Origin of the sequence: Neobacillus niacini (assembly GCF_000759675.1) — a bacterium.
GTDB lineage: Bacteria > Bacillota > Bacilli > Bacillales > Cytobacillaceae > Neobacillus > Neobacillus niacini_A.
Genome location: NZ_BAWM01000139.1, coordinates 57,672 through 115,342, shown reverse-complemented (window position 1 = coordinate 115,342; position 57,671 = coordinate 57,672). Strand labels below are relative to the sequence as shown.

Annotated in this window: 53 protein-coding genes, 1 tRNA gene and 1 rRNA gene (1 of these 55 only partly in view); 10 read left to right on the top strand and 45 right to left on the bottom strand. The window is 36.8% G+C overall.

The window, feature by feature from the left end; all coding sequences use genetic code 11:
• Positions 1 to 1,098 carry the 5' portion of a beta-ketoacyl-ACP synthase II gene (gene fabF / locus TR08_RS25730; RefSeq protein ID WP_045523121.1) on the bottom strand. Its footprint begins 144 nt before the window's first position, so only the first 1,098 of its 1,242 coding nucleotides appear in the window; the start codon lies at positions 1,096 to 1,098; its stop codon lies off the left edge, out of view.
• Positions 1,099 to 1,750: 652 nt separating this feature from the next.
• On the opposite strand from fabF, the gene TR08_RS25725 reads away from it, so the two are divergent.
• Complete coding sequence (locus tag TR08_RS25725) at positions 1,751 to 2,761, top strand: DUF1646 family protein (protein WP_045523119.1); 1,011 nt, start codon at positions 1,751 to 1,753, stop codon at positions 2,759 to 2,761.
• A gap of 63 nt (positions 2,762 to 2,824) precedes the next feature.
• Here the strand turns inward: TR08_RS25725 and TR08_RS25720 are convergent, their stop codons facing one another.
• Positions 2,825 to 3,853, bottom strand: a complete 1,029-nt coding sequence (locus tag TR08_RS25720; RefSeq protein ID WP_052427634.1) for a GGDEF domain-containing protein — start codon at positions 3,851 to 3,853, stop codon at positions 2,825 to 2,827.
• 171 nt (positions 3,854 to 4,024) lie between these two features.
• Between TR08_RS25720 and TR08_RS25715 the strand changes: the two genes are divergently transcribed.
• Both TR08_RS25715 and TR08_RS25710 read left to right on the top strand, forming a co-directional pair.
• Complete coding sequence (locus TR08_RS25715) at positions 4,025 to 4,855, top strand: aldo/keto reductase (RefSeq protein ID WP_045523117.1); 831 nt, start codon at positions 4,025 to 4,027, stop codon at positions 4,853 to 4,855.
• Between the two features lie 232 nt (positions 4,856 to 5,087).
• Positions 5,088 to 5,750 carry an FMN-dependent NADH-azoreductase gene (locus TR08_RS25710; protein ID WP_045523115.1) on the top strand — a complete coding sequence of 221 codons (663 nt, stop codon included), beginning with the start codon at positions 5,088 to 5,090 and terminating at the stop codon, positions 5,748 to 5,750.
• 34 nt (positions 5,751 to 5,784) lie between these two features.
• Here the strand turns inward: TR08_RS25710 and TR08_RS34220 are convergent, their stop codons facing one another.
• The gene (locus TR08_RS34220) at positions 5,785 to 5,982 is read right to left on the bottom strand and encodes a hypothetical protein (RefSeq protein WP_045523113.1); all 198 of its coding nucleotides are present in this window, start codon (positions 5,980 to 5,982) and stop codon (positions 5,785 to 5,787) included.
• Between the two features lie 117 nt (positions 5,983 to 6,099).
• On the opposite strand from TR08_RS34220, the gene TR08_RS25700 reads away from it, so the two are divergent.
• On the top strand, positions 6,100 to 7,356 hold the full coding sequence (locus TR08_RS25700; protein WP_045523110.1) for a sensor histidine kinase: 1,257 nt from the start codon (positions 6,100 to 6,102) through the stop codon (positions 7,354 to 7,356).
• Positions 7,357 to 7,407: 51 nt separating this feature from the next.
• Here the strand turns inward: TR08_RS25700 and yhbH are convergent, their stop codons facing one another.
• From yhbH to TR08_RS25660, 8 genes are all read right to left on the bottom strand, one after another.
• Positions 7,408 to 8,574 carry a sporulation protein YhbH gene (gene yhbH, locus TR08_RS25695; RefSeq protein WP_045523108.1) on the bottom strand — a complete coding sequence of 389 codons (1,167 nt, stop codon included), beginning with the start codon at positions 8,572 to 8,574 and terminating at the stop codon, positions 7,408 to 7,410.
• A gap of 246 nt (positions 8,575 to 8,820) precedes the next feature.
• Positions 8,821 to 10,716: a PrkA family serine protein kinase gene (locus tag TR08_RS25690; RefSeq protein WP_045523106.1), complete on the bottom strand. Its 1,896-nt coding sequence runs from the start codon at positions 10,714 to 10,716 to the stop codon at positions 8,821 to 8,823.
• 350 nt (positions 10,717 to 11,066) lie between these two features.
• Positions 11,067 to 11,816 carry an oxygen-insensitive NADPH nitroreductase gene (gene nfsA / locus TR08_RS25685; protein ID WP_045523104.1) on the bottom strand — a complete coding sequence of 250 codons (750 nt, stop codon included), beginning with the start codon at positions 11,814 to 11,816 and terminating at the stop codon, positions 11,067 to 11,069.
• A 58-nt stretch (positions 11,817 to 11,874) separates the two neighbouring features.
• Positions 11,875 to 12,348: a tRNA (uridine(34)/cytosine(34)/5-carboxymethylaminomethyluridine(34)-2'-O)-methyltransferase TrmL gene (trmL, locus tag TR08_RS25680; protein ID WP_045523102.1), complete on the bottom strand. Its 474-nt coding sequence runs from the start codon at positions 12,346 to 12,348 to the stop codon at positions 11,875 to 11,877.
• A gap of 48 nt (positions 12,349 to 12,396) precedes the next feature.
• A complete protein-coding gene (locus TR08_RS25675; protein ID WP_045523100.1) occupies positions 12,397 to 13,290 on the bottom strand; it encodes an amidase domain-containing protein in 894 nt (297 codons plus the stop codon).
• A 271-nt stretch (positions 13,291 to 13,561) separates the two neighbouring features.
• Positions 13,562 to 14,122 (bottom strand): recombinase family protein, encoded by a 561-nt coding sequence (locus TR08_RS25670; RefSeq protein WP_045523099.1) that lies wholly within the window; start codon positions 14,120 to 14,122, stop codon positions 13,562 to 13,564.
• 611 nt (positions 14,123 to 14,733) lie between these two features.
• On the bottom strand, positions 14,734 to 15,078 hold the full coding sequence (locus TR08_RS25665) for a hypothetical protein (RefSeq protein ID WP_045523097.1): 345 nt from the start codon (positions 15,076 to 15,078) through the stop codon (positions 14,734 to 14,736).
• Between the two features lie 125 nt (positions 15,079 to 15,203).
• Positions 15,204 to 15,686, bottom strand: coding sequence for a DUF4367 domain-containing protein (locus tag TR08_RS25660; protein WP_370576408.1), 483 nt, complete (start codon positions 15,684 to 15,686; stop codon positions 15,204 to 15,206).
• 149 nt (positions 15,687 to 15,835) lie between these two features.
• Between TR08_RS25660 and TR08_RS25655 the strand changes: the two genes are divergently transcribed.
• Positions 15,836 to 16,327 (top strand): hypothetical protein, encoded by a 492-nt coding sequence (locus TR08_RS25655; RefSeq protein ID WP_045523093.1) that lies wholly within the window; start codon positions 15,836 to 15,838, stop codon positions 16,325 to 16,327.
• A 630-nt stretch (positions 16,328 to 16,957) separates the two neighbouring features.
• Positions 16,958 to 17,074 (top strand): 5S ribosomal RNA (rrf, locus tag TR08_RS25650).
• A 372-nt stretch (positions 17,075 to 17,446) separates the two neighbouring features.
• On the opposite strand, the gene TR08_RS25645 is transcribed toward rrf, so the two are convergent.
• The 4 genes from TR08_RS25645 to TR08_RS25630 form a co-directional block, all read right to left on the bottom strand.
• Positions 17,447 to 18,217, bottom strand: coding sequence for a hypothetical protein (locus TR08_RS25645; RefSeq protein ID WP_152597526.1), 771 nt, complete (start codon positions 18,215 to 18,217; stop codon positions 17,447 to 17,449).
• Positions 18,218 to 18,564: 347 nt separating this feature from the next.
• On the bottom strand, positions 18,565 to 19,011 hold the full coding sequence (locus TR08_RS25640; RefSeq protein ID WP_045523089.1) for a DnaD domain protein: 447 nt from the start codon (positions 19,009 to 19,011) through the stop codon (positions 18,565 to 18,567).
• 348 nt (positions 19,012 to 19,359) lie between these two features.
• Positions 19,360 to 20,274 carry a stage II sporulation protein P gene (gene spoIIP, locus TR08_RS25635; RefSeq protein ID WP_045523087.1) on the bottom strand — a complete coding sequence of 305 codons (915 nt, stop codon included), beginning with the start codon at positions 20,272 to 20,274 and terminating at the stop codon, positions 19,360 to 19,362.
• Complete coding sequence (locus TR08_RS25630) at positions 20,264 to 20,803, bottom strand: RNA polymerase sigma factor (protein ID WP_045523086.1); 540 nt, start codon at positions 20,801 to 20,803, stop codon at positions 20,264 to 20,266. The genes spoIIP and TR08_RS25630 overlap by 11 nt, the downstream gene beginning before the upstream one ends.
• Before the next feature lie 380 nt (positions 20,804 to 21,183).
• Here TR08_RS25630 and TR08_RS25625 point away from each other — a divergent pair, with 380 nt between their 5' ends.
• Entirely contained in the window at positions 21,184 to 21,630 is a 447-nt protein-coding gene (locus TR08_RS25625; protein WP_045523084.1) for a hypothetical protein, read from the top strand.
• Positions 21,631 to 22,455, top strand: a complete 825-nt coding sequence (locus TR08_RS25620) for a hypothetical protein (protein ID WP_238579247.1) — start codon at positions 21,631 to 21,633, stop codon at positions 22,453 to 22,455.
• Positions 22,456 to 22,569: 114 nt separating this feature from the next.
• On the opposite strand, the gene TR08_RS25615 is transcribed toward TR08_RS25620, so the two are convergent.
• The 10 genes from TR08_RS25615 to queG all read right to left on the bottom strand — a co-directional run bounded on the left by TR08_RS25615 (position 22,570) and on the right by queG (position 34,383).
• The gene (locus TR08_RS25615; RefSeq protein WP_045523082.1) at positions 22,570 to 23,646 is read right to left on the bottom strand and encodes a hypothetical protein; all 1,077 of its coding nucleotides are present in this window, start codon (positions 23,644 to 23,646) and stop codon (positions 22,570 to 22,572) included.
• 358 nt (positions 23,647 to 24,004) lie between these two features.
• The gene (locus tag TR08_RS25610) at positions 24,005 to 24,502 is read right to left on the bottom strand and encodes a kinase (RefSeq protein ID WP_045523080.1); all 498 of its coding nucleotides are present in this window, start codon (positions 24,500 to 24,502) and stop codon (positions 24,005 to 24,007) included.
• Positions 24,503 to 24,704: 202 nt separating this feature from the next.
• Positions 24,705 to 25,196, bottom strand: a complete 492-nt coding sequence (locus tag TR08_RS25605) for a DUF5662 family protein (protein WP_045523079.1) — start codon at positions 25,194 to 25,196, stop codon at positions 24,705 to 24,707.
• A 267-nt stretch (positions 25,197 to 25,463) separates the two neighbouring features.
• Positions 25,464 to 27,059, bottom strand: coding sequence for an RNA-directed DNA polymerase (locus TR08_RS25600; RefSeq protein WP_045523077.1), 1,596 nt, complete (start codon positions 27,057 to 27,059; stop codon positions 25,464 to 25,466).
• A gap of 258 nt (positions 27,060 to 27,317) precedes the next feature.
• A complete protein-coding gene (locus tag TR08_RS25595; protein ID WP_045523075.1) occupies positions 27,318 to 29,120 on the bottom strand; it encodes a hypothetical protein in 1,803 nt (600 codons plus the stop codon).
• A 668-nt stretch (positions 29,121 to 29,788) separates the two neighbouring features.
• The gene (locus TR08_RS25590; protein ID WP_045523068.1) at positions 29,789 to 30,145 is read right to left on the bottom strand and encodes a helix-turn-helix domain-containing protein; all 357 of its coding nucleotides are present in this window, start codon (positions 30,143 to 30,145) and stop codon (positions 29,789 to 29,791) included.
• Between the two features lie 54 nt (positions 30,146 to 30,199).
• Positions 30,200 to 30,556, bottom strand: a complete 357-nt coding sequence (locus tag TR08_RS25585; protein ID WP_045523066.1) for a GIY-YIG nuclease family protein — start codon at positions 30,554 to 30,556, stop codon at positions 30,200 to 30,202.
• Entirely contained in the window at positions 30,553 to 31,293 is a 741-nt protein-coding gene (locus tag TR08_RS25580; RefSeq protein WP_045523064.1) for a hypothetical protein, read from the bottom strand. The genes TR08_RS25585 and TR08_RS25580 overlap by 4 nt, the downstream gene beginning before the upstream one ends.
• A 328-nt stretch (positions 31,294 to 31,621) precedes the next feature.
• Positions 31,622 to 33,115 (bottom strand): recombinase family protein, encoded by a 1,494-nt coding sequence (locus TR08_RS25575; RefSeq protein WP_052427633.1) that lies wholly within the window; start codon positions 33,113 to 33,115, stop codon positions 31,622 to 31,624.
• Positions 33,116 to 33,249: 134 nt separating this feature from the next.
• Complete coding sequence (queG, locus tag TR08_RS25570) at positions 33,250 to 34,383, bottom strand: tRNA epoxyqueuosine(34) reductase QueG (RefSeq protein WP_045523062.1); 1,134 nt, start codon at positions 34,381 to 34,383, stop codon at positions 33,250 to 33,252.
• A 105-nt stretch (positions 34,384 to 34,488) separates the two neighbouring features.
• Here queG and TR08_RS25565 point away from each other — a divergent pair, with 105 nt between their 5' ends.
• Positions 34,489 to 35,160: a B3/B4 domain-containing protein gene (locus TR08_RS25565; RefSeq protein ID WP_045523060.1), complete on the top strand. Its 672-nt coding sequence runs from the start codon at positions 34,489 to 34,491 to the stop codon at positions 35,158 to 35,160.
• Between the two features lie 84 nt (positions 35,161 to 35,244).
• Here TR08_RS25565 and TR08_RS25560 read toward each other — a convergent pair.
• From TR08_RS25560 to TR08_RS25530, 5 genes are all read right to left on the bottom strand, one after another.
• Positions 35,245 to 35,318, bottom strand: a tRNA-Gly gene (locus TR08_RS25560).
• Positions 35,319 to 35,545: 227 nt separating this feature from the next.
• Positions 35,546 to 36,115 carry a histidine phosphatase family protein gene (locus tag TR08_RS25550; RefSeq protein WP_045523056.1) on the bottom strand — a complete coding sequence of 190 codons (570 nt, stop codon included), beginning with the start codon at positions 36,113 to 36,115 and terminating at the stop codon, positions 35,546 to 35,548.
• 441 nt (positions 36,116 to 36,556) lie between these two features.
• The gene (locus TR08_RS25540; RefSeq protein WP_045523052.1) at positions 36,557 to 38,629 is read right to left on the bottom strand and encodes a sigma-70 family RNA polymerase sigma factor; all 2,073 of its coding nucleotides are present in this window, start codon (positions 38,627 to 38,629) and stop codon (positions 36,557 to 36,559) included.
• Positions 38,630 to 38,954: 325 nt separating this feature from the next.
• Entirely contained in the window at positions 38,955 to 39,902 is a 948-nt protein-coding gene (locus TR08_RS25535) for an L-lactate dehydrogenase (RefSeq protein ID WP_045523050.1), read from the bottom strand.
• 31 nt (positions 39,903 to 39,933) lie between these two features.
• On the bottom strand, positions 39,934 to 41,550 hold the full coding sequence (locus TR08_RS25530; protein ID WP_045523048.1) for a lactate permease LctP family transporter: 1,617 nt from the start codon (positions 41,548 to 41,550) through the stop codon (positions 39,934 to 39,936).
• Positions 41,551 to 41,988: 438 nt separating this feature from the next.
• On the opposite strand from TR08_RS25530, the gene TR08_RS25525 reads away from it, so the two are divergent.
• Positions 41,989 to 43,179, top strand: a complete 1,191-nt coding sequence (locus TR08_RS25525) for an MFS transporter (protein ID WP_045523046.1) — start codon at positions 41,989 to 41,991, stop codon at positions 43,177 to 43,179.
• Between the two features lie 768 nt (positions 43,180 to 43,947).
• Here TR08_RS25525 and TR08_RS25520 read toward each other — a convergent pair.
• From TR08_RS25520 to TR08_RS25450, 15 genes are all read right to left on the bottom strand, one after another.
• Complete coding sequence (locus TR08_RS25520; protein ID WP_045523044.1) at positions 43,948 to 44,808, bottom strand: PhnE/PtxC family ABC transporter permease; 861 nt, start codon at positions 44,806 to 44,808, stop codon at positions 43,948 to 43,950.
• Positions 44,808 to 45,593, bottom strand: a complete 786-nt coding sequence (locus tag TR08_RS25515) for a PhnE/PtxC family ABC transporter permease (protein ID WP_045523043.1) — start codon at positions 45,591 to 45,593, stop codon at positions 44,808 to 44,810. Before TR08_RS25515 ends, TR08_RS25520 begins: the two co-directional genes overlap by 1 nt.
• On the bottom strand, positions 45,583 to 46,371 hold the full coding sequence (phnC, locus tag TR08_RS25510) for a phosphonate ABC transporter ATP-binding protein (RefSeq protein WP_045523041.1): 789 nt from the start codon (positions 46,369 to 46,371) through the stop codon (positions 45,583 to 45,585). The genes TR08_RS25515 and phnC overlap by 11 nt, the downstream gene beginning before the upstream one ends.
• A gap of 28 nt (positions 46,372 to 46,399) precedes the next feature.
• Complete coding sequence (gene phnD / locus TR08_RS25505) at positions 46,400 to 47,437, bottom strand: phosphate/phosphite/phosphonate ABC transporter substrate-binding protein (protein ID WP_045523038.1); 1,038 nt, start codon at positions 47,435 to 47,437, stop codon at positions 46,400 to 46,402.
• Between the two features lie 92 nt (positions 47,438 to 47,529).
• On the bottom strand, positions 47,530 to 48,249 hold the full coding sequence (locus TR08_RS25500) for a phosphonate C-P lyase system protein PhnL (protein WP_045523036.1): 720 nt from the start codon (positions 48,247 to 48,249) through the stop codon (positions 47,530 to 47,532).
• A 53-nt stretch (positions 48,250 to 48,302) separates the two neighbouring features.
• Entirely contained in the window at positions 48,303 to 49,478 is a 1,176-nt protein-coding gene (gene phnM / locus TR08_RS25495) for a phosphonate metabolism protein PhnM (protein ID WP_045523034.1), read from the bottom strand.
• A 34-nt stretch (positions 49,479 to 49,512) separates the two neighbouring features.
• Positions 49,513 to 50,358: an ATP-binding cassette domain-containing protein gene (locus TR08_RS25490; protein ID WP_045523032.1), complete on the bottom strand. Its 846-nt coding sequence runs from the start codon at positions 50,356 to 50,358 to the stop codon at positions 49,513 to 49,515.
• Positions 50,359 to 51,213, bottom strand: coding sequence for an alpha-D-ribose 1-methylphosphonate 5-phosphate C-P-lyase PhnJ (locus tag TR08_RS25485; RefSeq protein WP_045523031.1), 855 nt, complete (start codon positions 51,211 to 51,213; stop codon positions 50,359 to 50,361).
• Complete coding sequence (locus TR08_RS25480) at positions 51,210 to 52,337, bottom strand: carbon-phosphorus lyase complex subunit PhnI (RefSeq protein WP_045523030.1); 1,128 nt, start codon at positions 52,335 to 52,337, stop codon at positions 51,210 to 51,212. The genes TR08_RS25485 and TR08_RS25480 overlap by 4 nt, the downstream gene beginning before the upstream one ends.
• Positions 52,337 to 52,942: a phosphonate C-P lyase system protein PhnH gene (gene phnH, locus TR08_RS25475; RefSeq protein ID WP_045523028.1), complete on the bottom strand. Its 606-nt coding sequence runs from the start codon at positions 52,940 to 52,942 to the stop codon at positions 52,337 to 52,339. Before phnH ends, TR08_RS25480 begins: the two co-directional genes overlap by 1 nt.
• Before the next feature lie 16 nt (positions 52,943 to 52,958).
• Positions 52,959 to 53,381, bottom strand: a complete 423-nt coding sequence (gene phnG / locus TR08_RS25470; RefSeq protein ID WP_045523027.1) for a phosphonate C-P lyase system protein PhnG — start codon at positions 53,379 to 53,381, stop codon at positions 52,959 to 52,961.
• Positions 53,382 to 53,556: 175 nt separating this feature from the next.
• Positions 53,557 to 54,258: a GntR family transcriptional regulator gene (locus TR08_RS25465; protein ID WP_045523025.1), complete on the bottom strand. Its 702-nt coding sequence runs from the start codon at positions 54,256 to 54,258 to the stop codon at positions 53,557 to 53,559.
• 160 nt (positions 54,259 to 54,418) lie between these two features.
• Positions 54,419 to 55,051, bottom strand: coding sequence for a DapH/DapD/GlmU-related protein (locus TR08_RS25460; protein WP_045523023.1), 633 nt, complete (start codon positions 55,049 to 55,051; stop codon positions 54,419 to 54,421).
• 21 nt (positions 55,052 to 55,072) lie between these two features.
• The gene (locus TR08_RS25455) at positions 55,073 to 55,942 is read right to left on the bottom strand and encodes a PHP domain-containing protein (protein WP_045523021.1); all 870 of its coding nucleotides are present in this window, start codon (positions 55,940 to 55,942) and stop codon (positions 55,073 to 55,075) included.
• Between the two features lie 358 nt (positions 55,943 to 56,300).
• Positions 56,301 to 57,665, bottom strand: a complete 1,365-nt coding sequence (locus tag TR08_RS25450; RefSeq protein WP_045523019.1) for an amino acid permease — start codon at positions 57,663 to 57,665, stop codon at positions 56,301 to 56,303.
• Between the last annotated feature and the right edge of the window lie 6 nt (positions 57,666 to 57,671).

Sequence of the window (57,671 nt, the reverse complement as noted above, 5' to 3'; positions counted from 1 at the left end):
GATGGTTGGCGGTATGATTCCATCCTTGATTGCTAAAAGAGAAAAAATGGCCTCTATTGCCCCAGTTGCACCTAACAAGTGACCGGTCATTGATTTCGTGGAACTGACAGATAATTTATAGGCATGTTCTTTGAAAACTTCTTTGATGGCTAACGTTTCATACAAATCATTATAATGGGTGGAAGTGCCATGAGCGTTGATATAGTCAACTTGTTCAGGGGTAATTCCAGCATCAGCTAATGCTAATTTCATTGCTCTTCCTGCCCCTTCTCCTTCTGGTGCAGGAGTCGTAATATGATGGGCATCACCAGTAGCTCCATAACCTACTAATTCTCCATAAATGGCAGCACCACGAGCTAATGCGTGTTCTAATTCTTCTAATACCACAATCCCTGCGCCTTCTCCAATGACAAATCCATCACGATTTTTATCAAATGGCCTGCTTGCGGTGTTCGGGTCTGGATTTTTTGAAAGTGCGGTCATATTTGAAAATCCCGCGACCGTCATCCCGGTTATTGTTGCTTCCGTTCCGCCAGCAATCATCACATCCACGTCCCCTTTTTGAATCACGCGGAATGCATCACCAATGGAATTGGCACCGGACGCACATGCAGTAACTGAACAATTGTTGATTCCTTTTGCACCAAGTGAAATTGATACTTGTCCTGCCGCCATATCGGGAATAAACATGGGTATCGTAAACGGATTTACCCTTCTTTGCCCTTTTTCAATAAATTTCCGATGTTGTTCCTCGAATTCAGCTAAACCGCCAATTCCTGACCCAATCCAAACTCCAACCCGTTCCGGTTGAATCCCCTCTCCAATTTGGATCCCAGCATCCTTAACAGCCATTTGACTTGCTGCAATAGCAAAGTGGCTATAACGCCCCATCCTTCTGGCTTCTTTTTTATCCATAAACTCTTCTGGCGAAAAGCCTTTAACTTCTGCTGCAATCTTGACGTCAACCTTTTCTACATCAAAAAGGGTTGCGGGGCCAATACCGGAAACACCACTCTTAATCTGCCCCCATGATGTATGAGCATCATTCCCCAAAGGAGTGACTGCTCCAACACCTGTAATCACTACTCTTTTATTCATTCAATGCTCACTCCTAAATATATTTTCGGATGATTCTTACACTCTTCCTATAGTTTAACGAATTCAGAGTGGCCGGACAAATTAATTATTCCTGCACGGCACTATCTCCTTCACTAGCATACAACAAAAAACGATAGGTTGCCCTATCGTTCATCCTATTCTACTGTAAAGTAACTCTTGTTTTAAAAATAGCCGCTATATGAGGGATGAGTTTCTTGAAGCAGAGATCAAAGTGATGGGTAGATTTGTGAACGGAAAAACCACCAGAAATTTCCATCACAAATGGTAAATCGCAGTGGGTCAGAATCTAGTAATCCAACAATTTCATTTTCTTTTGAGAACTTATTTAAGAGCGGTTTTATAAACATCTCTAATGCCCGATTACAGACACCTCAGATAACATACTTTTTCATACAAAAAGTCCTCCAACTTTTAATAAAGGCATATTTACTTGCCCTCATTTTATATGAAATCGTTTTCTAACATAATGGTGGATCTTTAGTCTTTTGTGTAAATATCTAAGATAATTTAGTTATAGGTTTAATAATATAATTTATAAATAACTCAATATTCCGTTAAAATCCTTCCGAAAAAGTTTATAATAGATTTATAGTTTTTTCATTAAACAAAAAAGATAAGGGATTTGGTATGAATGATTGGATTAGTAATTATTTTAATTTTGGTTTTATTTTTACCTTTTTCAGTAAAAAAGGTCGAACACAATCTAGAGATTTTTTTATTTGTTATGGGTATTGCAGCAGCCTCGATTAGTGGCATGATGAATCCCCACTTAATCGAAAGGGCTCTGGTTGATCCTATTAATATTACTCTAGCTGTCTTGATCGCGGGATTAATCTGTAAATGGGGGCAGGTTCAGCTGGAAAAATCAATACTATGGTTGAACAGATTACTATCTCCTAGGATTTTCTTCGGATTAACCGTTATCATTTTAGGACTGGCTTCAAGCATTATTACTGCTATCATCGCAGCGATTGTACTCGTTATTATCATTAATGTCCTCCCACTCGACCGTAAATCTGAAATTCGCTTTACTGTTTTAGCTTGTTTTTCGATTGGGCTTGGTGCAGCCCTCACCCCAATTGGTGAGCCTTTAGCAACGATTACAATTAGTAAGTTAAATGAAGACTTTTTTTATCTCTTGAAATTAATTGGTCCAGAAGTTATTCCAGCGGTAGTACTCTTTGGTATATTGACAATCTTTTTAGTTAAACCCCAAGAGAGCACTGACGGTTTGACGGCTGAACAAAAAGTAGAAAGCTATAAAGAAATTTTGATTCGATCCGCTAAAATTTACTTGTTTGTAATGGGATTAACCTTCCTTGGACATGGATTTGAACCATTAATAAATGAGTATATTCTTGGACTTCACCCAATGTTGTTATATTGGATTAATATGATATCAGCTATTTTAGATAATGCTACCCTTGCAGCAGCCGAAATTAGTCCGGCAATGGATCAAGCAACCATCCAGGCTGTTTTAATGGGTCTAATCATTAGTGGTGGTATGCTAATACCTGGAAATATCCCAAATATTATCGCAGCAGGAAAACTCAACATTACAAGTAAAGAATGGGCAAGTTTTGGGGTTCCCGTCGGTCTTATTACCATGGCAGTTTATTTTGTTATTTTGTTTCTTATTTAATAAGATTTTTATAAAAGAAATAAGAAAGAATCGAATTCACTCAAAAGTGGTGCCGATTCTTTCTTATTTTGTCAGCATATTCATGCGGAAAACAGCTTTCTCCTTCATCAAGGGTGTAAACAAGGAATAGCAGTTTCTTCCCTGCTCTTTAGAATGATACATGGCAAGGTCTGCATTTTTAATTAAAGTTTCCATATCCTCACCATGAATGGGATGCAAACTGATGCCGATACTTGGCGAAATCGTAAACTTTTGTCCGTAAATATAAAACGGCTCGTTCATAACTTTTATGATTTCTTCGCTCAACTCAAATGTCTCGCCTGCTGATAGTAATTGGGGAATAAAAATCATAAATTCATCTCCGCCTAATCTCGCTAAAACTGTATCCTCTCTAATTACTTCTCTTAATCTTCTAGCAACAGATTGCAATAATTGATCTCCTGCTTCATGTCCCAAGCTATCATTAATCACTTTGAAATGGTCTAAATCCAGCAATAGAACGCCCTTCATCATCCTATTGTTATCACTGCTAGACTTATCATTTTTAAGGCAGGATTTAATAAACCAGCGGTTAGGCAAACCCGTCAAGGCATCATGGTAAGCCATATGGGCAATCTTCTCTTCTGCATTTTTTAGATCCGTGATATCCAAACCAAATCCGAGTAAATAGTCTTTTCTTGATTCTTCAAGATGGATAATCGTTTTCCCAGTGAGCATATGACCTTTTTTGCCTTGAAATTCTATTACGACCTCATTCGTTTGAAGGGTACGCTTCTTCCAGACTTCCAGGTCGATTTCACGCTGTCTCTCAGCTATTGACTTTGGAAAAAAATCATAAACCGTTTTCCCTACAAGGTCTCCCTCATTTACACCATGGGCTTTACAAACCTGTTCATTTGCAAATATTGTTCGACCTTCAGGATCCTCTAAGAAAATATTAATCGGTAAAGCATCTAGAATCTTCGAATGTAAGGATTCATGCAAGCGAAGTCTCTTTAAGAGCTGTCTTTCTCTCTCTTCTAGTTCATCCACTTTTTTTCGTAATATCTCTAATTCACTTTCATTAATAATTTTGGAATTTTGTAGATTCATAATTAATTCCGCCTTTTAGGATCAAATCTTCTTCTAGTTCTAGCTTAATCATATTGTATTACTGATTAACTTTCATAAAGATTTCTAACAATTTAATGAAAATAATTTCAAATTTGCAAATTTTTATGAGAAAATACTAATTGGTTCAAATTTGAAGCTGGAGGGATTATAATGCCATCAAGTTTACGTGATACCACAACATTACATAATGGAGTAAAAATGCCATGGTTTGGTTTAGGCGTTTTTAAAGTAAAAGAAGGCGAAGAGGTAGTCAGCTCTGTTAAAGCAGCCATAAAAAATGGCTATATTAGTATAGATACTGCTGCTGTTTATAAAAATGAAGAAGGCGTAGGTCAGGCAATTAAAGAATCTGGTGTAGCCCGGGAAGAGTTATTTATTACTACAAAGGTATGGAACGCTGACCAAGGGTACGACTCTACACTTCAGGCCTTCGAAACCAGTCTTGGTAAATTGGGGTTGGATTATATTGACTTATATTTAATTCATTGGCCAGTAAAAGGGAAATATAATGACACCTGGAAAGCGCTCGAAAAGCTATATAGAGATGGACGTGTCCGTGCCATCGGAGTTAGTAACTTTCATGTTCATCATTTAGAGGATTTATTGAGTCATGCTGAGATCAAACCGATGGTGAATCAAATTGAATATCATCCACACCTCACTCAAAAAGAAGTACATGATTTCTGTAAAAAAGAAGGAATTCAGCTGGAAGCATGGTCCCCTCTAAAACAGGGAGTATTATTAAAAGACCCTACAATTAATGAAATTGCAGAAAAACATAATAAGTCAGCAGCTCAAATCATTTTGCGCTGGGATTTACAAAACGAAGTTGTTACCATCCCAAAATCTACAAATGAAAATCGTATCATTGAAAATGCCGACATTTTTGATTTTGAATTAACCCCAGAGGAAATGCAAAGAATCAATGATTTAAACAAAAACGACCGCATAGGCTCAGACCCTGACAATTTTAACTTCTAATTACGAACCTTCCATTGGAATAATGGAAGGTTTTTTATTTTGGCTGTGTTAAAGCACATTCTTGATTTTGAACCTTGTTTGGAGCGGAAATCAACAGGCCAGTTTAACACAGCCTTATTTTTATTAATCGACACTTAATGTTCAATAATTTCACTTATTCTACAAAATTGGGTGAAGTTATTTCCTTATAATAGTATTAATGAGGTTTATTAAAAGGAATGGATGTGTTGAAGTGAGAAAATTATTATATATTACAGCAAATCCTAAAGGACTAGAGAAATCAAAAGGTCTGCAAGTCGGCGAGGCTTTTATCAACACGATTATAGAAGAATGCCCGGAAATGGAAATAAAAACAATCGACTTATTTACTTTAGATATTGCTCACATGGATGCTGAATTAGTGTCTGCAAGAGGTAAATTAGCGGGATATGGTTATACATTAGATCAATTAACCGATGTTGAGCGCGAGAAAATTCTTAAAATGCATGCACTTGCTGATGAATTCCTTTCTTATGACTACTATGTTTTCGTCTCACCAATTTGGAACTTAAGTTCTCCAGCGGTGTTAAAAGCGTATTTAGATAATCTGTTTATAGCAGGAAAAACATTTAGCCATACAGCTAATGGTCCAAAAGGACTCCTTACTGGTAAAAAAGCAATTCATATCAATACCCGCGGTGGTCTATACACAGGAACGCCAATGATGGAGTTAGAATGTGGAGATCGTTATTTAAGAATTGCACTTAACTTCCTTGGTATTGAGGTAATGGACACCATTATTGCAGAAGCTTTAGACCTTTACCCGCAAAAGGTACCAGAAATTGTTGAAAAAGCGAAGAAAGAAGCAATTCAAGCGGCGAAGGAAATGATAAAATCACCAATTTTACTATCATAGCAAGAAAAGCTTCCTTTAAGAGGAAGCTTTTTCTCTAGCCAAAACGATAATAAATCAGAAGGAGGGTTGCCAGTATCGGAATTGCCTCAATGATTCCTAGTCCGGAATCGAAACCAAAAGATTTAATACATTTAGCTGATACTTCTTTGTATACCTCGAAAACTAAAGGAAGAAATACCATTTCAACTCCATAAATATAAAACGGAAGGAATTTAACCCTTCCGTTCTTCATATTTCTACATTTTCCTTCTTTTTTCATGCCTTTATTCAAAATAATTAGTAAATTTAGTTGTAATAATACGAAGATAAATGTAAAATTTTCCTATAAGCCTTTTGGATGGTGAAATAGATGGAAATCACAAAACACCTTTTCTTAAATCTTTCCATTTTAATTATATTGCTCCTCTTTTGCTTAATTTGGCTTGATCGAAGCAGAAAATTTAATATTTCCAAAACCGCAATCATTATCATTTTTATCCTTTTGTTATGGATATGTCTTCAATTTTCCTACAGTCCAGTTTCATTTGCGCGATACGATTTGCGGATAATTCCAATCGTCATTGGCGGTTTATATCTTGGAATCGGACTTATACTTGTAGCCGTAATGCTAATCATTAGACTCTTTTATGGCTTTGACTCAGGTTTGATTGGAACCCTCCTGCTTTATGTCCCTCTCGCTATTGCATTTTTTCGCTTATCACCTTGGTTTTGGAAACAATCTTCCGACCGGCGAATCTCCATAGCGATTTGTTTAGGAATAATACTTGGAATCCTTACGACAGGAGCGGAATTTATTAATTATACGGGCAGCCCTTGGTTTGATGTTTTGTTTGCCTATTTGGTGATCCCCCCGCTGGGTATTGGTCTTATTGCCTATTCAATTGAATATATCAAAAAAAGTGTAGAACTAAATCATCAATTAATTAAAGTAGAGAAACTAAAGGCAGTCGAACAAATGGGTGCAGCCATATCCCATGAAATTCGGAATCCGCTGACTGCTGCCAGCGGGTTTGTCCAGTTACTTAATGATGAGTATCTACCAAGACATAAACGTAAAGAATATCTCTCGATTGTAAAGGAAGAACTTAATTCTGCCGAAAGAGTAATTCAGGATTACTTGACATTTGCCAAACCATCCTTAGTCTCAATCGAAGAACTTAATGTTAAAAATGAACTAAAGCAAATCATTAGTATCCTAACTCCAATTGCAAATCAAAATTCTGTTGAAATTATCACTGATTTTTCAGTGATTGGATTCATTAAAGGTGATAGACAACGATTCCGCCAATGCTTTATTAATATTCTCAAAAATGCTGTTGAGGCAATGCCGAATGGTGGTCAGCTATATATTGAAACTCATTTTAGTCAAGATTATGTCACTATTTGTATCAGGGATACAGGAATAGGGATGACTTCAGAACAACTTGAACGACTCGGTGAACCATATTATTCAACAAAAGGAAAGAACGGTACAGGGCTTGGTATGATGGTGGTTTATAGTATCGTACGTGCTATGAATGGTTTTATTCGAGTGGAAAGTGAAATCGAGGCTGGCACAACATTTTACATTAAATTTCCAACTATTACCTCACTTAAGAAAAAATGAAATTTATTATGCAAAGAAGAAATCGACAGGCATTGTACCTGTCGATTTTGGTTAGGCAAACATTTTATTTTCCTCTTTTTGAAAAAAGCTCTTCATCGCATGGAATACATCCGCTTTTTGCTTGAGAATATAATAGCGGAATTGCTCATCCTTGATATTTTTGTAGGCTGACATTAATGTGGAATGACGATTATACTGATTTACCTCACCATAACCAAACATGTTTGAAACTTTCATTAGTTCTTCAACAAGCTTGACGCAGCGAGCATTATCAGATGTAAGATTATCACCATCAGAAAAGTGGAATGGATAGATGTTGAACTTACGTGGATTATACTTTGCATCAATTATTTCTATGGCTTTTCGGTATGCAGAAGAACAGATTGTACCTCCACTTTCACCCTTGGAGAAGAAATCCTCCTCAGTAACAACCTTAGCTTCTGTATGATGAGCAATAAATTCAATTTCAACTGTTTCATATTTTGTACGTAAGAAGCGAGTCATCCAGAAGAAGAAACTTCTAGCCATATATTTTTCCCATATTCCCATGGATCCACTAGTATCCATCATTGCAATAACGACTGCCTTTGAATCTGGTTTTATTACTTCATTCCAAGTCTTAAATTTCAAATCGTCTTTGTAAATTGGATGGAATGCAGGTTTTCCGTTCATTGCATTTCTCTTAAATGCAGACATCATGGTACGCTTTTTATCAATATTGCCCATTAGACCTGTTTTGCGTATATCATTGAATTCAATATTTTCAACCAAATGTTCCTGCTCTTCTTTTCTTTTAAGATTTGGCAGCTCTAGTTGTTTAAACAAAGCTTCCTCTAATTCCATTAATGAAACTTCAGCTTCAAAGTAATCTTCACCGGCTTGATCCCCAGCGCCTTGCCCTTTTCCTGGACCCTTTTGCGCATTTGAACCGTCACGAGCAATTACGTCACCTACTTGGCTCTCACCGTCACCTTGGCCCACGTGTTTGTTTTTGTCATAATTGTAGCGGATTTTATATTCGTCCAATGAGCGAATTGGAATTTTAACCACATCGCGTCCATTAGACATAATGATGCTTTCTTCTGTAATTAAGTCGGGAAGATTGTTTCTAATTGCCTCCTGGACTTTTTCTTGATGCCTTTGCTGGTCATCGTGGCCTTTACGGTGGAGGGACCAATCTTCTCTTGAAATCACATATTGATGGTTATTGTCAGACAATGTAAAACCCCTCCTTAATAATTTTTTTATTTACTTGAGTCACATATTCTTTCAAATGTCATAAAATAACCCGAGTGTAAAAATGCATATAATGTTGATTACTTTATCCTATGCAGAAACAGCAAATAATTTACAAATTATTTCGACAATTGGGCTTATGCTGATAAAAATGGACGAGCATATTGTTTCATTTATTGTGAAAAAAACAGACTGGCAGATTCCTTCCGCCAGTCCCTACTATTTTAATTAACGGTTTAATAAACTGCCGACATACCGTAATAGTTCATTTGCTGATGTTGAGTTATAACCATGCTCATCAATTAACCTGGCTACAACATCATTAATTTTCTTTAACTGCTGTTCATCAGGGGTTTTGGAAGAAGTGGTAATCTTCACAACATCTTTAAGGTCTGCAAATAATTTCTTTTGAATCGCTTCACGAAGCCTATCATGTGAGTTATAATCGAACCGTTTACCTTTTCTCGCAAAGGCAGAAATTCGAATTAGAATTTCTTCCCTAAACGCTTTTTTGGCGTTTTCAGAAATACCAATTTGTTCTTCAATCGAACGCATTAATTTTTCATCTGGATTGATTTCTTCACCTGTTAACGGATCGCGAAGTTTGGCTTTGTTACAATACGCTTCAACATTATCAAGATAATTGTCCATTAGCGTTTTAGCAGATTCTTCATAAGAATACACAAAAGCCTTCTGGACTTCATTTTTGGCGATATTATCATACTCTTTACGAGCAACAGAAATATAGTTCATATATCGCTCACGCAGTTCAGCTGTGATCGAAGGATGTTGATCCAGTCCGTCTTTTAATGATCTTAATACATCTAATGCATTAATTGATGGTACTTCTTTGCGGATGATAGTAGATGATATTCGGTTAATAACGTAACGCGGGTCAATACCACTCATACCTTCATCTGGATATTCTTTCTTTAATTCACTAACATCAACAGCATTAAAACCTTCCACATTTTCACCGTCATACAGGCGCATTTTCTTGACCAAGTCAATATCGCCTTTCTTTGGTTCCTTGAGGCGGGTTAAGATTGTAAACATTGCAGCAACGCGTAACGTATGCGGGGCAATATGAACATCCGATACATCACTTTCACTAATCATCTTTTCATAGATTCTCTCTTCCTGTGAAACTTTTAAATTATATGGGATTGGCATAACGATAATCCTTGAATGTAAGGCTTCATTCTTCTTGTTGGAGATAAATGAGCGGTATTCAGTTTCGTTTGTGTGTGCTACTATCAATTCATCTGCAGAAATTAGCGCAAATCTTCCTGCTTTAAAGTTTCCTTCTTGGGTTAACGACAGCAGGTGCCACAAGAACTTTTCATCACATTTCAACATCTCTTGGAATTCCATCATACCGCGATTCGCTTTATTTAGTTCCCCATCAAATCGATAGGCTCGCGGATCTGATTCTGAACCATATTCAGCTATCGTCGAAAAGTCAATACTTCCTGTTAAATCAGCAATATCCTGTGATTTTGGATCGGATGGGCTAAATGTTCCGATTCCAGTTCGCTTATCCTCTGAGAAGAAGATTCTTTCAACTAACACATCTTCGATTCTTCCACCGTACTCCTTCTCAAGGCGCATCATATTTAATGGCGAAAGATTTCCTTCAATTCGAATTCCATACTCTTCATAAAAATCCGGACGCAAATGATGCGGTATTAAATGAAGCGGGTCTTCATGCATCGGGCAGCCTTTAATGGCGAATACAGAGCCTCTATCCGTATGAGAATAAGCCTCTAATCCGCGTTTTAACATTGTAACCAGTGTAGATTTACCGCCACTTACCGGACCCATTAGCAATAAAATCCGCTTTCTTACATCCAGCCTTTTAGCAGCAGGATGGAAGTATTCCTCGACAAGTCTTTCCAATGACTCCTCTAAGCCAAATAATTGATTACTAAAGAAATTGTAATTCTTAGTCCCTTTTACTACCTCAATCCCAGAGTCCTTGATCATATTATAAACTCGTGAATGTGCAGATTGTGCTACCAATGGCCTCTCTTTTAACAACAGTAAATAATCACCAAATGACCCTTCCCAACGAAGCTTTTCTTCTTCTTCTCGAAACATCTCGATTTTTTTTAGAATATCCATAAGGCCCTCCCCCTGTGTAGTAATCAGAGACGATTAATATACTCTATGCACGCAGGAACTTGAACATGCGTATCGGTGTAGTATTCCTGACTATCTTTTTTGTTTTAAGAAAAGAATGGATTATTGCTCTTTTCATTTTTATAAGATAGGCTATAATAAATGTATATGTGTCTAAAACAAGAAATATCTTAAAATTAAGGAGGCTTTACATAAGCATGGGAACATTTCTAATTATTTTAGTTATGGTGGCATTTTTAGCAGCTATCTTCACATCAGGTTATAATGATAAGCCAGGTTCAAATAAATAATTTTGCAACACAATAGGCTGCCTTTGAGGCAGCCCTTATTTTTTATCTTTTATTCAATTTGTTTTTTTGAACAAAATCCTTCATATACATCCGCGTTTGTTTTTCAAGCATTTTTGCCATCTGCTCGGACCAGCGATCCTTTCTATTTCCACTTGACCTATCATGATAATAGCTTGAGATTACTTGATTATATTCTTGAAGCTGCGACATATAAACTTCTTTATCCTGTTCGTATTCCTCTTCATGATAAATATGTGCTAGAGGAAGTCTTGGCTTTTGGTCATTAATTTTCTCAGGATACCCTACAGTCATTCCAAAGAGCGGGATAACCCTCTCTGGAGTTTTTAATAATTCCTTAACTTCATCAAGCTTATTTCGAATCCCACCTATGTAACAAATTCCTAGCCCCATGGATTCTGCAGCAATCGCGGCATTTTGTGCAGCTAACGAGGCATCAATGAGTGCCACCATAAATTTTTCTGTACTTTCAATCGATGGGATCACATCTTTATGTTCCATTTCACCAATCAATTCATGTCGACTTAAATCTGCGCAAAAGACAAATAGATGACCATTGTGGGCAACATATTCTTGGTTCCCGGCTATCTCTGCAAGCTTCCGCTTTTTTTCCATATCTTTTATACCTATAATCGAATATGCCTGAATAAAACTCGAAGTTGAGGCTGCTTGTGCACAAGAAACAATTGTTTTAATTTGTTCATCGGTTAACTGCTGATCCTTAAAATGACGGATAGATCGATGATTTAATATTGTGCTAATTACTTCGTTCATAACTATACTTCCTTTCTGTGTTTAGAAAAAAGAGGCCATAAGCTTGGCCTCTTACATCTTATTTTAAATGACGATAGTCTTGCTGCCTTAATGCTTCATAGATTAGAATCGCAGCAGTGTTCGATAAATTCAAGGAACGAATATTGTCATTCATCGGAATCCTCAGGCTGACATCCTTATTATTTTCAATCACGTCTTTTGGAAGCCCAGTCGTTTCACGGCCAAAAATGAAAAAATAATCTTTATCCGGATTACTATAATCGAAGGAACTATATGGCTTTTCACCAAATTTAGTGATATAGAAAAACTCTCCACCCTTATTCTTATCATAAAAGTCATCTAGAGAATCATAATAAACAATGTTTACAAATTCCCAATAATCCAAACCAGCTCTTTTTAACATTTTGTCATCGGTTGAAAACCCTAATGGACGGATTAAATGTAAAGAAGTATCTGTCCCAGCACAGGTCCTTGCGATATTTCCTGTATTTGAAGGAATTTGCGGTTGATATAATACTACATGTATTGCCATGAATCTCACCTCATAAAAAAAACTCTCTACACATTATACCACTAACCATTATCCATACAAGGATTCACGTCCATCCACTATCGTGAAAAACTTATACTTAATATTAGGTGTGTAAGCAGATGAATCTTCATACTCCCAGTATCTCATTCGACTATTGTAAGTATTGGCATTAACGAGCGGCATTCCATACGCGTCCTTACCTGTAACAATGGTATTATGGTCAAACCTGCCATCTCCTTCGAAATCGTAACAGATTACGTCCCCTAGTAATAATTGATCAGGGCTGCTGACTTCTCTTGCCCTCAAACCTGTTTTAGAATTAGCTAAAAACAATCGTAAAGAATGGGCTACAGCCCAACTATAACTGTAATTTTTATTTTGGAGCCACCAGCCAGTGCCCCTGTTCGGATAACCTCTCGTTGGAGCTCCACCAGCATAAAGACATTGTGAAATAAAGTTAGTACAGTTATTTTCAAATTTTATAAAGGCTGGATTATAAGTATTCCACCAGCGTTCTGCATATTGAACAGCTTTTAAACGATTATATTGATAGCTTTTACGCTCCTCTCTATCGGCATCAGCTTCTACAAATAATTCTGATTCATTTACTTTCATTTTTAATGGTTTAATCTCTTTGTCCATTAACAAATCATTTTTATAGAACTTTGCCATCCTTACTTCCATTTCCTCTTCTTGATAGAGGGTTCCTTTTTGTTTAATAAGATATTGGTAATGGACCTGGTAGGTAATAGTTTGAAAATCCTCATCCACAATATTTTCTATTATGTTACCCCGAGCCTTAACTTTTACTATTTCGGCAGAGCGTTTAGCAAATGACTCTATCTTCCTGTCAGCTTTTGAATAATTACTTACATCGCTTTTATTCTTTAAAACAAATTGTTCGACTCGTTCATCAAACAATCTTTGGAGTGATTTATGCATCCTTATCTCCCCTTTCTGTTTCATACATATGAAAGGATTTATCTGCAGAGTCTTTAATTCTGCACCCTTATCGGTAATCATATGCGAAAGGGTTAGTTAATTTGCTTAAAATCGCCTGTAGCAACATTGTTATTATCGGCATCGCATCGGCAAATTGAGTTTGGTGTGGCTCAACCTACTTCAGCTATTTCCTATATTCGATACTCCTTGGTTTGTGATAATTACCGCCCCATATCAATTGCATATGAAAAGAGACCCCTTGGGAGTCTCCTTAACATACTTGTTGATGCTCTTTGATTAACTTGTCTAGGGTTGGTCTCGATACCTCTAATTCCTTTGCTAACTGAGACTTCGATACTTCTCTATTCATATAACGTTGGTAATGCTTTTCGAAGTCTACTACAGCAACTTCTTTTCTTCCTTTGTATTTACCTTCTGCTTTAGCAATGGCAATTCCTTCACGCTGTCTCTCAAGCATATTAGCACGTTCGAATTCATTGATTGCTCCTAACATAGTCAACATTAGCTTTCCATTTGGTGTAGAGATATCGAAGCCTTCCTTCAATGACACTAGGTTAACTTCCTTAGCTTGTAATTGTTCAACTAGTTCCAATAAGTCTTTGGTGCTTCGAGATAATCTACTGAAATCATGTACATAGATTGTATCTCCTTTTCGAGCGAACTTTATCATTGCTTGTAACTGAGGTCTGTCTGTATCCTTGGCACTTACCTTCTCGATGTAAGTCTCGTCTATGCTGTACTGCTTCATTGCTTCTACTTGTCTTGCTTCGTTCTGTTCAATTGTACTCACACGTATGTACGCTATGTTCATCTATATCATCCTTTATCTTAATTAATATGATTAACCTTTTAAATATAGCACGATGTAAATTTAGGGTCAAGTACTCTGTTTACAATTTGTAAATAAATATGAATACCAAGTCTATATTTACAGTATTCAACCTTTAGCAGATTGTAAATGAAAAGCACGCTCTAAATTTACATGTAGCCTATCGAAAACAACATGATAAAAGCAGCGTTATCTTTTCTTGGTATCAATCAAATAGGTTATATACCTTTTTCGGTTATGGCAATCGAACATCATCAATGTTTTCCTAGTCGTTTTTCAGCTTTACCAAACTCAATTATATTAATTATTTGAGTCGTATCGGAATTTTACTGATTGCCAGTTTGTGAATTAGTGTGGTTTCTTTAACATGCCTACACAACCAACAATCAGTTCTACAGAAGGCTTTCTTGTTGTCCTCCGATTCAATTCTAAGCATGTCTGTGATTAAAGGGTGGGAAAGAGATGGGAATAAGAAGGGAAGACTCTCAAATCGACACCAAGAGCCATTATGAGTGCTTCCGCTAACCTATTCGTTAGGTACAACACAAAAAAGCGTCCCTTCTTGATACAGAAACGCATTTGTTAGATGAAAATCAAAACTCTAAACCAGCATACATTCTAGCTGATGTAGAAGGAGAAAATCTCACTTTATATTTAGTATCAAGTTCTTTCTTAACTTTTTCTGTAAGCTTTTGACCTAGTTTATTATGGTCATTTTCCATTTCAATTCCGTTGGGACGTAACGAATCTTTACTCCAATCAATCCACTTACCGTACATCATTCCCCATCTCATAAGTTCTTCCTTTAAATCATCTGAAATGGGAACTTCTTCAATATCAAAGTTACAACCACATTGGTTACACCAAATCGGGTCTGTATCGACATCACCTTCAACCTTTAAATCAAAAGTTTCTATATTCTCACAAAAACAACGCATAAGGACACACTCCTTTATTGAAAAAATGTTTCATTATTTTCACACTATTATTTTAACTAACCAATAAGTACAATACAAAAAGCGTCCCTGCTTTTTACAGAAACGCACTAGATAGTTGAGTATAACTATTTCATTGACCTAGCAATTTCTAACATTTTTTCTTCAGATAATCTCGAACTATCCATTTCTATATACGTTCCATCTTGTATCCAACGAAGTAAACCACCAGTAATGGTGTCCCCCTTCTTATCCACTTTTCCACTATCTATCCATTTCTGAAAATAACCCTTCTTTCCATTAATATCAACTTGCTGAGCAGAAGGAAAATCATCATTGGATAATGGGAATCCCATTCTCTGATGAATAGCAACCATCAGCTTTGTATCCTTACTGTCCATATAATGTAGCATTACCCAAGGGGATGTTTTGGTATCTAATGTCCAGTCGTCAGGAATCTTTTTTGGAGTTAAAACGGTAAAGTCAACTTCTTTCTTTATTTCTGAAATTGTTTTGCAGTTGTGATTATACTTAATTTCTTTAGCCAAAATTATCATTGGGTTACTAATTAACAGAGTCAAGATAATGAAAAGACGAATTTGATATGCCAACATACTTCCTCAATTCAAATGTAGTTTCTGATAATAGTATCACCGAGGTCACCTTAAAACACACTAAAATTTTCAGAGCGGTGTGCAAAAATTATTTCAATCTTTTTGGGGATACTATGACAGGACATATACATTTTGGAGGAATGAAAATGATTAGAAAGATTTTAGCTTTTTCTCTTGTTTTAGTATTGGTTGGTATGGGGTCAATGGCTGTACTTGCTCAAACCCATAAAGACTCAACTCAACTATTTAGAGTTCCAATAACTAAGGAAACAGGTCAATGGAAGGTTGTACTTGGAGACGTTGAAAAATATGAATCTAAAATGGCAAAACCCCAAAAAGGCGTATACGATATGTATAGCTTAAATGTTACAAATATCGGAAAAAGGGTTTATAACGTAAAGATTGAAGGCTTTCGTAATGAACCAAATTCAGTAACTAAGCATGGTCTATTTAAAATGGAAGTCCCGAAGGAACTAAGAGATGTAAAAGACGTAAGTAAATATGAACATGGTCATGAATTTTTACAAAACAATTTTCCTGTTTCGGTAAATGCTAATGAGATTGAAGTTGTAATAACTTGGAAAGAGGATATTAAAGGAAGAGATTATAAACAAACCTTATATTTCATTAAAAAATAAAGCGAGCGATAGGTTATTAGACAGTCAAATCTTATTTACCACAAGAAGGTGAGCCACAATCCGCAGCTTATCTTCTTGTTAAATACTCAGTTTCTAGGGGTTATTAATGAAGAAGACTTCAAACTCGGGTTTAATCTCTGGACAATAACAATCATATAGGAACAGAGTAACTTCTAGAAGATACTTCATTCCGAAAAGGTGGAACAGAGTATCTTCTAGAAGTTACGTGGTGGAACTGTAAGAAGAGATACTAAATATTATAGGAGAGATATGTAAGCGCCACTCGCCCGAGCAAGGGTTTACAGACTTCCTCGCCACTTATATAGGGTGGTATTTAGAAAAATATTAATTTAATAAACAATTACAATATGATACTTGGAAATTATTGTGGTTTATGCTACTATTTACATGTCCTACCGTCTTTATTGACGAGGAGGTGGTTGGCTATGTTTAATAACAAGCCAGTTTTTGTAAGAGCATATACAAGAATCCGTTTCGGACAGATTGAATTTGTTTGTCAACATTATCGTTCTTATCCTTCGAGATAAGATGATACCCCCTTGCCCAATAAAAGCTAGAGGATTAGACTCTCCAAAGTTATACTCTGGCGTGTAGGACATAAAGCACTAGGTTGGTAATGATAGCGAGAAGGTCACACCCGTTCCCATACCGAACACGGAAGTTAAGTTTCTCAGCGCCGATGGTAGTTGTGGCTGGCGCCACTGCGAGAGTAGGACGTTGCCAATTTAGTGCTTTATATTTTCATTTCTTTACAATCTAGATATCCGATACAGTTAATCACGTATTCCACTTAGGACTGCAATAATGTCGATTGTAAGCTGCCCTCGCCGTTTAAAGTCAATATAAAAGACTGGTTTTATTCATCGAAACCTTGACTTGAATCACAAGCTGCATTCAATCACCCGCCTCAATACAAAAAAAGTCATTCCATAAAGTAAACTTAATACCTTGTTTCATGTAACGTTAACTTAATAAGAAAATGAGCCGCAACAGAGACTACAATAATTCTATCTAATATTTCTTTAACTCCATATCATAACAATCAATGGCAACAACTAACCATAATCTTTAGGAATCGGCGTACCATTTTCAATAGGCTTATTTCCGCCTTTTTTCCGTTAAACATTCTTCTTCTGGTTTCATTTTTATCAGTTTCCACTTTCCATTCCCTACTTTTCGAAATTGAGCAATTTCTACGTCAGTTCCATTCGTTAATGTAAAAAAAATCAAGCAATAATCCGCTCCATCATTGCCCCGAAAATATATATTTTTTACATAACCATTTTTCACTGTCGGGTATATTTTCTGAACTAACTTGCACCAACTACCATACTTCACCTCTACAACCGCTTCCGCATCATGACTCCATCCATGATAAGGCGCACATAGAAAGTCTTCTTCAATCTTGCTCAAGTCAGAAATTCTATACCCTTCTTTTTCATTAACAAGCTGGATAAATCCGTAATAATACCCAAAATACTCTGCCCTTTTGCCCTCAAATCCCTCAATTGTTTCGATTTCATAAAAAAACCTTATTCCATGTTTTATATCTGGCACTCTACAAAGCTTTATCAAACTCGTATGTCCAATCCCAGCAAACGAATTAAAATATTCATCATAGCTTAATTTATTTTGATACTCTTTAGACAGAAAATTATAAGCAATTGGAAATGGAGTACGTGCCTGACCAACCGTACCGCAACTTCTCCCTCCCAAATTTTCAGCTTCACGTAGGACGCTAAAATAGTTAAGAAGAGTATCTTCGGGGGTTCTAGTCAATTCAGAAGGTAATTTGATTTGGTCATGAGTTTTTTCAGAAAAAAGTGAATAGAACTCCCAACTGTCAAATCTTAAATTTAAAGCTTTCAAGCAAGATGGACGAAAATATTTTTTATGATAAGCAGCATTGTCCTTTTGATTCCGTACAAACACATTTATCACCCCACGATTAGTTTATGGGTGAACGAAGCATATTGCCTTCAGATTAAAAAAATAAAGAGTAATGTGAAGGAAATTCCCATTAACATACCATCAAGAGCCATTTTGAGCGTCTGAAAGCGTGTGTGCTTATGAATAAAGCAATTCATTAAATGGACACACTAGGCTTCAGCTACCCCCTCATTCGTTGCACAACACAAAAAGGCGTTCCTGCTCATTACAGAAACGCACTCTGTTACTTGAAGAAGGAATTGTGACAGTATTGAGCGTATTTATATTTATTTCTCTTCTGACAATTTGTACTTCTTTTGTTCTTCCCTAACATAGGCAATAGCCTTTTCAATAGTTAATATATCTTTTTCGACCCAATTTTTCCCCATTTCCCTAACCAACGGGTGAACCACTCCGATTCTACTAATAATTGCAACATAATCCAGCAATACATTTATCACCTCATTAGTTAATCCTAGCATTTGCATATCTTTAACAAGCTTCACATCATCCTCGGTAACAGTATCGTAGCGTTCTTTAATAAAATCAATAGGTGTTGTAGATTTCGCCTCATTAATATACCATTCATCAGGTGTCATTCCAGTTTTAGCTTTGAACTGTTGCTCGTGCCATTCCTCTATTGTCATCCCATGTATTTCCTTAAATCGTTCTTCTGGTGTCGAACCGTGTACTACTTTACCTTTTATTTTTTTTAATCGCCTTTTATTTTTCATCTCCATGTTCCCCTTTATGTTAGTTATCATTAAATTCTATTTCGATACCCTTTTCATTTTCCCTTCAACTTTTTTATTGATACAGATAGTTGAAGTTTTGATGTTATCGCTCTCTTTTCCCCTGTTCACACAGCAAAGGAACTCCACAGGAGGCTAATAATGCCATCAGATTCAATCCTAAACATCAATGAATCCCATGTTAGAGGGTAAAAGTAGATACTTCTTAAACCGCCAACACAAGCCATTCTGTGCGTATGTGGGCAGTTGTATACTGGAACATTACCTTCCGCTAATATCCGTAATCACAACAAGAAAAAGCGTTCCTGCTTATTACAGAAACGCATTCCATTAGTTTAGTTTATTCTCATCTTTAAGGATGTCTTTAAAAATCTCAGCAAGAACATCGACTGTTCTATATTGCTCCTCCAACGTGTTTTCAACTCCACCAATCTCTAACATTACTGAATTGTCGAAAAGGTCTTGATTGAAGGTACTTTCTTGATTTGGTGCTTGTGTTTTAACTACCACACCAAATGATAGGCGAGGGTATTCTTTTTGAATTTTATTGTGTAGGAGTTTAGCAAACTTAATATTTTCCTTATAATTGATACTTGAACCAGATACTACAAATGTAACTTTTGCGTAATCCTTTCCATTAATATTTATGGTTGTAAAGTTTCTTTTTATTGTATTTCTGTTAATATCAAAAACCATTTTAATACTCTTATTTTTCTCCAAATCAACTTTAAGTGGCTCTCTTGAGGCTTTATACCATTGGCTGAAAGTCAAGTTTTTTTCTTTTATGATTTCACTTATATTGGTTTCATCGTGGATAGAGTTAACATTTCTTTCTTTTAAAGCTTGGCTTAATCTCTCTCCTACTAGGGTTATATTTTTAATTTCATCTGACACTTGTTTATCATTTGTATCAGTTTCTGAGGTAAGTGTTACTATATTGGGGGTTTGATATATATAAACTAATGGTTCTTGTTCGTTAACTGTAGATGAGGAATTTCCATCTTCGGGGGTAAAAAGAATATTGGTAATTACATCTATTCCACCATAAAAGAAAAACCATGAAATAGCTATGGTACATATTGCAATACTGGTTGAAGCGAAAGAGAGTTGTTTAATCCTATTTTTTCTATTTAATTTCCTAGCATTTTGTTTAAGTTTATTAGATGTGGATGTTACAAAATCCTCTCTAGGGTTGAGTGGATATGCTTCTTTAATTACGTCAAACAAGTCCTTATCAGTTTGCATTTCCAATTACCTCCTCTGTATCAATGTTTAATCTCTTTTTAAGTTCTTTTAAGGCTCTATGATAATCAACCTTGACTTTTGACTGACTACATTTAAGGATTTCAGAAGTCTCTTTTATAGAAAATTCATTTATACCTCTTAGTATCACAACTGCCCTATAGTTTGGTTTTAACTTTGAAATTGCAGTGTGAACAATCCTTTTCATTTCATTTTGTTCAAATAATACATTTGGTTCTTTTTCAGTGGATACTATTTGTCTAAAAAATCCATCTGTGAAGAGGGAAGAAAACCTTCTTTTGCGATAATGGTCAATAGCAACGTGCTTCGCAATTGAAAATATCCATGTTTTTAAGTTGTTTATACTGTGAATATTTGACAGATTGTTAAGGACACGAACAAACACTTCTTGGGTTAAATCCTCAGCATCGTTTTGATTTCCAGAAAAACATACTAGAAATCGATACACCTCCAAGTAATGCCGATTATAGATATTATCAATCTTTTCCTCTAGGTTTTCATTATCAAACAAATCGTTCCCCCCTCAATTTTGTTTACATATATTAATCGTTTGAGCCTATGGAAAGGTTACAAGAATTTATTTTCATATCTAAATAACGAAACGTCCTTTTGGTTGGTCTTAAACAACTACCCTTTTACAATTTCTTGAAAGTTAATCCTTTTCCTCTATGTATTTACTAATTCTTTAATTACAATGGAGGAACTCCATAAATCGCAGATAAACACAAGAAGATAAGCCACAACGTTGTTTACCTGCCTGTTAAGCTATCATTCAATTGACCAGGGGGAATAGTCGGGATTTTTAATTCTTCATAAAGATGCTCAAACCTATCTCATGTATTATAATTAACTTATGGAAATAACAGGTAATAACCCTAGGGAGGTGTGAAAATGAAAAAGAATTTTGTAATTTCTAAACAAGGTGACATTGAGGGGTTTAGTTCATTTAAATGCTCGTTATGTGGTGAAGACTTCAAATTGAAAGCCGCCGAGGTCCAAGAAGATGATGTTATTGAGTTGTTTTGTCCAATTTGTGGGATACCAAGTCCTATTCCTACTTACTACACTGCTGATATAATAGAGCATGCAGAGACACTTGTTATGAACGAGGCAATGGATATGTTGAATGATATGTTTAAAGGCTTCGAAAGAACTACAAGGAAGTACAAGAACATAACATTCAAAAGAGGAAAACCTTTACCAAATATACCACCTAGAGCATTGTTTGAGAATGATGACTTGGAGCAAATTGAGTTCTTATGTTGTAATAGAAAGGCAAAACTCTCACTATTGTCCAAGACAATAAAGCCGTTTTGTCCATATTGTGGGGTGAACTAATTGGAAAAAATCATTGATGTGAAAGAGTTCAAGTTAATTTCGAGGCAATTCAGACGAGTTGCAGGGGATTTACTCAATGCTCAAGATACATATGAAGCAATGAGGTTAGCAACAAGATTTATTATGTATATCGAGAATGAGCCAATCTTGTTTGACTTTATCAGCAAAAACAATGTTACAGAGTTCGATATGAAGACGATAATACAAGAAAAGGGATATCATGATAAATTTGATATTCCTATTAATATCAACGAAGAAATAGCCTTCATATATCAGTTATTGAAATACAGTACAGAGAATTTTGACAGATATGATACGGTTTCGCTGTCATATGCAATATACCGTGGTGCAACGTTTGCAGACAGTATACGTGAGTTTAATAGGGTAGTAGTAAAACTATTGGTAAATCATATCACAGATTATTTAGAAGAGAAGGCGATTGAAATGGGTATTGATGAAAGACCGAATGCAAAAGTTTTAGTACAAGGAAATGTTGGGCAGTTAAACTTTACTGAAACAGGCAATATTCAAGCTAACCAACAAACAAACAGCCAAAATAGTAATGAAGAACTTTTATCACTTGCAAAAGAACTAATTGCTGCTTTGAAAGAGGAAAAAATTGAAAATTCTGCTGATAAAGAAGATGCAATTGATTTTGTAGGAGAAGCAACGAATGCAATTGAATCTGGAGAACAACCGAAACCATCTGTTATTCGGAGAGCAAGGGAGTCTCTAAACAAAATAAGAACAGTTGTAGATGATAGTACCTTCTTAGCCATGCAAATAGATAAGGTTGTTCAAGCGTTTGGTAGCATGCAATTCTAATGGTAGATAAGCTTCCCTTGAATTAGTAAGTCAGAAAAGCTTGAGGATGTGATGACTATCCTCAAGCTTTTTTTATATCATTATTGAAGCAACTTTAGCTGAATAAATGAGGTACTAAGAGATGCTCTCATAGCCATCGAATAGTTTCTTAGCTATGGTTCTCATTAAACTAATAAGCTTAATTGCTTCATCTTTCTCTACATAAATTTTCTGATTTAACCTAACGGTTGTATCTTCAGTGTTTTTGATATATTTTTCATCAACCACACCTGCGTTGTGAGTTAGGATATGTCTTCTATGGAAACAGCGACTTATAAAGAGTCTATCCTCATTAGATATTCCTTTCAAAAAGTCGATACCAAACCAGTTACTTAGGTTATCATTTGCCTCAGATATTCTTTGAAAATTAATTCGTCTGATTTCTTCTTTTCTACTTGGCGTTGCAGGGAGTCTGACTAATTGTTTACTGATATCTTTAGCCATAGCTTCAAATTCAGAAACGCAGTTTTTTAATACATCTACCCATTCATATGAATGAGTTTCTGGTTCAACTTCTATTAGAGAATTGTTTAAGCGTTTCAATAAGCGATTAAGACTATCATTAAAAACTTCAAATGTATTAAGGCTTCCGCAATTCGGACAACAGCCAAATTCACCTAAAATATCATACCTTGTTTTACAAGACTTACACTTATTGTTCCTTTGTTGTCTTTCCTCAGAGTAAACAAACGGAGACCTGTTATTGGAAAGATTAGCAATGATTCCATCCAAATCTATCTTGGTATCACATTTATCTTGTAAAGCGGAGAGAACTGTATTTATATAAACTTGAATATATTCTCGCTGAGTTGCTGTCGAAAATGCTAATGAGCGGTCAAAGTGAGAACAATAAGGACAAAAATATTCTTCTCCGCCTGAATCTGTCCTAAAATATCCGTTACATACTGGGCAAGTTCTACCAAAATATCCTTCATTATCAGAAAATACATATATAGGTATTCCACCATTTGGTATGTTATTAGTACCTAAGCCACCGAATGGAATGTAGGTCACAGAACCATCTACTAAAGAAAAGCACAGTTGAAAGCTAGCAGCGGCATGGTCTGATTGGTTTTCAAAACCAATCATATTTTGAGAAGGGACTATCATAAGTTTCCCACCTGTGTGTGGTACAATTTCAAACTGTTTCATTTTTTCCCCTCTTTAACAATTGTATTCAATTCGTATGAACCCTTTTTCTTTTTCATTACGAACCCTAATTTAAGAATAACAAAATCAGCTAAAACTTCACAGTTGCTTGTTCAACTAACTAGCCAATCTAAGGGATTGTTAACTCTTAATAATATCACAGATTTTTTATTCATAAATCATGTCTACATGTTCAATCATCTGCTCCAAACAAAAAAAGGATACTCAAATCTGAGTCATCCCTTGACTACACTTTTTTTAAGACCACCCTTTTAATAGTGCATAATAACATAATGTTGTTTTGTAGAAAAGCAACAGATAGTTGAAGAAGAAAATTAGTATTTCAAACCAATCGAAATAATTACTCTTGCAATTGATTTAAAATCAGTTTCAATACATCGTTTTGTGACATATCATTAGTCAATATCATTTCTCCATCCACGCCAAGATAATCGTTTGGATTCCACCAGCCACGTAAAGAATCTTCTCCAAAATCCATCTTTTTCGAACTAGAGTTGTGACGTATGACTGTTTCCTCAAAGGATAAATCAAAATAATATGTATATATCTTTTGGTTATAGAACTGGATTAAGTTATTCAGCATTTCACCATAACGACTTTTATTCAAGATTCCTTCCACAATAACAAATTCACATTTATCTTTACCGTATTCTGCGATTTGGCGAATCAAATCAATTGAAAGATTCCCTTCTCTATCGTGAACCTTCAACATTTCACGGCGAACGACATCCTGAGAAACCAAGAGCGTCCCATGCCCCAAATGATTTTGAAGACTTTTAGCAGTTGTTGTTTTTCCACTCCCAGAGTTTCCTCGTATGATAATTAGCTTAGATTCCATATTCTCCCCCTACGTATCCTAATTGCCTTCTATTTATATATTCTTCCAATGGTTATAACAACATTTCTTGCTTTTAGTGGATTCGATATAGAAATTAATTATTCCTTCTTCATACAGACAGGTAAGAGTTTGAAGTTATCGCTCCCTTTTCCTCTGTATGCGTTCCTGCTTGTTACAGAAACGCATTCCGTTAGAACAATGATTATCTTATCTCTTTTGACAATGAAGTAATTTCTTTAGAGTCATCTTCTCTTTTATTCCTCATGATAATCTCGAGTTCTCTTTTTGTATCTGGATGCAGCACTATCTTATCTGTAAGGTCTAAAGTTGATTTTTTTACCTTCCTTCCCCATTTCCTTGAAAACGAACGCCAATCACATACCATTTCAACGAGATATTTTCTAGGCATTGGTAATGCTTGTTTATTATTCGGGTCAACAACCCAATATTCCCAATGATGCTTATTTTTACGTTGATGATTAAGCCAAGCATATTTCCATTTCATCTCATCATTAGTACTTAGTTTTCCATCTGAGAAAAATTTCTTGGCATACGGAAAAAATTCCTTTGGTGAAAACTTCGATAAATCATGAGTAATCCCTTGTATATATAAACCTTCTTTCCAACATTCAATAAGAACATTCAGTTTATGGTCAAGGATGTATAGTAAATTTCTCCAACAAGCCTTTAACATAAAAAAATCCCTCCCTATCCAATAAATGTTATGTTTCTATTCTATTTAGATATTTCACATTCCTGCCCCGCACTCCAAAAATCCAATCCTATACCATTTAGACCACTCCTCAGACACATGTTAGGAATGTTTAGTTTTGTATCATTCTACCGACTCATTAGCTACCTCAAAAGTAAAAGCCACCGATAATAAAAATCAGTGGCTCATTTTCTCATTCTTTTTCACAATATTAACTATTTTATCATGCCATTGTAATCATCTAATAGTTTACCTACTCATTGCCCACTTTACAACAGCTACCTCTAAAACATCCAATCTAGGTAAAATTGAGCGATACCAATGACTTGCTTCATCTCCAGGTAGACACTTAGCAGCAGCTAAAAATGCCCTCCTTTGCCAATTAGGCAATTGCATTATACTTCTCTTCCTAGTCTTAAACCACGATTGTTGATTTTCTTGACCAAGTGCCAGTATTATTTTCCTTCTTGAAGTATCATCAAAATATTCATTGTAGAATGTTGCCAGTTTATCGATATTCCATCCTTGCCCATTGCTAAAAGTGTGAAATAACCACATTCTATGATACTCTAAATGACCAACAATTGAATCATCAAGTATGCTAATTAGCTTTTCACTTACTGACTCCTTTTGCGACTCATTTAAGTCTAATTCATTTAGATAAACAAAGATATGCTTAAAAGAAGTATATAATTTATCAATATTCTCTAAAACTAAATCTAACGCATCTGTATTTTGCAATTGAGCCATCCTTCTCAAAACAAACCCGACTATTTTTGAATCGGCACTTTCTGAGTCAATTTGCTCTTGAAGAATTTCCAAAAGGTTCATCCTATCGATTTCTTGTTGAAAATCTTCTGGAAGAAAATCATAATTAATATCTCCATATGGGTCGTCTATCCCAATCTCTTGAAGTATTTCCCAAAACTTATCAGATAATCTCTCTATCTCTACTGATTCTCTAGATTTTAAGTATTCCCTTCTGAATTCATCTACAGGCACTATTCTAGTCTTGTGCTGTTGTAATGTTAAACCGTGATTTTCAAACAACATTTCCGCTAATATCGCTAACTGTTGATAAGCCTCTTTTTCACTAGAGCAAAATATTCTAAAATCATCAACATATCTACAAAAATCAACACCTTCACCAATCAATCCTTGGTCTATATCATTAAGTGTAAGTTCTGCTAGTAATCTTGATGCGTCCTGTCCAACTGGTATTCCGTAAGAAATGCTATAATTCCAATTGTTTAATAACTTTTTTATTGCAATAGCGTGATTGGTCTTCGTAGTACAAGAACTTAAAGCATTTTCCAATGGATGTAAGTATAGTCTAGGGAAAAAATCTGCTATATCTGCTACTACAATATATTTAATGTTTTCATCACCAATAAATTCATCAACTTTCGTTTCGCAATAATTCAAGAAACTTCCATAATGAATTTCAGAATCAAACATTCTCCCCTCATCATCTGGATTAAATCTATAAGAAAAACTTACGTTCCTATCCACGGGTATCCTCTTTGATTCTATGTCATGACCAATCTCGTAGACTAAAGCTAGATACACCAATGTATCCAAAGGGTCTAATTGAGTGGATTGCCGAAAACCATATTGATGTTTCGGTGTAAGACACTTTCTAAAATCCCTTACTTTCCACTGTAACATATCTTGATTTCTTAAGTACTCTTTAAGATTTGTACCATTAGGTAATTCTCTTGTATTAGTATCCCATAAATACCTAATTGCTTCATATTCAAAAGGAACTGGGAAAATATCGGTATCCCCATAATTCTCTATATGTTTCAATGCCCATTCTAATGACTCAGTTCTTAGTTTTAACAAATTATCTCCCCCAATAAGTAATAGAATGGATTTCGACAAAAAATGTAAAATATCCTCCTCAATATTAAACGCAAACAAAAAATCAATGATATTCAATATGCAATATACTTGTTTTAGGATTTTCTGTTTATCCAAGTTAAGATTCTATATTTGTCAGACAAAATAAAAGACGGGTTTTATTAGTTTTTGTAACGATGTCTTAAATTCCGACCCTATGTTCAATCATCCGCTCCAAGGCACAAAAAAGGAGAGCCTCAATCAAGAGTCCTCCTTATCATTACCGCCATGTCTAATTCTTTGAAATATTTCGATAGGATTGTTCGTGGTTTGACTCCATTTAGTAGGCTGTCTTCCCTCAAACTGCTTTTCCCATTTCTTGTGTTCTTGTTGCAATTTCTGTTTAAACTCAGCTATGCTCTCTTCTGCTGTAACCTCCCTTGTCAACTCCCTAATAACTGAATCAAGTCTCATGAATTCCATAGCTTTATCGCCATGCTTTTCTTCATACTCACGAATCTCGTTTCTTATGTCCTCCATTGCTGCTTGATATTCATCATCCAAAATTTCATCATAATGATTGGAAGGTTCGATATTTGACTCTGCTACAGTGGTAACTCTTTTTTCTTCAATGTTTTCTAATTCAATCTCCTTGGCGGCTTCATTAGTTTGATGTTGTTTACTTTGCTCTCTGTTGGTTGGTTCTTCTTGTTGCTCCATAGCATTGAGGCTGGATTCATCATTATTAAGAATCTGATTCTTAACACTTTTCTGTCTCTCAACCTCCGCTCGATTTCTTAATCCTAACCGTGAAAGTTCTTCCCTCTCTTGTTCATGATTCAATTGTTGTACTTTCTTGAAATTCTCTGAATCAATTGCATTTATACCATGCAATTCAATAAAGATGTTTCTAATGCAATCAACATATTTTTCACTCTCAAGTAGAGCCATATACGGTGAAGGCTCTCTTCCATTTAAAAAGGCTTGTTCTTCCTCCCAATGCTGAATGGAAGCATCAACTTCTTCTGATTTACCTAAGGCTATCATCAGTTCTTTCGTACCATCTTCAAGTTGAACCTTCTTTCCCAGTTTCTTCATCAAGTAATTGTCATGCTTCCTTTGTGCATTTTCTACGACATAATCAAGCAACTTACGATGATATGCTTGTTCATTTTCAATCAAATTGAATGAATTTGCCTCAGAAGGATAATGTGTATTAATATACTCGTCAAATACGTTCTCGCTTAATACATCAATTTGAAACACTTCGTAAATATACTGCAAGTGCATTGCATCGCCTTCAGCATCCTCAACATTCTCGATATATTCAAGCCACTCAGCCTTATAAGCCTTGGTCTTTGGGCAGTTCTTAATCATTAGTGAATATGCTTTAGAGATTCCATGCCTTTTGAGTAACTCATCTTCAATGAAATTGATTTCATCTGCAATTTCTTTATCGATATCAATTGGCTCTCTAGAACCTTTCACTTTGCCTTTCCAAGATGATTTTCTGCTAATCAACTTCATATCCTCGGCGTGATTAAGTGCGGTCTGTAATTGTCCTTTGGCAACCTTAGTTAAGGTATTAGCAAGGTCTTGGAATAACTTCTCTTCACCATCCTCTAAAATTCCTATTTTAATCATGTGTGCTTTATAAGGTTTAAGTGCTTCTTCACTGAAAATACCATTCATGATATCTTGCTCAGAAGGTGATATCAGTTCAAAATAAGTCGCCCATCCGTTTCTAGACCTTGGCTTGTTGTCAATGTCATCCATCTTACTCATAATCATGAGTGCTAAGTGCTTTGAATGTGGCGGTGCTATTCCCTTATTGAATCGCCTTTTGTCTCCTTTTTTTTCCTTTTCTTTTCGCTTCTTATCCGTATAGATGATGCGTTCTCTTCCTTTACCTTTAACTTCAACAATTTCATAATCACATTTCATTTCTTTAACTAGAGATTCAACTGAATCCGTGTTCAAATTCCCTTTATTATTCTTCAATGTTTGTATAAGATGTGGTTTATACTTCTTAACAGCATTTTTTAATATCCAATTTTTCGCCATCTTTTTTACCTGCTTTCTCCTTATTTTTGCTGATGACTTTGACCATAAATATCTGTGTAAGATTTGTCCCTATATAAGGCGAAATGTTTTAATAGTACTTAGAGACAAATTTTACACTGATTTTTTGCCTTAGATTCATCATATTTTTACTAACTGTTTTAATGATTTTAGGTGTAATTTTTTCTGAATTTACGTTATTATTCTGATTCAACGTTATAACTTATTGATATCTGTTCTGGTCTTAGACAACACAAAAAAGGAGTGAGTCTACACACAACCACTCCTCGGTTAGAAAACACACTTATCCCCTGTCTAAGCATAGGAATGAAACATCCTATCTATTTCAGTACGTAACAGGTATAGATATAAGTGTGCCTCCTAATGAGGCGGTTGCATGTAAACTCGACTCCTTTATAGTTTATTTGTTTGATGCTTTATCTAATTATTAATTTTACTATTATACTACTATTATCCTTGCATTGCAATTGTGGTTCTAACAGAAATACGATTGCATTATACCATTCCTACTGAGATACTACCGTTTTACTCTATCTTGAGGCTAGTTTCCTTTGAGTCTTCGAAGGTCTTTGAGCGTGGACAGTGTATTACCCCTAGAGAGGTTTCTATTCAACTTTCGACACTCGTATAACCCATGATATCTGAGTTTACTATTCTTCGGTTAACTTTTTATACTCTTCCATTACTAAGCCGAAAAAAATACCCGTTTTTTCAGTACTCAACTTTTTATTACCTACCTGAGATATTAGTTTTAAAAGTTGCGGATTATCCATCAGCACCCTTCTAGTCGACATTGGAATCTTCCCATAAGATGTAAAAAGGTCATTTTCATCTATGCCTAGAACGATAGCAAGTTTTGCAATAATCTCATCAGAAGGATTTTGAGTTTCGCCTTTTTCAAGCTTTGCTATGTAGTTAATTGACACACCAACAAGTTTTGCAGTAATCTCTAATGTGTATTTTTTTTCTAACCGTTTTGACCTTAGTAATTTTCCTACATCACTCATTCTTTTACTCCTTACATATAACAATATCCACTATTGGCTGCGCTACTTTTAATATTAATTGATATATCTCATCGGTGCGGTTTGATGAACATTATACTTTGGTCTCAGCTTGCGTATCAGATACGTTTCATACATATCTAAATAGGATTTCGTAATAAATCGGTTTTCACATTCAACATAAAAGAAACGAACTTTTTCTATGAAATATCCTTTCCTTTTTCCATTGAAATGTTCGTACAATCTTCTTCGAAGATTTTCTGATTGCCCAATGTACATGAGTTTTCCATCTTGATTATATATTTTGTATACCCCGCTCTTCTTTTCCACAGTTTTGTAATCTTCTATCGATACCTCCAATTCATTTTCTGGTATTTCCACCATTAAATTTGTAATAGATTGCCATTCAGTCATAGATTATTAATCCTCCTTGTTCCACGAACTATTTGTCTTGGATTCTTGTTAACTCTCTCCTTTTTCTCATCACCCCCCCAACCACTACCAACTTGCACATAATTAACATTACTAATCTTTACGATGGTATCACCATGTACTTTAATTCTTTTATCATGTAACTGATACACTTTAACTACATCCAAATCCTCAACGAGGTCAGCTAACCATATTTTCTTATTTAGCTTCATTTGTGCCTCATGAAAGGTAGCATAACGCTTATTATATAGCTGCCTGTATTCTTCTAGCACTGATGGCTGTAGGTACAAATCTGTATAATTAGAAATCTTTTGATAATACTTACGGTTTATTAAAGAAATTGGATGTGAAGCGAAGTATCTATTCTCATAGCATACTCTGTGTGCGAGATTAAATTTTCTAGGGATTACCTGTGTCCTCACGTTAAGACTTCTGAGCGCCTTATACGTGTCTTTAGGTATGTGTTTATGCAACTTGCTACTCTTCTTTCTAAGTTGCTTTTTAACCCCATTTGAGTCAATCAGCAATAAACCGTCTCTTATTTTGTAATAACTGAGAAATGAAAGTAACTCTGAAATTACCATTGCTTCTGCGATGTTACTTTGGAATTCATCACAAACTATCCTTTTCCTTATGATGTTTTTACCTTCAAAGACAATTACGAATGCAAGATATGCTTTATTGTTTTTAACAGAGGCATCTGTATAACAGATGAACATAATTCCCCCTCCAAAACTTTATTGTTTTTATCATTTTACTATTTCAATACATCATTGTAAATAACTTTTTCTGAATGTTCTGATAACTAAGTAACACACTACTACACTGATACATAAGCTTTTATTTCGTACATACAAGATAAATCTAAGACACGAAAACTTTTTTAATATATCAATTCAACAAGATTGAAATTAATACCCATATTACACCCTAAGGTACTCTGACAAAGCCTCATCAATTCTTTCATAGGAAACTTGTCTTTTCCATTTACGTATGGAAACTTGCGGTCGTGTTAGGCATGCAAAAGAGCCTACACTTCTGCAGGCTCTACTTAATATCAATCTTTACTTTTATATCTGTTATGAATTCATCATCATCCATTCTCATCTGCTCATGATATTCAATATATCCCTTTGATTCACGCTTGTAATGGACTTTATGGATAAGGAGTTTCAATATCCTGTTGCATTCTTCCTTGTCTGCATGTGGCTGACTCATGGCACTGTAGAACGATGATATTAAGTCTATCTTAGAATGGTATCGTCTCGATATCGATACCTCATCCCTCGTTTGCAATTGTTCCTGCAGGTCTTCTAGTTGGGCATTTACTAGCTTCTGTTCCTTTTCTGTCTCCTGCTTCATTTCTTCTGCTTCAAGCTTAGTTAATTCACCATCTGCACGCTGTAACTTGATGTTTTTAAACCGTCTGTTCAGCCTGCCAGCCTTCTTCTGTAGTTCCTTGATACTTTGTTCAAGTCGCTGCTTATCGTTGGAACTTACCCCCTCCAGTGCCTTTTTCCAGTCTCTTCTAAATACCTCTTCTAACCATGTGAATTCATGCAAAAAGGCAACGATTACCTTATCTTGATTAACGCCATTCATTCCACATTTGCATTCCCTTAAATAGACTAAATGCTTCAGCTTGCTGTCGGGTCTGTAGGATAGCTTCTTACCACAATCCATGCAGTAGGTCAGGTCTTTAAGTATAGAATGACACATGCCTCGGGAACGTGTCCTTGTCTCATTATCCCCCTGCATACGACTTTGCAACGCTAGCTGTACATTATTCCATTGTTCCCGACTTATGATGGCAGGATGGGCATTCTTGGTCACTATGGACTCGGGATTACGTCCTTTCTTGACTGAGTAGCTGATTGTTCCTATATAAGCAGGATTGTGCAGGATATTGTGTACAGTCGGGACTGTGAAAGGCTGTCCTTTAGCAGTCTTGTATGGTAAACGTTCAGCAATGGTAGGTAAGCCATAACCTTGCTCTGCTAGGTCAAATATGGAGCGGATGATTTGGCTTTCACTCTCGTCTATTACAAGCTTCTTGTCATCACCTCTAGTGAATCCTAATGGACATCGTCCTTGTATCCATTCGCCACGTCTAACCCTATCTAATTTGTTCTCCATCATGCGTTTGGTTATAGCTTTGTACTCTTGATGAGCCATTGCAAATTCAATACTCAATAACAATAGGTCACGTTCACTGTAAATGCGTTCGGGAGTCACTAGCGGAATGCCAGCCTTCTCCAATGTCTCAATGAATGAGTGTGCGACACTCTGCTTCCTTGCTATCCTGTCGGGACTGATGACTAATACTGCATCATATTGGCTTAGGTCTTGTATCAATCGGTTTAATTCGTTCCTGTGGCTTAGGTCAGCTTCACCACTGACAATCTCCTCATAGGCAGTCCAATTATAGCCTCGCTCATTGCATAGCCTTACAAGTCTGTCTCTGTGATTCTGAAGGGTATCCTCTCCTTCTCCCTTCTCCTGTGATATCCTCAGCAGTAATGCAACATCTTTAATTACCATTTATTCACATCTCCTTTTCGTATGTGTGCTTGGGTTGATTATAGCACAACTCCCCCTATAACTCCCCTCATACATATGAGCAGAAGGGAAAATTAATCAAAAAAAAGAGCAAAAAACACAAGTTCTTTGCTCTTTTAGTTCCTAAGTTTTAGCAAGCTTTTTTCAATTTCGCTTTTTACGTTTATATCCGCTTCCACTGCTTTTACTTTTTCCAGAGCGGCTAATGCTGTATCTCCGCCTATTTTTCCCAGAGCCCATGCTGCTGTTTCTTTTAAAACAGGGCTTGTTTCATTTTCCAAGATATCAATTAAATCTGGAATAGAGGTTTCGTCCTTGAAATGAGCAAGTGAAATAATGGCATTGCGCTGAATCGGCTTTTTACCTCTCCACGAACCCGAAACATGTCCAAATTTGTTTTTAAATTCACGATTACTCATTTTTAACATGGGTCTCAGCAGCGGTTTTGCGATTTCTGGGTCAGCCTCCATTTCCTCGTGAAAATGAAAATCTTTCCCCTTATTCACTGGGCAGGAGGTTTGACATGAATCACACCCATAAACACGGTTACCAATTTTATCTCTGAACTCTTCAGGGATAACTCCTTTGGTTTGTGTCAAAAAGGCGATGCAGCTCTGAGCATTAATCTGCCCTCCTTGAACCAATGCACCAGTAGGACATGCGTCGAGACAGGCTGTACAAGAACCGCATTGATCTTCCATCGGTGTATCTGGAGAAAATGGAATACTTGTAATCATTTCACCAAGATACACGTATGAACCAAACTCGGGTGTTATTACCCCACAGTTTTTTCCGCTCCATCCGATTCCTGCTCTTTGGGCAACAGCACGATCAGAAAGCTCACCTGTATCAACCATTGATTTTAAACGTGCCTCAGGAACTTTTGCTAGAATAAACTCCTCCAGCTTTTTTAAACGATCTCTTAAAATATGATGATAGTCTAATCCCCAGGATGCTCTGGAAAAGAATCCTCTTCTCTCCCCTTTTCTGCCTTCGACACGCACTTTCATTTTTGATGGATAGGCAAGTGCGATTGAAATGATCGAACGTGGTTCTTGAAGTAGTAAGGATGGCGTAACCCGCTTTTCAATAACCGGCTCTTCAAAACCTGATTGAAACCCGAGTTCCTGTTGGCGAATCAGTCTATTTTTTAACTCAGTAAACGGATCTGCCGTGGTAAACCCAATTTTATCAATGCCGATCGTTTTACTATACGCAATGACTTGCTCCTTCAATTGATCAACATTCATTTGGAAACCTCCCTTCCTCTAAAATAATCTATAATAAGCCGTTAATTTTTCGTTACATATCTAATTATGATAAACTATTTTTATTAAATTTTGGAGGTGGAATCATTGGAAATTCAGCTTTCGTCAGAAATAATCAGCAAGATTCCTAATTTTAAGCTTGGAGTCATTGAATATAAAGATATTACGGTAGGCGATTCCCCACAAATGGTAAAAGGAAGACTGCAGCTTTTTCAAGAATCGATTTACTTTGACTTAGAAAATAAAAATCTAACAGAGCAACCAGGAATTCAAGAATGGCGCAGTATTTTTAAAACATTTGGCAAGGACCCTAACCGCTATCGCCATTCTGCAGAGGCTCTATACCGAAGAGTCCAGAAACAGAATTATCTTACCACGGTCCAAAGTGCCATTGATATCAATAACTTTTTCTCCCTACAATATCAAGTGCCGATTGGTATTTATGACACCGATCAATTAACAGGTCCAATAACAATCGAAGTGGCTACGGCAGGAGAAGAATATTTAGGACTTAATGGCAGGATGAATTCATTAGAAAACCTTATCGTCTCTTCGGACCAACATGGACCATTTGGAAGCCCCTTTGTAGATTCCAATAGAGCGCCGGTAACGGAAACAACAAAAAATGCGCTGCAGATGATCTATTTACAGCCTACTACAGAGATGAAAAGTGCTGAAAGGCTGACAGAGTCATTGATGAAGATGTTCACCCAAATACATGGCGGTTACGCAAGCTTCTATATAATAGGAAGCGATTAGCGCCGCCTTTAAAAGCAGCCCAAATATAGAAAAAACGCAATGCATCGTTTTCAAGTAACGATACACTGCGTTTGGTAATATGTATGGAGCGGGTGATGAGAATCGAACTCACAACATCAGCTTGGAAGGCTGAGGTTTTACCACTAAACTACACCCGCATAAAAATAATTATTTACAAAAAATAAAGAACTTAAACACTTTTATTATATTACATAGTTTTTTCGCTATCGTCAAGAGGATTTTGCATTTTTTGTCGAAAAAAATCATTAAACAAAAAACATCGGTCAAAAATGATGGACTGCTTGAAACAGTCCATCATTTTTCATTTCTTGCGCCCGTTTTATTGATGATTATTGTTTAGATCTTGTTCAAGATAAATGGTCCTTCAGCTAAATAAGGAATATGTTGTACAATTCCAATGCTTTGAATTTATTTTTCTATCACACTTCCAATCCTTTTTTTTCAGTTCCTTTGCTATTAACATATTAAAAAATCCATGTCCTACTAATACGACCGATGAGTGTTCTTGGGCATATTCAACCAATAAATCAGATGCTATTTTAGCCCTGTCTTTTGCGTTACTCAAAGATTCACATCCCCACGAGTAACCACTAAACCATAGGCACCTTAAAATCACTGCCCAAATATTCGGATTTATTTTTAAACCCCATAGTTTTGTTAAAAGATTCGGTAGCTCTGTTTCACGAAACAAGGGTTCTGAAATCGCATTTATGTTGGGATTTAATAACTTCGCTGACTCAATTGACCTTTTTAGATCACTAGTCATCACAAGGTTCGCTGACGTTATTTTTTCAAGCGTTTCTGATGGGTAAGAATTTTCTTCGAAAACCCCACTATCATCATACTTTTTAATCCAATCCTTAAATTTTGTACATGTCATTCTATTATTATCAATATGCTTAGACTTACCATGTCTTATCAATGAAATTTCCATAATAAACTCCTATTAAGCATCATTAATTGGAACAACTACGTTATATTGTTACTTAGGATAGAAAGAACCATCCGGCGAGGAGGTGTAACATGGGAGGGAAAGAAATGATGACCCCTGATCAGCGAAATATGTTTAAGTCTATTCCTGACGATATGTTACCAAATAAAGAAAACCCATAATTAGCAACACAGATACAAATACCGTAAGAGCTTTTGGTAATTTTCCATAAAAATAAATTAAAGCTAAACCTACTAATATGTGAATGATAGCAAAAAGAAAAATACTCATCAATTTCACCTCAACCACAATTGTAACATTTTGTAATTTACGGAGTATATCCATATTCATTCATTAATTGGGCATCCTTAAGGAACAATCAAAAATAAAAGCTGCCGAAGCAGCTACTATAATATTTCTCATGTTTGCTAAAGTACCTCTGTTTTATTCCAACGAAATATTAACAACATCATCCAAATATTTTGTTGCATTATATCCATAAATCTCTAGCCTTTTAGGAATTACTTTTTCTCCAGTGTTTTCATTGTGTAACTCCATGCTTTGAACTGTAATGAAATAACGGGGCTGCTCGATTTCTTCAAATGAGAAGGGGTTTTCATTTACATCGTATTCGACCCCGTTTTTATCAATGAGCACTCCTTCAGTACTCATCTCCATTGAACTAATTTCATTTTCATCCTCACCCACAATTTGGAAGTTTAACGTCTCATATGAACGATTCTCAATTTCATGATCGCTTATGACCACTTTGGTCGGCTGTCCAACTTCCACCTTATCAATGGAGATTCTACTGCCAGCATATTCAAAGGTTTGAGGATATTCCTGATTAGCATCCAGTTCGATGGTTTTTTGTTCTTCAAACGTTAAATAAACAGAATTGAATTGAACCTTAACCTCTTTTGGCTTTTCAGCAAAAATAGGGTCAAAGTGCGTTTGAAAGGTTGCCCACTTTCCGACATGATGTGTTTCTACAAATGACCTGCCATACCTATCTGCTTTCACTTTTTTATTGTTCACTTCTAAATGATCAAAATTTAGACCGTCTATCCGCTTCTCGGGTTGTTCAATATTAATACCATATTGCAGAACCGTCGCTGTTGGAGCAATGGTTAATTTTTCAAATCTAACCGGAATTCCCTCGACTTCTGTTACTTCATCCAATGCATATTCAACGGAAGGCTGTTTGGTTACAGGGATTTCGAAGTTCCACTCGCCTGTTTCATATTCCATGTTATCGTAACCCCTAAAACCATTCCTGTCAGAGGAATCACGAATCAATTTATGAAGCTTTGTGATCTTCAGTTTGATCGTCCCGTTATTCGTTGTGAGTGGCAGTAGACTCATCTTCCCTTGATACACGTTCTTTTCTTCTTTATTTACATCCGATTCAAGATCAGGTGGATAGTACCCTTGATATCCTTCATGGCTCATGATTTCATGTTCGTTCTCCACAAAAACCCCATCAAAATAGTCCATCACATATTGATTGTCTTCTTCTGTATCTTCTATTTCATAAAAAACAAGCGTCTGAACACCATCAGCAATCGCACTCTTAATCTTAATTTTCACCCCATTGCTTTCCGCTTCCAGGTTCAGCATTTTACCCAGGTCCTGTTGAAGAAAGGCACGCAATTCCTGATCTTCTTCTGTCCAATTATAGTAGAGGTTGGAAAATGCCCCAGTAAAAAAATCTATTCCAATTAATAGTGCGAATACACCTGCAAAAACAAGTCCTTTTCTTAAACGTTTTTTGTTCTTCTGTTGTCTACGCTTTTCCTTTTCTGCCAATCTATCTTTGACGTTTTCCATGAAACCAGATGGCACATGCAAATCTTCAATCCTCTCAGTAAGATTTAACATGGTTAAAATGGCATCCTGGAAGGTAGCCAAATCCACCTGACAATCTTGACATTGATAAATATGTTTCTCTAAATCAATCTTTTTCGACCGATCCAGGGTTCTTTCTAAATAATCGATGTAATCCTTTTGATACTCCTTACAGCCATTAAAGTGTGATCCGTTCCCCATTTCTTTTCTAAGTGACTGAATTCCAGAAAACAAAAGCTCCTTAATTTTTTCCACTGAAACTTGGAGAAGATGTGCCGCTTCCTCCTTAGAGATTCCTTTTACATATGTAAGGATCATCGCTTCTTTCTCGTACTCTTTCAATTGATCAAGTGCTTTAAATACATCCTTTTGTTGTTCACTTTCCTCTGAAGCTTGTAAACTTCTACCATCAGAAAGCTCCCGGCAGGTATGTATGAAAATGGATGTAGCCCAAGTTTCGAATGATGTTTCACTTTTAAATCGAGGCAATTCTTTGTGGACTTTTATAATGGACCGGTAAAAAAGCTCTTCCATTTGCTGCTGATTCCTTAGAAAGGACCAACCAAGTGTATAGAACGATTGTATATGCTGATCGAACCAATCGACGATGGATTCCACGTCTTTTTCTTTTATTGTAGTGATTGAAATGGGATCTATTTTTGGGATCATAAATGTGTTCCTCCCCTTTATTATCCTACTTCCAATATAACAAAAATTGGTTTTTAAATCTCTTTATTCAGACGGATACTCATAGGTAAGCACACGTGAAATTATTAAATAAACCACATATTATTTAGAAATTACTGTTAACCAGTTACTTATACAGTAAGATGACACTGATTAAAAATGGATGCCACCAAGGTTCTTGGACATCCATTTTTTATTATCAAACCTCATTTACTTATGGTACGGTTCACCGTGACCAATCTAAATGAAGTTATTCTTACATCATTTGTATTTATATTAAATTGATTGAAGGAGCCAATATTATTTCTTAAATTACCGGTTTCATCGTTTCTTTTAGTACTAAAACAGAATGATTGAATTGTTTTTTTTCCTTATCATTGAGCTCAATTTCAACTATTTCTTGAATGCCGGCACGATTAATTTTTGTTGGAACTCCGATATATACATCATTTTGTCCATATTCTCCATTTAGATAAGCAGATACTGTCAGGATACTGTTTTCATTATTAAGGATAGCTTTCGTAATCCGAACAAGGGACATTCCTATTCCATAATACGTTGCCCCTTTACGCTCAATAATCTGATAAGCTGCATCACGGACGTTAACGAAAATGTCATCTAGACATTCTTTTTTTAAATCTCCCTTCCGTTCCAAAACCTTATTGACATGCTCAATCCCAATCATGGCATGGCTCCAAACAGGAAGCTCTGTATCTCCATGTTCACCAATAATAGCTGCATGAACATTTCTTGTATCAACATTGAAGTACTTCCCTAGTGCAAACCTTAGCCGTGCAGAGTCTAATACCGTCCCTGAACCGATTACACGTTCTTTTGGTAGTCCTGATTCTTTCCACGTTACATACGTTAAGATATCTACTGGATTTGTTGCCACTAAGAAGATTCCATTGAATCCACTTTCCATAATGCTTTTTACAATTTGTTTAAATATTTTCGTATTTTTCTCAACTAATTCTAATCGGGTTTCACCTGGCTTTTGTGCCAAACCTGCAGTAATAACAACTAAGTCCGCACTTTCACAATCTTGATATGATCCACTCCATACGTTTATTGGTGAAGGTGCGAACGGCATTCCATGATTAAGATCCATCGCTTCACCTACAGATTTTGCTTCATTTACATCAATGAGGACTAATTCCTCAGCTACTCCCTGGTTAATCAATGAATACGCAAAACTGCAACCTACAGCTCCTGTTCCAACTAGTACAACTCTATTTACTTTTTCTTTATTCATAATCATAAATCTCCCTTCGAATGAACAAAATCTAGAATATTAACCAGCTAATTATTCCAATTATTACAAGTAAGCCTATGCTATATTTAATTGTCACTTTAAATAAATCACTCTCTTTTCCTGCTATCCCAACTGCTGCAGCTGCAACAGCGATAGATTGAGGTGAAATCATTTTCGCCATTGTACCACCCATTACATTGACAGCGACCATTGTTTCAGGTGGTATTCCAATTTGCGAAGCAGTAACAGATTGAAGGGGAGCAAATAAGGAACCGCTGTTTACAACAGAGCCTGTTAAAAATACTCCTAACCATCCTAGGACGGGTGAGAATAATGGAAATAGTGCACCGGTTGAAGCAAATGCTAAACCGAGTGTTGATGACATACCAGAATAAGTACAAATATAAGCAAAAGCAAGTACACTGCAAATTGTTAGGACTGGTGAGAATAATTCTTTTGCAGTTTCTTTTGTAGTGTCCCACAGTAACTTACTGCTGCAGCGAAAAAGAATGCTTGCGACAATGATTGTAAGGATAATTGCTGTTGTAGTAGATGAAAATAAATCAAATTTAAATACTGCAGCATATGGTGTATCTTGTGGAACTATTGGTGCATGCTTAATGACTAAATTATTTAATCCTGGAATTGGCAGTAATAATACCAACTTTTCTAAAGGACCACCTGGAATAAATAAATTTTTGAAAAAAGATAAGTTAAACAAAGTTACACATAAGGTTAAAAATATAAATGGCAGCCAAGCATAAGCAATTTTTCCAAAAGAGTATTTAATCTGTCTATCTACTTTCTTTTCTTTATTAATGCGGAAAATTTCTTTCGGTTTCCATACTTGCAAGAATAATGCTAGTGCTACTAAGCTCACAATGGCAGCAAAGATATCTGCGAGTTCAGCACCTAAGAAAGTTAGAACAATTGCCTGTGTAAGTGCAAATGAAACACCGCTGACTAATACTGCTGGGTAAGTTTGTCTAATTCCTTTCAACCCATCAATGATAAAAATTAGTAAGAATGCTACTACTATACTTAAGATTGGAAGGACAAATGCCGTATATCTTCCAACAACAAGACCATCTAACCCTGTAAGTAGGGCAGGAACAGTTACTGGAATACCCATTGCTCCATAAGCACCACCCGCAATGTTTGCAATCAAACAAAGACTTGCTGCATATATAGGACTAAATCCAAGTCCTACTAAAATGGCTGCTGTTATCGCAACAGGTGCTCCAAACCCTGCAGCGCCTTCCAAAAATGCTCCAAATGAGAATGCTACAATTAGAACTTGTAATCTTTGATCTGCTGTAATAAAAGATATACTATTTTCGATAATAGCAAATTTGCCTGTTTTTACAGTTATTTTATAAAGGAAAATAGCAGCAAAGACAATAGATGCCACCGGCCATATGCCGGCTAAAGCTCCATATACAGCAGACATCAAAACAAATATAAAAGGCATTTTATAAATAAAGACTGCTACAATTCCTGCTACAATTATGCTGTAAAGTCCTGCAATATAGCCTTTTAATTTAAAAACTGTCAGCATTACTATAAAAAAGATTATAGGAATGGCAGCTATACTAGCTGACAACCAAATGTTACTCAATGGATTATATACTTGCTCCCATAAATTCATGCTGTTCAACCCCTTGTTAGATTTATATCTTTTATTATTGACCAAGTATAAAAAAAACATTGATTCATACTGTGAAATATACAAAATTTCTATAGTGATAAAAGAACTTAACTAAGATTAGCATTAAAAAAACAAAGAGCTTTTGCCCTTTGTTTAATAAAAAAATCTCATTTACTTATGATACGGTTCACCGTATTGTAACTAAATGAGGTTTTTTCATACTTATTTTTTAATACCTACTGCTATCAATAGCATTATCAACAGAAGTGTTCTTTCTTAAATAGTTTTCTGCTAACAGTACAGCCTTCGATTCTGGTAATCCATTAACCTCTATTTGATAAGACAGGGTTTTTCTCACAAAAATATTTTATGGTATGATGTTTAGGTTGTGTATCTACTATGTGACACATTTACATTCATCTAAGAAAAGAGGTATTTATGCACCCCACAAAATTATCCAAGCGACATTGGTTGCTCATCTTAACACTTACTTTATTAACATTTGTTCTCGGGACAAGCGAATTTGTTATTGTCGGAATCTTAACAGATATTTCTTCAAGTCTTCATATAACAAATGCAAAAGCAGGCACACTCGTTTCTGCGTTTGCAATTACGTTTGCCATCGCCACACCACTAGTGATGTCAGCAACAAGTCATTTTCCAAAGCGTAAATGGATGTTGTTTTTGATAGGATCTTTCATCGTCCTGAATGCTTTGTGCGTAATCTCGACGAGCTACATCATGCTCATTGCACTTCGGATTATGACAGCGATTGTAACAGGAGTATTAATCTCTCTAGCCATGATTGTTGCAAGTGAAACTATGCCGATTAAAAAACGCGGACTTGCTATATCATTCGTTTTCGGTGGTTTCACACTTGCAAATGTCGTTGGAGTGCCAATTGGTACTGTCATCGCCGAATGGTACGGCTGGAATGCCACTTTCATGTTAACTACTTTCCTAGGAGGATTGGCGTTTTTGGCATCCTTTTTCGTCTTGCCTAATAGACTCAGCCAAATACGCAGTTCGATACGAGATCAGTTTTCTTTAATGACCAAGCCACGAATTTTGATGGCTTTTTTCATTCCTGCTCTCGGATTTGGCGCAACTTATGCAGTCTTTACGTACCTTGTTCCTATCTTGAAGGGAATGGAAGTACCAAATCATTCAATTAGTTTAATCTTATTTGGTTACGGATTTATCTCGATTTTCAGCAACATCCTCGCCGGTAAAATTGCCAGCCACAATGCAATCGGTCGCCTTCGGTTTGTTTTTCTCGTGCAGGCAGTTGTTCTGACAAGTTTATTTTGGACTACAAATCATTTTATTTTAGGACTGGCAAACATTGGCTTAATGTCGTTAATGGCCATCCTCTTAACAACATCTACTCAGCTTTATTTAATAGACCTCGCCGGAATTTATCAGCCAAAAGCTACAGGACTCGCTGCTTCACTTATGCCAGTGGCAAGCAACGTAGGTATCGCTTTTGGTTCTGCATTAGGAGGAATTGTATACCATCAAGGGAATTTAATGAATGTAGCATGGGTCGGTGGGGTAGTTGCAGTCTGTGCAAGTCTGCTAACTTTCTTTAGTCATCTTTTAGACCAAAAACAAAAGAAATTAGCATAAAAAGGAAGAAACAAACGTTTGGCATTCTTCCTATGGTATCTCCAGAAGAACAAAAATCTTTCCATGCCATAATTAATGATATTACAGTAATCCCTTTATATAAAATTGAAAAAAAGAAGTATCAAGGACGTTTAGTTTTTCTTTGATACTTCTTTAATAAATACTGACTATGTGCTTACTAATGGTTGGGCTTCGCTTTTATATTAACAGTGATATTCTATAGGTTTCCTTTGAATTCCTAACGGTAATTGAAAAGAATCAAATAAATGGTTTTTAGGATAAAACTTCCTTTCAAATAAAGAAGAAACTGTCCTCATTCTATAGAAAAAAGTTACATGGACATATAGAATGGTGATTTAATTGATAATATTGCAAAAATTAGAAAAAGCCACACCGTTTTCATATTAGTCACCATCTTTATTTATATGTAATTATTTTATACATAAAATGTCGAAAATACCCAGTATCTGAAGAAAACAAACGTAAACGAAAAGCATTATCTTTCTTAAGCAAGAATCAATACAAGCCAAAAATATGCAAGTTTTTTATTTATAACTTGTTCATTTTTGGCCTTTTATTTTTCAGTAAATAAAAAACCTCATTTACTTATGGTACGGTTCACAGTAACAGATTAAAATGAGGTTTTTCAGAACTAAGTTAACAAGATATTCTATTCCTAGTAAAATTTAAATCAAACTAAAGATAGGCAATAATCTTCTAGTCAACCTTTTTGTTTTACATTCTATAAAGCCTCTTAATCCTTAGCCCTTACCCGTTGACCTTGAGCTTCTTTTTAAATCGGATAGCTACCATTTCAAGAAGGATGGCAATGGCTAAGACAAAATAGGTGATTGCCCCGATTTCCCTAATGTCTAAGTAGAAATTGCTGGCCATAAACATGTCAAATCCGATTCCACCAGCACCTGCTGCTGCTCCCATTGCGATGGCAACAGCGAAGTTAATTTCAAATCGAAGAAACGTCCAAGAAATCATATAGGTGAGAGAAGATGGAATAACAGCTTGAAAGATAATCTGCCACCAGTTTGCACCACTCGCTTGAAGGGCTTCGATGACTCCATTGTCTAATTCTTCAAAGGACTCAGAATAAGCCTTCACTAAATAGCTTACCGAATGGAACGTCATCCCAATGACAGCCGCTACACTCCCGAGGCCTGCCGCCACCGCAAAGATTAACACCCACAAAACAGTCGGAACTGCTCTTATAAAAGCAACAGATCCCTTAATCATGGAAGAAACTCGTTTATTAGTCAGATTTTCAGCAGCCAGTAATCCCAAAAATACAGCGATTATTGCTCCAAACAAAGTTGTTAAAAAAGCTAGACCCAACGTGACAAAAACTTGATAAAGCGCATGTGTAAAGGTAAAATGCTTAAGATGCGGCTCTAGAAACATTGCTTTTAGATTCGCAAAAGTGGATAAAACCGCTTCTCCAACATCAAGCTGTTTGTAGTCGAAACTAATAAATGCGTAAATCGATAGAAGTGCTAGGATGATAAGTGTGCTTCTTATGACCACAGACGATTTAGTCAAGGTTTTAATTCTTATTTTTTTTTGCAGTTGCGGGTCCAGTAATTGTTTGGCTGAGGTTAATTGTTCATTTGCTTCCATTACAGAACCGCCCTTCTGACATAATTAGATACAGATTCAATGAATAATATAGCTACTATAATGACGACGACAACCAAAGAAGCGACATCATAATTTAGACTTTTATAATACAAGTTAAAAGTAAACCCAATTCCTGAGCCAGTAAGCAACCCAATCAGTGTAGCACTTCTTATATTTGTTTCAATCATGAATAAGATCCAGCTGATCATTTGTGGAAGGCTTGATGGAATCACCGACTGAAAGATAATCGAAAAGTAACCAGCACCAGTCGCTTGCAACGCTTCAACGGAGCTCCCACTGACCTCATCAATCGTTTCAACAAAAGCTCTTGTTAAAAAGCCAAACGAACCAAAAAACAAGGCAAAATAACCTGTTAATGAACTTTGACCAAATGAAAATAGTAGAATCATTGCCCAGGCTGCCACATCGATATTTCGAAAAATGGTCGCAATTCCTCTACTAATACTTCCAAAAAAGGCATTGACCCTCGTCGTATTCGATCCTAGAATCGCAAATAATAATGCCATGACAGCACCTGTAGTGGTGGCTGCAATCGAAACTAGTAGCGTTTCAATTAACTTATCCAGAATAGCAGGCAGCTTCGTTAAGGATTCTTGTGTTGGATAAAAGTTTGCCAAGCCCCATTCAACTGCTTTTGGAAGGGATGAAAAGCCTTTGACGACATTGTACTCGGTGATGATAATAGATATTACCGTGACAACTCCTAAGATGGCGAGGAACAAGCGCGTACTCCGTTTCTTTTTTTCAAAGTAATCAGCTTGCATGGATGCCTCCTACATCAAAAATAAGATCTTCAGCTTCGGATCCGTAAATAAGCTGAATATCTTCTTTTGTTATGTCTTTAGGCGAACCATTATACACGACTTGACCATGGTTAACCCCGATGATTTTATCCGAGTACTTCAATGCCACATCCACTTGATGTAGATTTACTAGAACGGTAATGCCTAATTTAGTTGAAATGTTTCTCAAGTGATCCATAATGATCTTGGCTGAATTAGGATCAAGAGAAGCAATCGGCTCGTCGCACAAAAGCATCCGAGGATCTTGAATAAGAGCACGAGCGATTCCAACTCGCTGCTTTTGACCGCCACTCAATTGATCCGCTCGCTTATAAATATGTTCGTCTAAACCAAGAACGTGTAGAATGTTTACAGCCTGCTCCTTTTCTTCTTGGCTATAAAGACCGAGAACCCCAGCCAATGTTGATTTTTTTCCTAAATTGCCATGAAGCGTATTTTCGATCACACTTAAGCGATTGACTAGATTATAGTGTTGAAAAATCATTCCTATTTTCGTGCGGACCTTTTTTAAGTCCTTTTTCTTCAGATTCATCACGTTCATGTTATCAAAAATAATTTCTCCGCTCGTTGCGTCAATCATCCGATTAATACAACGAAGGAGAGTAGATTTCCCCGCTCCTGATGGACCGATGATGGAAACAAACTCTCCTTCATTAACGGAGAAGTTAACATCCGATAACGCCTTCGTATCACTACCAAATTGTTTGGACACATGATTTACTTCTAATAAGGCTGTCATAGGTTAACTCTCCTTGCTAGTTGGTTAATTATTTCGAAAGCTCACGAATTGGGTTAAACCAAGCATCCTCTGCTTCTACTAAACGCTCGTCTGCAGTTTTCTTAAATAATCCTGAAAACTCAGAATCCTCTGGAACGAAGATTTTTTCGTTGTTCGTAATTTCATCTGATGTCATGATTTCAAGTAGTTGTGCTTTAAGCTCTTCATTCACTGTCTCTGCATTGAAAACAAATGGTGCATTCAAGACAGGAGTAACAGAAACAAGTGAAAATTCTTTTCCAACTACAGTGTTAAATGGCTCTGCTGCATCCTTTTTCACTTGATAAACGGCACCAGGTCGGTTCTCTTCCCCATCAGTAAGTTCTACATAATTATTCACACATGTATCACAGAAAGCCGCTATGTCCGCTTTACCTGATAATAGATTGACTGCAGAACCCTGGTGAGAACCTCCGTATAAAACTTCGCTAAAGAATTTATCTTCGCCGCCTTCAAGCAAATCTTCTGCTGTTAAGTCTTTGAACTCTCCCATTTTACTGAAGTAATCAACGATTCCTGTTGATGGAACTTTAAATCCTGATGTTGAACTATTCGATACAAAGGAGAATTTCTTGCCTTGAATGTTGTCGATTTCAAACTTATCGCCATTCTGATATTCATCAATATTGTCTTTATTTACGGCTAACCAGCTATAATAAACCGCATCATCCAAAGTACCAGATGCACCAGAAGGAACTACCAACGGAAGAACTTTATCATTTTTGTTATGCGCTTCAATGTAACCTTGTGCTCCTAAGAAAGCCATATCTGCGTTTCCATTGGCGACTGCTTCAATGGCAACAATATAGTCTGTCGTTGTTTGATGCTCGACCTTTTTACCTGTTTTCTCTTCGATTATTTTTCCAATTTCATCACGAGCTTCTGTAAGATCTGCCCCAGATTCATTTGGTAGCCAAGCGATGGTAAGAGTATCTTTTTCCTCAGCTGCTCCTCCCGTAGAAGCTGAACAACCTGCAAATACGACTAACATAACGATAGAAAGAAAAAATAATAACGTCTTTTTCATCTTCAAACTCCTCACTTTTTTTAGAAAATTTGGCCACTTCCATACTATATCAACTAATTGTCAAGCTACTATTAAGCTTATATAAAGATTTGTTAAGAGTTAGTAAAACTAGTAGAATGAGAGAAAATTCCATTTTGCATGTTGTACTCTTGATTACATAAATGATTCATAAACTCAAGGTCATGAAAGATTCCAAGCATCGTTGTGCCTTCCTTCATGAGCTGTTCAATGAGAAGTTTCACTTTCAATTTAGAATCATGATCTAAACTTGCTGTCGGTTCATCTAATAACAACAGTCTCGGTTTTTTCACCATCGCTCGGGCGATATTAAGCCTCAGCTTTTCACCCCCGGAAAAAGTGGTTGGGTAGCTGTCCCATAATTCTTCATCCAATTCAAAATGCGCGAGAATCTTCTCTGTTTCTTTTTCCGCCAAGTCATGATCGTCCCCCATTTCAAGGATGGCTTGTTTCACAAGTTGTCTGGCCGTCGTTCTTGGCATGACATTTAAAAACTGGGACACATAGCCGATTTCATGCTTCCTTAAATAAAGCAGTTCTCGTTCGGTTGCCTCTGCTAAATTAATTGGCCCAAATTTTTTTGAATGGTACCAAATACTCCCTTGCTGGATCCGATATGTTCCATAAATACATTTTAAAATCGTCGACTTGCCGCTTCCGCTTTTCCCTGTAATCCCGACAAATTCTCCTTCTTTTATCTGTATATCCACATTGCTTACAGCTCGGATATGTTTGCCTAAATTATGAAGGTCAAACGATTTGGATAAGTCCTTAATCTCTAGAAGAGTTTCCACCTATTCACCTGCTTTCTGAAATTCTCCTTTAATCTGAACACATCGCAGTCTGCTTAGATTCGATAATTGGTCTTTTGAATCAGCTTTCCGTCCACAAATACTCCCGTAATCACTGGAAAATCACTAATTTTTTCAATGATAAGCAAATCTGCTTTTTTTCCTTCGCGAATAGACCCAATTTCTCCATCCATTTTCACTGCTTTTGCTGGGTTAAGCGTGACAAGCTTCATCATGTCAACTAAATCCATGCCATACTTTTCAACCAACTCAAAGATTGAATGAAGCATAGCTGCCGGATAGTAATCACTGCACAAGATATCAATCGATTGGTATTGAATCGCTTCGGCTGCCCCTAAATTTCCACTATGAGAACCTCCAAGGAGGACATTTGGAGCACCGGCAATTGTATACATGCCAAGCTCCTTCGCTCGGCGCGCTACCTCTAAAGTGATTGGAAATTCACTAATGGTCGTCCCAAAACTAGAAATGAGTTCGAGCTTTTCAAGACTATCGTCATCATGGGATGCAACGGCAATATGATGGTCATGAGCAAGCTGAGTGATTTCCTTTATGTCTTCAATCGATAGCTTCTCCTTCGTTTGGTGTTTATGAATGAGAACATCAATCGATGAATCACTAATATTGTTATAGCTTTTAACTGTATTTCGGTAAATTTCTAGGTGACGATACTGCCCCTGCCCAGGAGTATGATCCATAAAAGAAACTAAATGGACTTTGTTCTCTTTTATATAGCTTTTGAGATTTTCTATTTCTTCAACATTATCAATCTCAAATCTTGCATGGAATCGATGGCGAACAAGGTGCTTCATACTGTGGGTCCGGTCAATTAAATCAATAAATCTCCGAACATTTTCAGGCTCACGAATCGGCTTATACTCATAATCAGTCCCTTTGAACAAGGAAAGAGAATGGAACATCGTAGTAATACCGTGTGAGATAAGCTGTTTCTCTGTTTCTCTTAAAGCTAAATCAAAATTCATCAATGAGGTCGGTCTAGGTGCAGCCATATGCTCGATGTAGTCCGAATGGATATCAATAAAACCTGGAGAAATGTATCCTCCTGCTGCATCAATTACCTCCATCTGTTCCTCAAATTTAATCTCACCTTTAGGAGCAATTTTCGTAATTCTATCCTCTTCAATTAACAGATCATAGCCATGCACAACTGCTTCTTCGGTGATTAATCTTCCATTTGTAATGACAAACAAAGTACTTCCTCCTAAAATTTTCAGAATGGAAATCTCACAGCAATGAATGAACAAGCTGTTGTGTATATGGGTGCTGCGGGTCCTCGAGGATTTGATCCGTTAATCCTTGCTCAATGACCCTTCCCTCCAACATCACGAGTGTTCGGTCTGCCAGCATACGGATGACACCTAAATCATGCGAAACGAGAACAATACTAATATTTAATTCACGCTGCAGACTTTTAATTAAGTCGAGAACACTCGCTTGTACAGAAAGATCCAGTCCAGTCGTCACTTCATCTAGTAGAAGAAGTGGGGGACGATTGGAAAGAGCTTTGGCAATTTGAACCCGCTGCTGCATTCCCCCTGAAAAGTTTTTCGGCGCCTCTTTTCGGCGATGCACAGGGATGTTTACTTTATTTAGAAGTTCCGTCCCTCTGTTCTCCATCATGCCAACATGTTGGTTGCCAGCTGCAATGAGCTTCTCGGCAATATTACCAATCGATGAAAAGTTCATTTTTAAACCCAATAAAGGATTTTGATAGACTTTCCCCATGATGTTGTTGCGAATATAGCGTTGTTGCTGAGAAGACTCTTGAAAGAGATTTTTCTCACCATTATGGTAGTCTGCTAGATAGGCCTCTCCAGCTGTTACTTCCTGGTCGAAGTAAAGGCATTGCATCAATGTTGATTTTCCACTGCCACTCTCTCCAACGATGCCAAGAACCTCTCCTGGAAAAACATCAAAGGATACATCTCTACATGCATAGACCGTTCCACAAATCGGACAATAATTTTTAACGAAAGAAGGAGATTCTCCGTCTTGACAACGCGGACATCCTGAACCAAACTGCTTATTTAAGTTTTTAATCGATAAAACCGGAACTTCAAATTCAGCCATTTATTTCACTCCAAATGGTTCGACTTCATTTAATGTTTCAATACAATAGCTTGTATCATTACATTGATAGAACGTTTCATTCGTTCCTTCATCTACAAGCTCATCTAAAAATACCCCCGTTGAACCACATAACCGGCAATGCTTGTCAAGAAAGGACTCTGGCTCAAACGGATAATCTTCAAAATCGAGCGATACGACCTTTGTATACGGCGGGACTGCGTACACTTTCTTTTCACGACCCGCCCCTAACAGAATGAGTGCTTCACTTTCATGCATTTTTGGATTATCAAATCGTGGAATCGGACTCGGTGCCATCACATAACGATCATGAACCAACACTGGGTGATCCGCCCCTGTTGTCATACTTCCATATTTCATAATCTGTTCAAACAGCATTAACCAAGCACCACTATATTCTTTCTCCGCGTGAAGTTTTTTCGTTTCACTCTCGCTCGGCTCATAATATCTGAGCGGTTCAGGAAGCGGCACCTGCAGGATGAGAATCTGATTTTTCTTTAGCGGAACCTCGGGAATTCTATGTCTCGATTGAATAAGGGTTGCTTCCGTAGTATGATCAGTTGTTGCCACCCCAGTCGTATCAGAAACGAGCTTTTTAATATTGACGGCATTAACGGATTCATCCGATCCTTGATCAATCACTTTTAGAACATCATTTTTGCCAATTAAAGATAGAGTTAACTGCAAACCGCCAGTTCCCCATCCTCTGCCTATTGGCATTTCTCTTGAGGCAAATGGAACCTGATAACCAGGAATCGCAATTGCCTTTAGAGTCGCTCTTCTAATTTCTCTTTTTGAACCTTCGTCAAAAAAAGCAAAGTTATAGGCTGTATTCATCCGCTTTTCACCTCTTGTCCTTCCTCATTTTTCGTCCCTTCCTTTTTCGTTTTCCGTACACTATCAAGCTTGGATTGGAAGGTAACGTAATGAGGCATTTTTAAATGCGAGATAAAGCCCGTCGATTCCACTGAATCAATATGATAAAGAACAAATTCTTCATTATGGCTAGGAAAGTCAGGAGTTGGATGTTCCAGACAATTATCTAGAATTCCCATTGAAATCGCCTTTGTTTCATTTTGGCCAAACACAAGGCCGTAGCCGATTTCAAACTCCATTTCTTTTTTTCCGTATTCTTTTTCAACGGTAACCGGCATGAGCATTTCGACTTCTGTGACTTTTACTTCTCCAATATAATAGGCATCATCCTCGTCACCAGCATCTGTTGGATGATCAATCGTAACGGGCAAAGTGCCAACGCGAAGCTCGCCAACAGTCGGATGCAATGCTCCATATCCCCTAATAACCGCATATGCAAGGGAAGTAACAGCCCCTGTTTCCCCTCTTGTTAAAATTTGCAGTCTTTGACTTCTGCTCGAAGGAAAATCTAGACTTTCTCTCGTCACATCATCTGGTTCCATATTGTTGTTTTCGCAAGGGGGGATTAGGCCTTCTTTACGTAAATAATCGAGCACCTTTGGTAAAGTTAGCTGCTCTTCATCACCTTGAAAGCTTTCCTTTTGATAATAATGAAGCCATTCCTGGACGGCTACGTCCGTTTCATCCATTAATGTAAAGTCAAGCAGCCGATGGGTATAATCGGTTGTTGCCCCAAGGATTTGGCCACCTGGGATATCTTTAAAGCTTGCCGAGATCCTACGCTCTACATTCATTTGTTCGGTTTCAATCACTTTTGAATAATGCTTTCGAGGGACCGTCGAACGATAAGCTCTTAACAGAAAGACTGCTTCTTCCGGATTTCCTTCGGCTTGTTTGATCGCTAGGGCAGCCAGCGTCTCATTGTATAAACTGCTTTCTGACATCACCTGATCAACTAATCCGCGCATACCGGCTTTAATTCTTTCTACTTCGATTGTTTGTCCATGATGAATTCTTTCATATTTCAAACGCTTGATTGACTCTTCAATTGCATGCGTTCCACCTTTTACGGCTATATAACCCATTAACCCATCACCCGATTCCTGGAAATTTGTGTGGTTCTAGGCAATGATAAAAGCTGATGATGTTGATCGATAAAAATCATATCAATCCCTAACGGATATTCCTTGTTTTTTTCCTGGCGGCTTTCCACCCAGTTTTCATTTATATCCAAATGAACAAGCTCCGTTGAGTGAATTCCTGGCCCCTTTAACAATAGGGCTTCCCCGTTTGTCACAGATTCTACTTCAACGAAAATGAAGGCGGATGTATGTGGATTTTTTAACGTCCCTGCCTTTGCATTGATAATGGCCTCTTCAAGCGATCCTTTCTCAGCATCTTGAAGGATTAATAGAAAATCAGCCTTCTTTGCTTCTGTCGGCTTTGCATAGGTTAATTGATTAATTGTTTTCGAAACGCTATCTGCTTGTTTGGAAAAAACCTTAAAAGAAACTTCCTGATCAAATAAGGTTAGGGCCAACAATAAAAGAGATGCACTACAGCCTTTTTGATCCTCCTCTTCTACTAAAGCTGCCTCCTTCCTCAAATCGGAAATGAGCCCTGGTCTTGAAGTAGAATCCACCAATTTTCGATAAACAGATTGAAGATCGTGAACGATATCTAGTGTCAAAATCTTTTCCTCCTCATTAAACATCCATCGTTTCAAAGTTTACTTTTGTTTTTAATATAGATTGGTTGGCAGCAGCTCTCTGCTCCTGAATGACTTTCTCCTCGTTTTCAAGCAGCTCCATCCACCCAATCGTTTCAGGCAGATTCGCTTCATACGCTGCGTCAATCACAGCAAGGTTATACGAAAGCTCTGGCTGATCTCCCGTCACGATGCCAATTCCAATTCTTCCTTCGATTTGAACCTTACATTCGATTACCAACACTTCACCAGGATAAAATAGGCTTTTTTGGGAAGTCTCTCGGACTTTCAACATCACTAAGCCACTTTCTGGCTCTTGAACGACCTTCACCTGGTATTTATCTTTTATACAATGGGCCATGTTCTCTACTCGTTTTTGAGAGCCATTGATTAAAATCTCTGTTCTTCGTCTTCTTTTCATCTAAGGCCTCCTAATGTCTTTGTTCTACATGTTTTACTCTATCTTGTTGCCAAGTGAGCGAACGTAAAAGAATGGTTAAGTTTGTATTGGTTTTGTAAATAACGTATGAATAATTTGTTTCTGAAAATAAAAAAATCGGCTTCATGATGGCCGATTTTTTTAAAACATCTATTTTTTAAATCACATAAGTAAAACAATCGCTGCGATACATAATCTTCGAATATTCAAGCATTGTCCCGGTTATCTTATCTACACATCCTGATTCTAAGAGTAAAAGGGGTACAAGGCTGGGGCATTTCAATATATCTCGTTCTACTTTACTTGGAAAAACGACACTTAATTGGCTGCGTGTCGCTTGAAAATCTGTGTAGCCTTGTTGTCGATAATAGTGAAAAATCGAGTGAATTTCCTTCCCATCCTTCTCAATATTTTCAAAAAGGGATTTAGATAAGTACGATGTATGAATAGCAATGGGACAGTCTTCAACGATTCGCAATCGGCTAATCTTATACACGGAGTCTTCACGCTTTACTTTTAGCGAATGATAAATGGAAGAATCATATGGAATGATTTCACAAGATAGATTCATCGTCCTAGAATCATACTTTAATTCCTTCATTTTTTCAGTAAAACTCACATCTCCGGTTAAAATAAGCGGAATTTGCAGTTTTTGATTTTGAACATAGCTGCCTTTTCCTTGCTTCGAAAAAATATAACCAAGTTCCTGTAAGCGCTCATATACCTTTCGAATCACCATTCTTGGTACTTTATACAGATCGGCTAGTTCATTTTCAGATGGTAATTTGTCATTCGGTTTATATTTTCCTTCCCGTATTTCCGAAATCAACCGATCTACTAATAAAGTTTTTTCAGACATCCAGGCTTTGCCCCTTTCGACACGAAATCTATGTCTAGTATATCGCCAGAATATAAAATAAAGGTTAAGCCTATGTAAATTATTCATAACAGATGGAATCATGATTCTATTTTCACCTTAAGAAAAAGCCCTAATACAGGATTAGGACTTGCCACAACACTTATCCATGCTTTTTTAGGAAGGCGTCTAAATCGTTTAATTCATCAAAATGGGCCTCAAGTTTTTTTCTTGGCCAATCCCACCAGGCAATTTCAAGTAATCGATCAGCTACTTCTTTTGAAAACCTTCTTTTAATGGGCTTGCCAGGAACACCAACAACGATTGTATAAGGCTCGACGTTTTTCGTCACAACAGCCCCAGATCCAACGACTGCTCCAGTACCAATCTCTACGCCTTTCATAATAATGGCACCATGGCCAATCCATACATCATGACCAATTTTCACGGTTTGAGTCCTCCGCCAATTAAATAGGGCTTCATCATCCTCATTGGCAAAGTCGTATGCCACCTTTCGATAAGTCATATGGTGCTGGCTTACTCGGTCCATTGGATGCTGAACAGGATTAATACATACGTGGGACGCAATCGAACAAAACTTACCTATTTCCGCATAGTTAACCGTTACATCATCCATCGTGTAGGTATAATCACCAAAGGTGGACTCGATGATATGATTATTTTCGCCAATAGAAGTCCATTCCCCCGCATAACTATTGATAATATGACTTGAATCAGCGAAGCTTGGAGTGATGGATAGCTTTTTTTCCTTTTTGGGCTGATAGATAAATGGCATATGAATGGTTCAGCTCCTTATTTAAATTAATTCGTTTTTTCGGATCCGCTCTCTTCTCGCTAGTAATGCTTCAAAAGTCTCCATTCCTGGGCTTTTACTCCCAATTAGCACAGGTTGTTCTCCATACTCACCGTGAAAATCGGATCCACCTGTCATGATTAGGTCATATTTTCTTGCCAGCTGTTTGGCTTGTTCTTCATGTTTCTCATGGTGCAACGGATGCCAAACCTCGATTCCCTGCAATCCAGCTTCCACTAATTCCGGCACCATTTCAAAGTTGCCATACTGCCCCGGATGAGCAAGCACGGGCACTCCCCCAGCAAGAAGAATTACCTGAACAGCAGTTTTGGCATCGATATATTCCATTGGAATAAAAGCAATCCCCGGCTTCTCACCATTTTGTCCGCGGTTAAATAATTTTTTATAAAGTGGGCCATAAATCGAATCGGTATATCCTGCTTCAATCAGAGCATGCATGATATGTTGCTTGTAAACTCCTGTTCCTCCATGAGCGATTTCCTTACAACGCTCCCATGAGATCTTATACCCTGCAGCGATTAATCTCTCGACCATTTCCTCCGAAGCCAAGTGTCTATTTTTAACGAGTGGTTCACAAAAAGATTCAATCCCCTGATGACCAGGTTCAATAAAATAACCGAGAATGTGAACACGCCGACCTTTTTCAAAATCAAACCCTGAAACTTCAATGCCTGGAATGACTTCAATTCCGTATCTCTTTCCTTTTTCAACTGCTTCCGCAAGACCTTTCGTGGTGTCATGATTCGTAATCGCTAAGTGTGTAACCCCTTGTGCAAGAGCTAACTCCAAGACTTCATCAATCGACAATGGACAATCTGAAATATTCGTATGACAATGTAACTCAATTTTCATGTAGGTCCCTCCTTTATCTTTGCTTTTAGAATAACTTGGTACCAAGTTAAAAGTGTTAATTGTGAGTAAATTGTTTGTAAATAAAGCAAGGGGAGTGTTCTTTAGCAAATAATCGGAAGTTTTGCGCAGCAAAAGGCCCAACTAGCAAAAATTTACTAGTTGGGCCTTACATTTATTTTACTCAATGTCCCAAAAGGGAAAACCTTATTTACTTATGATAAGGTTCACCGTGACTTATCTAAATGAGGTATCGAGTTATCCTAGTGGTCTAGTATTTTAAAATAATAATAATTATAATCATTTATTTACTAACAAGAACGCCCTTTCAATGTGAAAATCGCGCCTTTATTGCTTGCCCCTATGCTGATATTTTGATGTTTTTTTCCTTTTTTCTTCTATTTGAATACAGAATAAATAATAGAATAAACCATAGAGGTGTCAACAATAAGGCAGGACGTGTTTCTTCAGCAACCAGCATAATGATGAGAATCGTAGCAAACAACGTTAGGACAACATAATTAATAAATGGTGTGAATGGTGCTTTAAATGTTGATTTTGCCTGTAATTGCGGCTGTGTTTTCTTGTACCTTAAATGGCAAATGAGAATGACACCCCATACCCAAATAAAACAAATCGCACTAATGGTTGTCACGATTCCAAAAGCTTGTTCCGGAATAAGTTTGCTCAAAAGCGCGCCTGCTGATACGACAAGCGTAGATATCCATAACGCGTTACCTGGTACATAATTTTTATTCAGTTTTGCAAAATTGGATGGCGCTTGGTTATTTTTGCTTAAATTAAAAAGGATCCGGCTTGTTGAAAACATCCCGCTGTTACAAGCAGAAGCGGCTGAAGTTAATACGACAAAATTAATAATTCCTGCGGCAATCGGAATCCCGACTAAACCAAACGTTTTTACAAAAGGACTTTCTGCTGCATTTAGCTCCGTCCATGGGTTAATACATAACAGGACGATAAGTGCCCCAACATAGAAAAATAGAATCCTTAAAGGTATTTTATTAATAGCCGATGGGATATTTTTTTCAGGATTGGATGTTTCCGCTGCCGATACACCCACTAATTCCACACCGACATATGCAAATACAACCATTTGGAATGAAAGTAAGAAACCTGAAATTCCGTTTGGAAACAGTCCTCCTTGTTCCCAAAGATTTTGAATCGTAACCGTTCCAGCATCTGTCTTGAATCCCATCACTAGTAAAATAACCCCAATGCCAATTAATACGAGAATAGTTATTACTTTTATTAATGCAAACCAAAACTCCAATTCTCCAAAAAGCTTTACAGTTAATAGATTGAGTCCTAATAAAATGATTAAGCAGATGATGGCAGGTATCCATTGTGGGATATCGAACCAATATTGTACATATACACCCACAGCAATAACATCTGCCATAGCAGTCATAATCCAACAAAACCAATATGTCCACCCGGTTACAAACGCTGCCCGAGGTCCAAGATAGTCTTCAGCAATGTCTGTAAAAGATTGATAACCTGCTTTAGACAAAAGGAGTTCTCCTAGCGCCCTCATAACACAAAAAACGGCGATACCCACGATTAAATAAGCAAAGATGATGGATGGCCCTGCCAGTTGAATCGCTTTACCTGACCCTAAGAATAATCCAGTGCCAATGGTGCCTCCAATTGCGATAAGTTGAACATGCCGATTTGCTAAATCCCTCTTTAATTCTTGCTGTGCCAAACCAAA

What these genes read in the sequence shown, in the direction of transcription:
- TR08_RS25690 (WP_045523106.1), bottom strand. Translation starts at nt 10,716, where the DNA reads ATGGATATTCTAAAAAAAATCGAGATGTTTCGAGAAGAAGAAGAAAAG.
- TR08_RS25655 (WP_045523093.1), top strand. Translation starts at nt 15,836, where the DNA reads ATGATTAGAAAGATTTTAGCTTTTTCTCTTGTTTTAGTATTGGTTGGT.
- nfsA (WP_045523104.1), bottom strand. Translation starts at nt 11,816, where the DNA reads ATGAACGAAGTAATTAGCACAATATTAAATCATCGATCTATCCGTCAT.
- TR08_RS25720 (WP_052427634.1), bottom strand. Translation starts at nt 3,853, where the DNA reads ATGAATCTACAAAATTCCAAAATTATTAATGAAAGTGAATTAGAGATA.
- TR08_RS25485 (WP_045523031.1), bottom strand. Translation starts at nt 51,213, where the DNA reads ATGAATACAGCCTATAACTTTGCTTTTTTTGACGAAGGTTCAAAAAGA.
- TR08_RS25640 (WP_045523089.1), bottom strand. Translation starts at nt 19,011, where the DNA reads ATGAAAAATAAAAGGCGATTAAAAAAAATAAAAGGTAAAGTAGTACAC.
- TR08_RS25665 (WP_045523097.1), bottom strand. Translation starts at nt 15,078, where the DNA reads ATGCGTTGTTTTTGTGAGAATATAGAAACTTTTGATTTAAAGGTTGAA.
- TR08_RS25490 (WP_045523032.1), bottom strand. Translation starts at nt 50,358, where the DNA reads ATGGCTGAATTTGAAGTTCCGGTTTTATCGATTAAAAACTTAAATAAG.
- TR08_RS25715 (WP_045523117.1), top strand. Translation starts at nt 4,025, where the DNA reads ATGCCATCAAGTTTACGTGATACCACAACATTACATAATGGAGTAAAA.
- TR08_RS25595 (WP_045523075.1), bottom strand. Translation starts at nt 29,120, where the DNA reads ATGGCGAAAAATTGGATATTAAAAAATGCTGTTAAGAAGTATAAACCA.
- TR08_RS25580 (WP_045523064.1), bottom strand. Translation starts at nt 31,293, where the DNA reads ATGTTCATCTGTTATACAGATGCCTCTGTTAAAAACAATAAAGCATAT.
- TR08_RS25465 (WP_045523025.1), bottom strand. Translation starts at nt 54,258, where the DNA reads ATGTCTGAAAAAACTTTATTAGTAGATCGGTTGATTTCGGAAATACGG.
- phnG (WP_045523027.1), bottom strand. Translation starts at nt 53,381, where the DNA reads ATGAAAAGAAGACGAAGAACAGAGATTTTAATCAATGGCTCTCAAAAA.
- TR08_RS25625 (WP_045523084.1), top strand. Translation starts at nt 21,184, where the DNA reads ATGAAAAAGAATTTTGTAATTTCTAAACAAGGTGACATTGAGGGGTTT.
- spoIIP (WP_045523087.1), bottom strand. Translation starts at nt 20,274, where the DNA reads ATGCAAACTGATAAGGACTTGTTTGACGTAATTAAAGAAGCATATCCA.
- TR08_RS25535 (WP_045523050.1), bottom strand. Translation starts at nt 39,902, where the DNA reads ATGAATAAAGAAAAAGTAAATAGAGTTGTACTAGTTGGAACAGGAGCT.
- TR08_RS25530 (WP_045523048.1), bottom strand. Translation starts at nt 41,550, where the DNA reads ATGAATTTATGGGAGCAAGTATATAATCCATTGAGTAACATTTGGTTG.
- TR08_RS25515 (WP_045523043.1), bottom strand. Translation starts at nt 45,593, where the DNA reads ATGCAAGCTGATTACTTTGAAAAAAAGAAACGGAGTACGCGCTTGTTC.
- TR08_RS25590 (WP_045523068.1), bottom strand. Translation starts at nt 30,145, where the DNA reads ATGAGTGATGTAGGAAAATTACTAAGGTCAAAACGGTTAGAAAAAAAA.
- phnD (WP_045523038.1), bottom strand. Translation starts at nt 47,437, where the DNA reads ATGAAAAAGACGTTATTATTTTTTCTTTCTATCGTTATGTTAGTCGTA.
- TR08_RS25460 (WP_045523023.1), bottom strand. Translation starts at nt 55,051, where the DNA reads ATGCCATTTATCTATCAGCCCAAAAAGGAAAAAAAGCTATCCATCACT.
- phnC (WP_045523041.1), bottom strand. Translation starts at nt 46,371, where the DNA reads ATGACAGCCTTATTAGAAGTAAATCATGTGTCCAAACAATTTGGTAGT.
- TR08_RS25725 (WP_045523119.1), top strand. Translation starts at nt 1,751, where the DNA reads ATGATTGGATTAGTAATTATTTTAATTTTGGTTTTATTTTTACCTTTT.
- trmL (WP_045523102.1), bottom strand. Translation starts at nt 12,348, where the DNA reads ATGGCAATACATGTAGTATTATATCAACCGCAAATTCCTTCAAATACA.
- TR08_RS25540 (WP_045523052.1), bottom strand. Translation starts at nt 38,629, where the DNA reads ATGATCCCAAAAATAGATCCCATTTCAATCACTACAATAAAAGAAAAA.
- TR08_RS25455 (WP_045523021.1), bottom strand. Translation starts at nt 55,942, where the DNA reads ATGAAAATTGAGTTACATTGTCATACGAATATTTCAGATTGTCCATTG.
- TR08_RS25610 (WP_045523080.1), bottom strand. Translation starts at nt 24,502, where the DNA reads ATGGAATCTAAGCTAATTATCATACGAGGAAACTCTGGGAGTGGAAAA.
- TR08_RS25575 (WP_052427633.1), bottom strand. Translation starts at nt 33,115, where the DNA reads ATGGTAATTAAAGATGTTGCATTACTGCTGAGGATATCACAGGAGAAG.
- TR08_RS25480 (WP_045523030.1), bottom strand. Translation starts at nt 52,337, where the DNA reads ATGGGTTATATAGCCGTAAAAGGTGGAACGCATGCAATTGAAGAGTCA.
- TR08_RS25700 (WP_045523110.1), top strand. Translation starts at nt 6,100, where the DNA reads ATGGAAATCACAAAACACCTTTTCTTAAATCTTTCCATTTTAATTATA.
- TR08_RS25525 (WP_045523046.1), top strand. Translation starts at nt 41,989, where the DNA reads ATGCACCCCACAAAATTATCCAAGCGACATTGGTTGCTCATCTTAACA.
- TR08_RS25520 (WP_045523044.1), bottom strand. Translation starts at nt 44,808, where the DNA reads ATGGAAGCAAATGAACAATTAACCTCAGCCAAACAATTACTGGACCCG.
- queG (WP_045523062.1), bottom strand. Translation starts at nt 34,383, where the DNA reads ATGAATGTTGATCAATTGAAGGAGCAAGTCATTGCGTATAGTAAAACG.
- TR08_RS25605 (WP_045523079.1), bottom strand. Translation starts at nt 25,196, where the DNA reads ATGTTAAAGGCTTGTTGGAGAAATTTACTATACATCCTTGACCATAAA.
- TR08_RS25670 (WP_045523099.1), bottom strand. Translation starts at nt 14,122, where the DNA reads ATGAACATAGCGTACATACGTGTGAGTACAATTGAACAGAACGAAGCA.
- TR08_RS25550 (WP_045523056.1), bottom strand. Translation starts at nt 36,115, where the DNA reads ATGGAAATTTCATTGATAAGACATGGTAAGTCTAAGCATATTGATAAT.
- TR08_RS34220 (WP_045523113.1), bottom strand. Translation starts at nt 5,982, where the DNA reads ATGAAGAACGGAAGGGTTAAATTCCTTCCGTTTTATATTTATGGAGTT.
- TR08_RS25675 (WP_045523100.1), bottom strand. Translation starts at nt 13,290, where the DNA reads ATGCATAAATCACTCCAAAGATTGTTTGATGAACGAGTCGAACAATTT.
- TR08_RS25585 (WP_045523066.1), bottom strand. Translation starts at nt 30,556, where the DNA reads ATGACTGAATGGCAATCTATTACAAATTTAATGGTGGAAATACCAGAA.
- TR08_RS25615 (WP_045523082.1), bottom strand. Translation starts at nt 23,646, where the DNA reads ATGAAACAGTTTGAAATTGTACCACACACAGGTGGGAAACTTATGATA.